The sequence below is a fragment of the Saccharothrix sp. NBAS 001 genome, from assembly GCF_056640475.1.
This window is the reverse complement of sequence record NZ_CM153251.1, coordinates 9,545,761-9,601,323: the sequence shown is the minus strand read 5'-3', so window position 1 is coordinate 9,601,323 and position 55,563 is coordinate 9,545,761. Positions and strand designations below refer to the sequence as shown.

Below are 55,563 nucleotides of genomic sequence, written 5' to 3'. Positions count from 1 at the left end.
GCGAGCGGCCCGGGTAGAACTGGACGTCGACGTGCCCGAACGGTTCCAGGCGCGCGCCGAACCGCGAGGACGTCCGCCGGACCCCCTTGGCGACCGCGCGCACCTTGCCGTGCTTCTGGGTCAGCAGGGTGATGATGCGGTCGGCCTCGCCGAGCTTCTGCACCCGCAGGACCACACCCGTGTCCCGGTACAGATTCGCCATCTCTGGAACAACCCCCCGGACCAGCCGGCCCCGCGTCGGTCGCGGGGTCAGAAACCGAGTCTACGAAGCTGCTTCGGGTCGCGCTGCCAGTCCTTGGCGATCTTGATGTGCAGGTCGAGGTAGACGCGGGTGCCGAGCAGCTTCTCGATGTGCCGGCGCGCCGTGATGCCCACCTGCTTGAGCCGCTCCCCCCGGTGGCCGAGGATGATCGCCTTCTGGCTGGGGCGCTCCACGAACACGTTGGCGTGCACGTCGAGCAGGTCGTCCCGGCCCTCGCGCGGCAGCATCTCCTCCACCACGACCGCGATCGAGTGCGGCAGCTCGTCCCGCACGCCCTCCAGCGCGGCCTCCCGGATCAGCTCGGCGACCAGGGTCTGCTCGGGCTCGTCGGTGAGTTCGCCGTCCGGGTAGAGCGGCGGGCCCTCGGGCAGCCGGGCCATCAGGAGGTCGGCGAGCGTGTCGACCTGGAAGCCGTCCTGCGCGGAGACCGGGATGAGTTCGGCGAAGTCCATCACGTTCTGGAGCGCGAGCAGCTGCTCGGCCACCTGCTGCTGGCTCACCAGGTCGGTCTTGGTGACGATCCCGATCACCGGGGTGCGCTTGGCGATCTTCTCCAGCTCGGCGGCGATGAACTTGTCCCCCGGACCGACCTTCTGGTCGGCCGGCACGCAGAAGCCGACCGCGTCCACCTCGGACCAGGTCTCCCGGACCAGGTCGTTGAGCCGCTGGCCGAGCAACGTCCGGGGCCGGTGCAGGCCGGGGGTGTCGACCAGGATCAACTGGCCGTCGGAGCGGTGCACGATCCCGCGGATCGTGTGCCGGGTCGTCTGGGGCTTGCTGGAGGTGATCGCGACCTTGGTCCCCACCAGCGCGTTCGTCAACGTCGACTTGCCGGCGTTGGGCCGACCGACAAAGCACGCGAACCCGGAACGATAACCATCCATCCGCCCATTGTCCCCATCCCCGCCCGCCCCGCCCTTCCACCCCTCGCAGCGGCGTTCGGCGGTGTGTGCTGTGCGGTCCGACCGGGCCGGACGAGGTGACGACGATCCGCCCCACCGCGACGCCGCCGCGCCCCGTTGCGCCGTCTCCGTCAGCCGTATCCCATGCTCCCGGGAGGCCGTTCGGTTGTCCGTCCGTACCGAGTTCACTCCATGTCGTGAACCCACGTCAGACCGGGCACTTTCCGGCCGCAGATCTCGTTGCCGAGGAAGTAAGGAGGCGAGGCACGGCGGGGGCTTGTGCACCGGCAGGCTCCTGGGCGTCCGCGCGCGTTCGACCACATCCGGCGCGGCCCGGTCAGGCGCGACGCGACCGGGAACGCACGGCCAAGCACAGCCGAGCCAAGCACGACACGGCCAGGCACGACACAGCCAAGCCAAGCGCGGCTGGGCCAAGCGCGGCTGGGTGGGCACGGGCAGCTTGGGCCAGGCCGGGCGGCTGGGCAGGCACCGGCTGGGCGCGCACGGCCGAGCGGGAGCGGTCGGCAGCCCTGGGTATGCAGGGGTGCGGGCGAGCAGGGCGTGGCGGGCACGCGGGGGCGCGCAGGGCTCGGGGCTGGCACACCTGGCCAGGAAGAGTGCGGAGGACGCGGGCTGGACTCGAAGCGGGCACGCGCGGGCCGGTACGCGCAGGCTCGGGTACGCGGGCTCGGGGCAGGCCCGCGTGGACGGGCAGAGTGCAGACACGCTGGGCTCGGGGCAGGTACGCGCGGATTGCAGGCGTACATGCGGAGAAGCGAACGGACCCCTGACGGTCCCGCCTCCTGACCGGCCAGCCACGTGACCTCACCCAGCTTGCGGCAGGCTGCCCGGCCCGTAGCTGACTGCCCAGCGCAGTCGCTCGGCAGTCAGCCCACCCGGCGCAGTCAGCCCACCCGGCGGGCACTCGGAAGTCGGCTCTACCCGGCGGGACAGTCGGCTTCACCCGGCGGGAGGGGGCACCCGGGCCTCAGCGCCCAGCGTGCGGACGGACCTTCGGCCAGCGGCTGGCTGCTGGCGGCCTGGCTGCTGGCGGCCAACTGTTGGACACAGGCGGCTGGAGAAAGGCGGCCGGCGGCCGGGCAGGCAGCGGGCGTACGGGGCCTTGCGGGTCCGGCGCCTCAAGACCCCAAGAACGGTCTGCGGGCGGCAGCGCGTAGCCGGGTCGCAGGAGCAGCCGGGTCGCAGGAGCAGCCGGGTCGCAGGAGCAGCCGGGTCGCAGGAGCAGCCGGGTCGCAGGAGCAGCCGGGTCGCAGGAGCAGCCGGGTCGCAGGAGCAGCCGGGTCGCAGGAGCAGCCGGGGTCCGGGGCACGGCCCTGGACCCCGGCACTGCGACCACACCACCGCCGGCAACCGAGAGGTTTGCGACCGCTCGGGTGTCGGAGGTTCTGCGGGCGAGTGGTTCCTGGCGGGTCAGTCGGACTTCGCGGGCGGGGTGACGCGGTTCAGTTCCAGTGTGGACGGGAGTGGGCCGCCGGTGGTCAGCCACTGCTCCAGGTCGTCCATCACGGCGTCGTGCAGTACGAAACCCAGCCACACCGGCTTCGCGCCGGGTGGTTTGACGACCACGATGTTGGAGTTCTCGCACGCGTCCAGGCAGTCCGCCGTGCGCACCCGCACCCGGCCGCCGGACCGTGCCGCCACGGCTTCCAGCCGGCGCAACTGCTCGGCGTGGTCGTACTCGGGGTGCTTCTTCACCGTGCCGCAACAACAACCGCGGCACACGGTCACGTGCGCCACTACACGGTTTCCCGGAGTGTGCCTGTGCCGTCCGCGCGCAACACCGGCACGCCGGCCGTCAGGTCGCGGGCCGCCGCGACCGAATCCGGGTCGACGGTCTCCGCGCCCGTCACGACGGCTGCCGCCTCCAGTCCTTCCGCGCCGCTGGACACCGCGGCCGCCACGGCGGCCTGGAGCGCGGTCAGCTTCAACGACGGCAACGCCACGGTGGTCGCCGCGTAGGTGCGCCCGTCGGTGTCGCGCACCGCCGCGCCCTCGGCGGCCCCGGTGCGCGCCCTGGCCGAGCGGGCCAGGGTGATGATCTTGGCGTCCTCCGGGTCGAGGTCGTGGTCGAGGTCAGTCACCGGGGGTTCCCTCCGCAGAAGTGTCGCCGTTGTTCGCGGGCCGGACGAGCACCGTGGTGATGCGCATCCGCCCGCGTTCGTCCTTGCCGCCCTCGGCCCGCATCCGCAGGCCCGCGATCTCCGCTTCGGTGCCCGGCAGCGGCACGCGGCCCAGGCGTTGTGCGAGCAGGCCGCCGACGGTTTCGACCTCGTGGTCGTCCAGTTCGGTGCCGAACAGCGCGTCCAGGTCGTCCACCGGCAGCCGCGCGCTGACCCGCACCGAGCCGTCGGCCAGGTGTTCGACGGGCGGGCGGTCGTCGGTGTCGGACTCGTCGGTGATCTCGCCGACGATCTCCTCCAGGATGTCCTCGATCGTCAGCAGGCCCGCGGTGCCGCCGTACTCGTCGACGACGATCGCCAGGTGGTTGCGGGACAGCTGCATCTCGCGCAGCAGGTCCGCGATCGGTTTGGAGTCGGGGATGAACGAGGCGGGTTTCATCACGTCCGCGACGGACGCGCCGTTGGGTTCCTCGGCGAGGGTGAGCCGGACGAGGTCTTTGAGGTTCACCACGCCGACGATGTCGTCCACGCTCTCGCCGATCACCGGCACCCGCGTGTAGCCGGTACGCAGGGACAGCGCGAGCGCCTGCCGCACGGATTTGGCCTGCTCGATCCACACGATCTCGGTGCGCGGCACCATCACCTCGCGCGCGATGGTGTCGCCCAGCTCGAACACCGAGTGGATCATCTCGCGCTCGCCCTCGTCGACGACGCCGCGTTCCTGCGCCATGTCGACCAGTTCGCGCAGTTCGACCTCGGAGGAGAACGGGCCTTCGCGGAAGCCCTTGCCGGGGGTGATGGCGTTGCCGACCAGGATCAGCAGCCGCGACAGCGGGCCGAGCACCCGGCCGAGCACGCGGATGGGCCCGGCGGCGATGAGGCTCACCGCGTACGGGTGCTGCCGGCCGATGGTTCGCGGGCCGACGCCGACGAGCACGTACGACACGACCAGCATGCTCAGGCCGGCGACCAGGACGGCCACCCAGCCGGTGGAGATCAGTTCCAGGCACACGACGGTGACCAGCACCGTCGCCGCCAGTTCGCAGCCCAGCCGCAGCAACAGCAGCAGGTTGACGTGCCGCGGCCGGTCCGCGAGCACCTGGATCAGCTGCCGGGTGCCGGCGCGGCCCTGCCGTTGGAGCGCTTCGACGCGCGCCCGCGACACGGTGCCGAGCGCCGCGTCGGCGCCCGCGAACGCGCCGGCGGCCAGCACCAGCAGCACGGCCAGCACGATGAGGCTGGTCGGGTCCCCCGTCATCGCGGCCTCAGGCGGTCGGGTCGGGCCGGTCGGAGTCCTCCAGGCCCACCGCCCCGAGCAGCTTGGAGTCGGCTTCGCGCTGCGCGGACTTGCGCTCCGCCTCGGCGGCGGCGGTGCGGAAGTCGCCCAGGATCCGGTTCTGCAGGGTGAACATCTCGCGCTCCTCGGCGGGCTCGGCGTGGTCGTAGCCCAGCAGGTGCAGCACGCCGTGCACGGTCAGCAGGTGCAGCTCGTCGAGCAGGCTGTGGCCGGCTTTCTTGGCCTGGTCCTTGGCGAACGCCGGGCACAGCACGATGTCGCCGAGCAGGGCGGGCCCGAGCCCGGCGGCGTCGGGGCGGCGGGCCGAGTCCAGCTCGTCCATCGGGAACGCCATGACGTCGGTGGGTCCGGGCAGGTCCATCCAGCGCTGGTGCAGGTCCGCCATGACGTCCAGTTCCACCAGCAGGACGGACAGCTCGGCCAACGGGCTGACGCCCATCCGGTCCAGGGCGAACCGGGCGGCGGAGACGATGGACGGCTCGTCCACGGTCGCGCCCGATTCGTTCGCGATCTCGATGCTCACGACGCCTATCGTCCCCGGCGCTGCCCGCGCGACCGCGCACCGGGTCCGGCGTGCTGCCTGCGGTCGTCCCCGAGGTCGTGCTCGTCCTGCTCGACCTGCCACTTCTCGTAGGCGTCGACGATGTCGGCGACCAGCCGGTGGCGGACGACGTCGCTGCTGGTCAGGAGGGAGAAGTGGACGTCTTCGACGCCTTCGAGGATGTCCCTGACGACCTTGAGCCCGGATCGCTGCCCGCCGGGCAGGTCGACCTGGGTGATGTCGCCGGTGACCACGATCTTGGAGCCGTAGCCGAGCCGGGTGAGGAACATCTTCATCTGCTCGGGCGTGGTGTTCTGCGCCTCGTCGAGGATGATGAACGCGTCATTCAGGGTGCGGCCGCGCATGTACGCCAGGGGGGCGACCTCGATCGTGCCGGCCTGGGTGAGGCGCGGGATGGATTCCGGGTCGACCATGTCGTGCAGGGCGTCGTAGAGCGGGCGCAGGTAGGGGTCGATCTTCTCGTACAGGGTGCCGGGCAGGTAGCCGAGGCGTTCGCCCGCTTCGACGGCCGGGCGGGTCAGGATGATGCGGTTGACCTGCTTGGCCTGCAGGGCCTGGACGGCTTTGGCCATGGCCAGGTAGGTCTTGCCGGTGCCGGCGGGGCCGATGCCGAACACCACGGTGTTCTGGTCGATCGCGTCGACGTAGTGCTTCTGGTTCAGGGTCTTGGGGCGGATGGTCCGGCCGCGGCGCGAGATGATGTCGAGGCTGAGCACCTCGGCGGGCGATTCGCCGGTGCCGGCGGAGAGCATCGCGACCGTGCGGCGGACGGTGTCCGGGCCGATCTGCTGGCCTCGGCTGGCCAGGGTGACCAGTTCGCCGAAGACGCGTTCGGCGAAGGCGACGTCGGCGGGCGGGCCGGAGAGGGTGATCTCGTTGCCGCGCACGTGCACGTCGGCGTCGAGCAGGTCCTCGGCGAGCCGGAGGTTCTCGTCGCGCGAGCCGAGCAGGGCGAGCACCGCGCCGTCGGGCACGGCGAACTTGGACTGGGCGTCGGCCGCGGCGTGGCCGGACTGCGGCTTGTTGTCAGCGGTGTCGGCCACGTGGCCTCGGGCCTGCTTCCTGCGCGTTCGCGCCGAACTCGGGTGTACTTGACCTACCTCCACCGATGCTAGCCGCCCCCACCGACACTCCGCACCGGAGTAAGAAACGGGTTGGACACGGCCGGTTTACTCGCCGGGTGTGGAGACGTTGCGCGTGTTGACGCCGTCCGACGTGCCGGCCTGCTCGGCGCTGGGGGTGGGCCGGGGGTGGCCGCCGGAGGTGGCGAAGTGGGGTTTGCTGCTGCGGGTGGGCCTGGGGTTCGGGCTGTTCGACGGCGACCGGCTGGTCGGCACCACGATCGTCACTCGTTTCGGTGACACCCATACGACGGTGAGTATGGTCCTGGTGGCGGAGAGTCACGGCGGGCGCGGGTTGGGGCGGCGGGTCGTGGAGCACGCGCTGGCCGCCTCGGGCACGCCCGGGGCGTCGCTGCACGCGACCTCGTTCGGCAGGCCGCTGTACGAGAAGCTGGGCTTCCGGTCGGTGCAGCGGGTGGCGGGGCACTTCGGCGTGCTGGACGTGCCGCCGGCCGGGGTGTCCGGGCCGGTGGTCGACCGGGCGGGGCTGGTGGCGCGGGACGCGGCGGTGTTCGGGGCGGACCGGTCGGCGCTGTGGGCGGAGCTGTTCGGGTTCGCCGAGCGGGTGGTGGTGTCGGCCGGCGGGTTCGCGGCGGCGTGGCGCAGTGACGGCCTGCTGGTGGTGGGCCCGGTGGTGGCGGATTCGGTCGCGGCGGCGAAAGCGCTGATCTCGGACGTGGTGGACGGTGGGCCGGCGCGGGTGGACGTGGCGGATCCGGAGTTGGCCGGGTGGCTGTCGGCGCACGGGATGCCGGCGCGGTTCGAGGTGGACCGGATGGTCCGGGGTCCGCAGGGCGGTGACCGCGCGCGATTGTTCGCGCCCGTCATGCAGGCCCTGGGGTAACCCGATAGAAGGCTGTGTCGCGGCTCACACGCGGAGCAGGATGGGCCTTCGGGGGTGGGGTTGTGGAGTTTCGGCGCAGGACGTTCATCGGTGCGACCGGGTTGGCGCTCGCGGGCTGGGACCGGGACTGGGGCCGGCTGCGGCTGACCGGGCGGCTGGTGCTGCCCGGCGACCCGGACTACGACCGGCAGCGGCGGCCGTTCAACACGCTCTACGACCGGCGGCGTCCGGCGGCGATCGCGCTGTGCGCCACGGAGGACGACGTCGCGCGGTGCCTGGAGTACGCCTCGCGGGAACGGCTGCCGGTCGCCGCGCGCAGCGGCCGGCACAGCTACGCCGGGTACTCGGTGCCGGAGAACGGCCTGGTGGTGGACCTGTCGGCGCTGGACTCGGTGCGGGCGGGCCGGGAGGCCGTGGTCGGCGCGGGCACGTCGATGATCGGGTTGTACGAGGGGCTGGGCGCGGCGGGCCGGCTGCTGCCCGGCGGGACGTGCCGCAGCGTCGGGATCGGCGGGCTGGCGCTGGGCGGCGGGATCAGCGTGGTGGGCCGCGCGTACGGGCTGACCTGCGACCACCTGCGCGGGGCGCGGGTGGTGACGCCGGACGGGTGCGTGCGGCGGGTGGACGAGGAGCACGAGCCGGACCTGTTCTGGGCGTTGCGCGGCGGCGGTGGCGGGAACTTCGGGATCGTCACGTCGTTCCGGTTCGGCACGTCGCCGGCGCGCGACCTGGTGCCGTTCGAGCTGCGCACGCCGCCGGGCGCGGAGGTGGACGTGTTCGGGGCGTGGCAGGAGTGGGTCGCGGACCTGCCGGACGAGCTGTGGGCGGCGTGCACGCTGGAGATGGGCCGGCCGCCGTCGGCGCGGGTGTCGGGGTGCTGGGTCGGCACGCCGGAGGGGCTCACGCCCTGGCTGGACCGGTTCGCGGCGAAGGTGCCGGTGCTGTCGCGGGACCTGCGGCCGATGGACTACCTGACCGCCATGCGGTACTACGCGGGCTGCCTGGACGGGTGCCCGCCGGTGGTCGGCAACCGGTTCGCGGCCTCGTCGCGGATCCTGCGCCGGCCGGTGGACCCGGCGGCGGCGGTGCGGCTGGTGGACCGGCCCCGGTCGGGGGCGATCCTGTTCGACTCGTTCGGCGGGGCGATCTCGCGGGTGCGACCGGACGCGACGGCGTTCCCGCACCGGGACGCGCTGGCCAGCGCGCAGATCTTCGTGGACGCGACCGGGATCGACGAGCCGACGGCCCGGCGGGAGCTGGCGGGGGTGCGCGACGGGCTGGGCGCGGACGGCGGCTACGTGAACTACATCGACCCGGAGATGCCCGGCTGGCAGGGCGCGTACTACGGCGACAACCACCCGCGTCTGCACCGGGTGGCGCGGCGCTACGACCCGGACCGGGTGCTGGCGTTCCCGCAGTCGGTCTGACCCCGACCGGTCCTCGGCGACCGGTCGGGGGCGCCGGGGTCAGGCGAGGGCGCCGAGCGCGCGTCCGCCGAGCAGGTGCAGGTGGGCGTGGAAGACGGTCTGCCCGGCGTCCGCCCCGGTGTTGAACAGCAGCCGGTAGCCGGTGTCGGCGACGCCCTCGGCCCTGGCGATCTCGCCGGCGGCCAGGAACAGGTCGTCCAGCACGCGCGGCGCGGCGGCGGCCAGCGCGGCGGCGTCCGGGGCGTGCTCGCGGGGCACCAGCACGACGTGCGTGGGGGCCTGCGGCGCGATGTCGCGGAACGCCACGGTCGTCTCGGTCTGGTGCACGATCGTGGCCGGGATCTCGCCCGCGACGATCCGGCAGAACAGGCAGTCGGACATACCGCGCAGGCTACCGGGCGGTCTCGCGTGCCAGGCGGAGCGCGGCGCTGCGGCACTCGACCCAGGCGGAGGTGCCGGGCGTGATCAGGTCCATGTGGCTGACGCCGGGCAGCACGAGCAGTTCCGCGCCGGAGGCGGCGGCGAACCCGATGCTCTGCTCGACCGGCACGTCCTCGTCCTCCTCGCCGTGCACCAGGACCAGCGGTTTGGCGATGGGCAGCAGCGCGGCGGGCGAGGCGTCGGCGTAGCGGTCGGGCACCTCTTCGGGGGTGCCGCCGAGCAGTTCGCCGGCCCGGCGGGTGATCCTCGGGTCGGCCAGGAAGTCCAGCACGCCGGCCTGGGCGACCGCGCCGAGCACGCGGGGGTGCCGGGCGGCGGCCCACACCGCGAGGTGCCCGCCCGCCGAGTGGCCGAGGGTGATCACGTCGGAGTCCAGCGCGTCGATGGCGGCCAGCACGTCGGCACCCGTTTCCGGCCACCCGCCGCCGCCGGCCACCCGCCGGTACTCGATGTTGCACGCGGAAACGCCGTGGGCCGCCAGATCGGTCGCCAGGGGACGCCCCAGCTCCAATCCGTATCGCTGGTGCCAGAAACCGCCGTGGATGACCACGACAACGGGAAACCGATCCGGCTCGCGACCGGTCGACAATTCACCGAACTGGCTCGGGTGGTCGCCGTACGAGATGCGCAAGTCATACCCCTGTGACATAAAAAGGGCCGCGTCGCGATGGGACCTGGGGGTTGCCCCACCGCGACGCGGCGACGCCGGACCGAGGGGGGAGGTGTCCGGCGAGACTGTGGTCTGAAGGGCCGATTCCGACTAGACCAATGCAACCCCTCAGGCCATGAGCGTAACCCCTATTCCGGCGGTTCGCCAGAAGGCCGCAACGCCCATTACCCCCAGCGATCGGTCAATACACCCAGAGCACCCAAAGCCACCGCGGCGGCGGTCGATGCTCGCAGAACGGTAGTGCCCAGTCGCACCGCGTGTGCGCCTGCCTCGATCAATGCCGCCAACTCGTCGTCGGTGATGCCGCCTTCCGGGCCGACCACCAACAACACCTCGCCCGCATCGGGCAGCGGTACCGACTTGATGGTGGCCGAAGCCGATTCGTGCAAAACCAATGCGGCTGTGGCCGACGCCGCCAAACGGACCAGCGCGGCGGTGCCGGCGGGTTCGGACACGACCGGCACGCGGGCCCGCCGGGCTTGTTTCGCGGCTTCCCGCGCGGTGCCGCGCCAGCGTTCCAGCGCTTTCGCGCCGCGCGGGCCGTCCTCCCACTTCGCGACGCAGCGCGCCGCCTTCCACGGCACCACGCCGTCGACGCCGGCCTCGGTGGCCAGTTCCACGGCCAGTTCGCCGCGGTCGCCCTTCACCAGGGCCTGCGCCACCACGACCCGCAGCGCGGGTTCGGGCACCACCCAGCGCTCGACGACCGACAGCCGCAGCGAGTCCTTCAGGGCCTCCTCGACCACGCACCGCACCTGCGCGCCCGTGCCGTCGGAGAGCACCAGCTCCTCCCCCGCCCGCAGCCGCCGCACGGTGGCCGCGTGCCGGCCCTCGGGGCCGTCCAGCACCGCGGTGTCGCCGGGGGGCAGCGCGGCCACGAGGAAGACGGGCAGGGTCACCGGTGGCCGCGGCCGGAGCGCAGCCGCGAGAACAGCCCGCCGCCGCCCTTGCCGTTGTGGGCCAGGGTGGGCTCCTCCTCGCCGCGCACGGCCGCGAGTTCGCGCAGCAGCTCGGTCTGCCGGCCGTCGAGCTTGGTCGGCACCACGACCTCCAGGTGCACGTGCAGGTCGCCGCGCCCGTCGATGCGGCCGGAGGACCGCAGCCTGGGCATGCCCCGGCCGGTGAGCACCAGTTCGGTGTTCGGCTGGGTGCCGGGCTCGATCTCCAGCTCCTCCTCGCCGTCGAGGGTCTGCAACGGCAGGACCGCGCCGAGCGCGGCGGTGGTCATCGGGATGCGCACCGAGCAGTGCAGGTTGGAGCCGTCCCGCTCGAACACCTCGTGCGGCACCTCCTCGACCTCGACGTAGAGGTCGCCGGCCGGGCCGCCGCCGGAGCCGACCTCGCCCTGGCCCGCCAGCCGCACCCGCATGCCCTCGGCCACGCCGGCCGGGATCTGCACGGAGATGGTGCGCCGGGACCGGACCCGGCCCTCGCCCGCGCACTGCCGGCACGGGTCCGGGATGACCTCGCCGAGGCCCCGGCACACCGGGCACGGCCGGGCCGTGACGACCTGGCCGAGGAACGAGCGCTGCACCGACTGCACCTCGCCGCGCCCGCCGCACGTGTCGCAGCGCACCGGGGACGAGCCCTCGGCGCAGCCGCTGCCGACGCACACGTCGCACAGGATCGCGGTGTCCACGGTCAGTTCGCGCGACGCGCCCGCGGCGCACTCCTCCAGCGTCATGGACAGCCGGATGAGCGCGTCCGAGCCGGGCTGCACGCGGCTGCGCGGGCCGCGCCCGCCGCCGCCCGTCGCGCCGAAGAACGCGTCCATGATGTCGCCGAGGCCGAACCCCGCGAACGGGTCGCCCATGCCGCCGCCACCGCCGCCGCCGGACTGCAACGGGTCACCGCCGCGGTCGACGACCTCGCGCTTCCTCGGGTCCGACAGCACCTCGTAGGCGGCGGTCACCTCTTTGAAGCGCGCCTCCTCGTTGGGGTTGACGTCCGGGTGCAGCTGGCGCGCGAGCTTGCGGTAGGCGCGCTTGATCTCCTCGGGTGTCGCGTTCCTGGAGACCCCGAGCGTGCCGTAGTAGTCCCTCGCCACCGTGTGTCCTCCTGCGGGCGCGGTCAGCGCGCGCTCGCTCGCTTGCGAAACGTCCTGTGGGCCTGCGGTGTTCCCGGGCTAGCGTGCGGTCAGGATGTCCCCCACGTAGCTGGCCACCGCGAGCACGGCCGCCATCGTGCCGGGGTAGTCCATCCGGGTGGGCCCGACCACTCCCATGCCCCCGAGCAGGTTGTCCCGGCTGCCGTAGCCGATGGACACGACCGAGGTGCTGCGCATCTCGGCCGCCTCGTTCTCCTCGCCGATGTGCACCAGGACGGTGCCGGGGTCGCGGGACGCGGCGAGCAGCTTGAGCACCACGACCTGTTCCTCCAGCGCCTCCAACACCTGGCGCAGCGAACCGGGGAAGTCTGCCACGTTGCGGGTGAGGTTCGCGGTGCCACCCAGCACCAGCCGCTCCTCCGGGTGCTCCACCAGCGATTCGATCAGCACCGTGCTCACCCGCAGCACCACGTCGCGCAGTTCGGCGGGCGCGCGGTCGGGCAGCTCGGCGACCTCGGCGGACGCGTCGAACAGCCGCTTGCCGACCATGGCGGCGTTGAGCATCGCGCGCATCCGGGCCACGTTCTCCTCGGTGATCACGTCGCCGAGGTCGACCGACCGCTGGTCCACCCGGCCGGTGTCGGTGATCAGCACGAGCATCAACCGGGCGGGTGTGATGGCGAGCACTTCCAGGTGCCGCACGGTGGAGCGGCTCAGCGTCGGGTACTGCACGACGGCGACCTGGCGGGTCAGCTGGGCCAGCAGCCGCACGCTGCGGCGCAGCACGTCGTCCAGGTCGTACGCGCCCTCCAGGAAGCTGCGGATGGCCTTGCGCTCGGGCGAGGACAGCGGCTTGACCTCGCTGAGCCGGTCGACGAACAGCCGGTAGCCCTTGTCCGTGGGCACCCGGCCGGCGCTGGTGTGCGGCTGGGTGATGTAGCCGTCCTCCTCCAGCGCCGCCATGTCGTTGCGGACCGTCGCGCTGGAGACGCCCAGGTTGTGCCGTTCGACCAGGGCTTTCGAGCCGACGGGCTCCTGGTTGGAGACGTAGTCGGCGACGATCGCGCGCAACACTTCGAACCGGCGTTCATCGGTGTTCACCGCGTGTCACCTCCACTCCGACGGGCCTTCCTCCCGACGAGTTTACGGAGGTGGGCGCCGCCGCAGGGAAAGTCGCGGGGAAAGTGGGTGGCACGGGTTCGGCCGGCGTGGGAGCGTCGGCGCGGTGCTGACCGAGATCCAGGCTTCCCTGCGCGAGTCGCTGCGCCCCGACGCCGAGCGGATCGGGCCGTTCCTGGTCCGGTTCAACGCGCACAGCGACAACGTGTTCATGAACTACGCGGTGCCCGACGAGGGCGCCGCGCCGACCGCCGAGGACGTGGCGGACCTGGTGGCGGCGTTCCGCGCCCGCGACCGCACACCGCGCCTGGAATACCTGCGGCCGCTGCCGGCGGTGGACGCCGCGCTGGACGCGGCCGGGTTCACCGTCGACCAGCTGACGCCGATGATGGGCGTGGCGCGGGCCGACCTGGTCGTGCCGGACGTGCCCGAGGGCGTGGAGCTGGTCGACGCGGTCACCGACGAGCAGCTGGCGGCGCTGACCGAGGCGCAGCACCTGGCGTTCGGGGTGGACCCGATCCCCCGGGACGCGGCGGTGGCGCGGCAGCGGTCGCTGCTGGCGGAAGGCGGCTCGCTGCTGGTCGCGCTGGTGGCCGGGGCGGCGGTCGGCGGCGGCGCGATCACCGGGCCGCGCAACGGCCTGGCCCAGGTGGCCGGGATCGCGGTGGTGCCGGCGCACCGGGGGCGCGGGATCGCCTCGGCGGTGTGCGGCGAGCTGACCCGGCGGGTGTTCGCCGCCGGGGTGACGCCGTTCCTGGAGACCGAGCCGGACGGCAAGGCGGGCAGGCTGTACGGGCCGCTCGGCTACCGGACCGTCGGGCTGTCCGCGGCGGTCTCGCTCAAGTAGCACTCAGGTGAGCCGGTGCACGACGGCGTCGGCGAGCAGCCGGCCCCGGTCGGTGAGCACGCAGCGGCCGGCGGCCAGCGCGTCGGCGTCGAGCAGGCCGTCCGCCGCGGCGGCCCGCGCCTCGGCCCGGCCGGCGTCGTCGAGCACGTCCAGCGGCAGCCCGGTGGCCAGCCGCAGCTCCAGCAGCACCCGCTCGACCCGCCGGTCCTGCTCGGTCAGGGTCTCCCGGCCGGCGGCCGGGGACGCGCCGGCGGCCAGCAGCTCGCTGTACTTGGCGGGGTGCTTGACGTTCCACCAGCGGACGCCGCCGACGTGGCTGTGCGCGCCCGGTCCCGCGCCCCACCAGTCCGCGCCCCGCCAGTACAGGACGTTGTGCCGGCACTCGGCGGCCGGCGACGCGGCCCAGTTCGACACCTCGTACCAGCCCAGGCCCTGCGCGGTGAGCGCGGCGTCGACCATCTCGTACTTGTCGGCCAGCACGTCGTCGTCGGGCATCGGCAGTTCGCCCCGGCGCACCCGGCGGGCCAGCGCGGTGCCCTCCTCGACGATCAGCGCGTACGCCGACACGTGGTCGACGCCCGCCTCGGCCACCGCGTCCAGCGACGCCCGCAGGTCGTCGGCGGTCTCGCCGGGGGTGCCGTAGATGAGGTCGAGGTTGACGTGCTCGAACCCGGCGGCGCGGGCCTCGCGGGCGGCGGCCGGCGGGCGTCCGGGGGTGTGCGCGCGGTCCAGCACGGTCAGCACGTGCCGGGCCGCGGACTGCATCCCCAGCGACACCCTGGTGTAACCCGCGTCACGGATGCCGGCGAAGAATCCGGGCGAGGTCGACTCGGGATTGGACTCGGTGGTGACCTCCGCGCCGTCGGCGAGGCCGAACGACGAGCGCACGGCGGCCAGCACCTCGGCCAGCCCGTCCGCGCCGAGCAGTGACGGAGTGCCACCCCCGACGAACACGGTGTCCGCGGCGGGCGGGCTGCCCAGCACGGTCGCGGCCAGGTCCAGCTCCCGCCGCAGACCTTCCAGCCACGAGCCGGGCGACGCGGAAGTGCCCAGCTCACCGGCGGTGTAGGTGTTGAAGTCGCAGTAGCCGCAACGGGTCGCGCAGAACGGGACGTGCACGTAGACGCCGAACGGGCGGGAGCCGAGCCCGGTCAACGCGGTCACGGGCAGTGAGCCGTCGGGCGGCGCGGGGTCGCCGATCGGCAGGGCGGAGGGCATGGTCCCCATTGTCCCATTCACCGGCACCGGGACGGCCGTCCCAGCATGCGGATGGCGGTGGACCACGGGGTGGACGCGTGGCACGCTGGCAGCCATGACGTCGAACGGAGTGCGCCTGGTGGTCCGCCGCCACGTGGACTTCCGTCGTGTCTCCAGCGCGATGTGCCGCACTTCGGCATAGCCCGCGCCTGACTATTTGCTGTTCCCGTCGGCGCCGGGTGCGCTGACGAGACCCCCACCACATGCCTCGCCGGGACTCGCACGCGCACCAGCGCCCCGAATCCCCGGAGGACGAGGATGGTCCCCCCGACGACTACGCCTCAGCGTGCCAAGCAGCGCCGAGGTGAGGGGCAGTGGGCGCTGGGCTACCGCGAACCGCTGAACCCCAACGAGCGGAGCAAGAAGGACGACAACCCGCTCAACGTGCGGGCGCGGATCGAGAACATCTACGCCCACGGCGGGTTCGACTCGATCGACCCGGCGGACCTGCGCGGCCGGTTCCGCTGGTACGGCCTCTACACCCAGCGCAAGCCGGGCATCGACGGCGGCCGCACGGCCACCCTGGAGCCCGAGGAGCTGGACGACGAGTACTTCATGCTGCGCGTCCGGATCGACGGCGGGCGGCTGACCACCGCGCAGCTCGCGCTGATCGGCGAGCTGTCGCAGACCTACGCGCGCGACACCGCCGACATCACCGACCGGCAGAACGTGCAGTACCACTGGATCCGCATCGAGGACGTGCCCGCGATCTGGCAGAAGCTGGAAGCCGCCGGCCTGACCACGATGGAGGCGTGCGGCGACAGCCCCCGGGTCGTGCTCGGCTCCCCGGTCGCGGGCATCGCCGAGGACGAGGTGATCGACGGCTCGCCGGCGATCGACGAGATCCTGACCCGCTACATCGGCGACCCCCGGTTCTCGAACCTGCCGCGCAAGTTCAAGACCGCGATCTCCGGGCTGCCGGACGTGGCGCACGAGATCCACGACGTGGCGTTCGTCGGCGTGGACCACCCCGAGCACGGCCCCGGCTTCGACCTGTGGGTCGGCGGCGGCCTGTCCACCAACCCGATGATCGGCAAGCGGCTGGGCGCGTGGGTGCCGCGCGACGAGGTGCCGGACGTGTGGGAGGGCGTGATCAGCGTCTTCCGCGACTACGGCTACCGCCGGCTGCGGCACCGGGCGCGGATCAAGTTCCTGGTCGCCGACTGGGGTCCGGAGAAGTTCCGCGAGGTGCTGGAGACCGAGTACCTCAAGCGCCGGCTGGTCGACGGGCCGGAGCCGGTGGTGCCGGAGATCCCGTACGACCACATCGGCGTGCACAAGCAGAAGGACGGCCTGCACTACGTCGGCGCGGCCCCGATCGCGGGCCGGGTGTCGGGTTCCACGCTGGTCGAGGTCGCCAAGGCGGTCGAGCGGGCCGGGTCCGGCCGGGTCCGGTTGACCCCGCAGCAGAAGCTGATCGTGCTCGACGTGCCGGAGTCCGAGGTCAGGTCGTTGCAGGCGGACCTGGCGAAGCTGGGGTTGCAGACCGAGCCGTCGCCGTGGCGGCGGGGCGTGATGGCGTGCACCGGCATCGAGTTCTGCAAGCTAGCGATCGTGGAGACCAAGGCCCGCGCGGTCGACCTGGTCTCGACGCTGGAGCGGCGGCTCGCCGACGTGGTGGACGGCGTGACCGCGCCGATCTCGGTGCACATCAACGGCTGCCCGAACTCGTGCGCCCGCATCCAGACCGCCGACATCGGGCTCAAGGGCCAGATCGTCACCGACGCGGAGGGCAACCAGGTCGAGGGTTTCCAGGTGCACCTGGGCGGCGGGCTCGGCCTCGACGCCGGTTTCGGCCGGAAACTGCGCGGCCACAAGGTGACCGCGTCCGAATTGTCGGGCTACGTGGAACGCGTCGTGCGCAACTTCGTCGGGCAGCGCAAGGACGACGAGCGTTTCGCGCAGTGGGTCGCCCGCGCGGACGAGGCCGATCTCAAGTGAGCGAGCGCGCTACGCCCTTTTACTGCCCTTATTGCGGCGACGAAGACCTCCGGCCGCAGGAGGAGCCCAGCTACTCGTGGCTGTGCGCCTCCTGCCGCCGCGTGTTCACGGTGAAGTTCGTGGGTCTCAACCTTCCTCAGGAGGTGCAGCGATGACCGCCCCCACCAGGGTCGAGGAACTGAAGGTGATCGCCGAGGCGGCCTCGGTCGAACTGGCCGACGCGTCCGCCGAGGAGGCGCTCGCCTGGACCGCCCGGACGTTCGGCGAGAGCTGGATCGTCGCGTCGAACATGCAGGACGCCGTGCTGATCGACCTGGCGGTGAAGGTCAAACCGGACATAGACGTGCTGTTCCTGGAGACCGGCTACCACTTCGCCGAGACCATCGGCACCCGGGACGCGGTCGACCTGGTCTACCCGGACGTGCACATCGTCAACGCCGCCGCCGAGCAGTCGGTGGCCGACCAGGAGCGCGAACTCGGCCTGCTCAACCAGACCGACCAGGCCCGGTGCTGCAACCTGCGCAAGGTGGTCCCGTTGCAGCGCACGCTGAAGAACTACGACGCGTGGGTCACCGGCGTGCGCCGGGTCGACGCGCCGACCCGCGCGAACACGCCGATCGTGCAGTGGGACGACCGCAACGGGCTGGTGAAGATCAACCCGATCGCGCCGTGGTCCGACGACGAGTTCAACGCCTACATCGCCGAGCACGGGATCCTGGAGAACCCGCTGGTGCAGGCCGGTTATCCCTCCATCGGCTGCGCGCCGTGCACCGCGAAGCCCCTGCCGGGGGCGGACCCGCGCAGCGGCCGGTGGGCGGGCACGGCGAAGACAGAATGCGGGTTGCACGGATGACGACGACAGAGGTCCGTCCCCCGGTCCCCGGACCGGACACGTTGGCACGCCTGGAATCCGAGGCGATCCACATCTTCCGGGAGGTCGCGGGCGAGTTCGACCGGCCGGTGATCCTGTTCTCCGGCGGCAAGGACTCGACGCTGCTGCTGCACCTCGCGGTGAAGGCGTTCTGGCCCGCGCCGGTGCCCTTCCCGCTGCTGCACGTGGACACCGGCCACAACTTCGAGGAGGTCATCGAGTTCCGCGACCGCGTGGTGGCCCGGCACGGGCTGCGGCTGGAGGTCGCGAAGGTCCAGGACTTCATCGACGACGGCCGGTTGGAGGAACGCCCGGACGGCACCCGGAATCCATTGCAGACCGTTCCACTGCTGGACGCGATCACCTCTCACAAATTCGACGCGGTGTTCGGCGGCGGACGTCGCGACGAGGAGCGGGCACGGGCCAAGGAGCGCATTTTCAGCCTCCGGAACGCGTTCGGTCAGTGGGAGCCACGGCGGCAGCGTCCCGAATTGTGGAACCTCTACAACGGAAGGCACCGTCCGGGGGAACATGTGCGGGTATTCCCGCTCTCCAACTGGACCGAGCTGGACGTCTGGCACTACATCGCGCGGGAGGGGATCGAATTGCCGTCGATCTACTACGCGCACCGGCGCGACGTCTACCTCCGGGACGGCATGTGGCTGGCCGAAGGGCCGTGGGGCGGTCCGCGTGACGGCGAACAGCTGCTCACCAAGACCATCCGCTACCGGACGGTCGGCGACGGCTCCTGCACGGGAGCCGTCGAGTCCGACGCCGCCGACATCGAGTCCGTGATCGCCGAGGTGGCCGCGTCGCGGCTGACCGAGCGCGGCGCGACGCGGGCCGACGACCGGCTGTCGGAAGCCGCCATGGAGGACCGCAAGCGGGAGGGCTACTTCTGATGAGCGACCTGTTGAGGCTGGCCACCGCGGGCAGCGTGGACGACGGTAAGTCCACGCTCGTCGGCAGGCTGCTCTACGACACGAAATCCGTGCTGGCCGACACGCTGGACGCGGTGCACCGGGCCAGCGCCGACCGGGGGCTGGCCACGCCGGACCTCTCGCTGCTGGTGGACGGCCTGCGCTCGGAACGCGAGCAGGGCATCACGATCGACGTGGCGTACCGGTACTTCGCGACCCCCAGGCGGTCGTTCGTGCTGGCCGACACGCCGGGCCACGTGCAGTACACCCGCAACACGGTGACCGGCGCGTCCACCGCGCAGCTCGGCGTGCTGCTGGTGGACGCGCGCAAGGGCGTGGTGGAGCAGACCCGCCGGCACGCGGCGGTGCTCGCGCTGCTGGGCGTGCCGCGCCTGGTGCTCGCGGTGAACAAGATCGACCTGGTGGACTACGCGGAACTCACGTTCTCCCGCATCGCCAAGGAGTTCACCGCGCACGCCACCGCGCTCGGGTTCGACGAGGACGCGGTGGTCGAGATCCCGGTGTCCGCCCTGGCGGGCGACAACGTGGTGGAGCGCTCGGCGAACACGCCGTGGTACACCGGGCCGACCTTGTTGGAGCACTTGGAGAACGTGCCGGTCGAGCCGGACCCGCACGACGCGCCGTTCCGCTTCCCGGTGCAGTACGTGATCCGGCCGCGCACCGCGGAGTTCCCGGACTACCGGGGCTACGCGGGCCAGGTCGCGGCGGGCACCGTCCGGGTCGGCGACGAGGTGAGCGTGCTGCCCTCCGGGCTGCGCAGCACGATCACCGGCATCGACACCGCGGACGGCCCGCTGTCCGAGGCCGCCGCGGGCCAGTCGGTGACGCTGCTGCTGGGGCACGAGCTGGACATCGCGCGCGGCGAGCTGATCGCGGGCGGCGAGCTGCCCACGGTCACCGACGAGTTCGAGGCCACCGTGTGCTGGCTGGCCGAGAAAGCCCTCAAGCCCGGCGCGCGGGTGCTGGTCAAGCACGGCACCCGCACCGTCCAGGCGGTGGTCACCGAGCTGCGCACGCGGTTCGACGAGCAGCGGCTGGCGGGGTCGGACAACCCCGAATCGCTCAACCTGAACGACATCGGCCAGGTCGTGGTGCGCACGGCCGAGCCGGTTCCCGTCGACGACTACACCCACAACCGCCGCACCGGCGCGTTCCTGGTCATCGACGCCGTTGACGGCAGCACGCTGGCCGCAGGCCTGGTCGGGGCGCCGCTGCCTGTGTTGGACGGCGTGGACACCTGTGCGGAGGGCGGCAGCAGCGCCCCCACCGACAGCCACGCCCTCGTCTCCCCCGGTCCCTGAGATCCCCCAGAAAGGCTTCGCCGCCGTGAGCACCAGACGCAGCATCCTGACCAAGTCCGTGGCTTTACTGACCGCGTTCGTCGCACTCGCCGCGTGCTCGCGGGCGGGCAGTGACGCCGGCGCCGCCTCCGACGCCCCCGCGGCGGACAAGGGCCCGGCCACCGAGATCCGCCTCGGCTACTTCCCGAACGTCACCCACGCCGCCGCCCTGATCGGCGTCGACAAGGGCCTGTTCGCGAAGGAACTGGGCAGCACCAAGCTCACCACGCAGACGTTCAACGCGGGCCCCGAGGCGGTCAACGCGCTGCTCGGCGAATCGCTGGACGCCACGTTCATCGGCTCCGGCCCGGCCATCAACGCCTTCGCCAAGTCCAAGGGCGAGGCGATCCGGCTGATCTCCGGCGCGACCTCCGGCGGCGCGCAGCTCGTGGTCAAGCCCGACATCAACTCGGCGGCCGACCTCAAGGGCAAGGTCATCACCACCCCGCAGCTGGGCAACACCCAGGACGTGTCGCTGAAGAAGTGGCTGTCCGACCAGAAGCTGGGCGTCGGCGCGGGCGCCGACCAGGTGAACGTGACCAACACGGAGAACGCGCAGTCGCTCGACCTGTTCAAGAAGGGCGACGTGCAGGGCGCGTGGGCGCCGGAGCCGTGGTCCTCGCGGCTGGTGCTCGACGCGGGCGCGAAGGTGCTGCTGGACGAGAAGTCCCTGTGGGAGGGCGGGAAGTTCCCGACCACCGTGCTGATCGTGCGCACCCAGTTCCTCAAGGACCACCCGCAGACGGTCGAGGCGCTGCTCAAGGGCCACCTCGCGGCCACCGACTTCGCCCAGAAGAACAAGGCCGAGGCCAAGCAGGTGGTCAACAACGCGCTCAAGACGCTCACCGGCAAGTCGCTGGGCGACCCGGTGCTCGACCGCGCGTTCGACAACATCGAGCTGACCCTCGACCCGCAGGCCAAGACGTTCCCGCAGCTGGCGAAGGACGCGGTCACCGCGGGCGTCGCCAAGGAGGCCGCGGACGTCTCCGGGCTGGCGGACTTCACGCTGCTGAACAAGGTGCTCACGGCCGCGGGCAAGCCGTCCGTGGACTCCGCCGGGCTGGACAAGAAGTAACCAAGGGCTCAGGGGAAGGCAGGCACGCCATGACCGCCACGCTTGAGAACGCCGCGCAGTCCACAGTGGACCCCGCGGTGACCTTGTCCGCCGTGCGCAAGTCGTTCGGACACGGCTCCAACTCCGTCCTTGCGCTCGACGGCGTCGACCTGCGGGTCGTGCCCGGCGAGTTCGTGTGCCTGCTGGGCGCGTCCGGCTGCGGCAAGTCGACCTTGCTGAACCTGGTCGCCGGGCTGGACGCGCCCACCTCCGGCTCCATCGAGCTGTCCACGTCACGGCCCGCCGTGATGTTCCAGGAAGCCGCGCTGATGCCGTGGCTGACCGCGGCGCGCAACGTCGAGCTGCCGCTGCGGCTGGCCGGTCTCAAGCGCGGCGAGCGCCGGGAGAAGGCCGGCGAGCTGCTGTCGCTGGTGCGCCTCGAAGGCGCCGGCCACAAGCGGCCGCACGAGCTGTCCGGCGGGATGCGGCAGCGCGTCGCGCTGGCCCGCGCGCTGGCCTCCACGCTGGGCAGCGCCGAGGAGGGCACGCCCGGCCTGCTGCTGATGGACGAGCCGTTCGCGGCGCTGGACGCCATCACCCGCGACGTGCTCCAGGCGGAGCTGGTGCGGGTGTGGCGGGAGACCAACACCGCGATCGTGTTCGTCACGCACGACGTGCGCGAGGCCGTGCGGCTGGCGCAGCGGGTCGTCCTGCTGTCCTCCCGACCCGGCCGCGTGGTCCGCGAGTGGTCCACCGCCGACGGCGACGAGCCCGCCCTGATCAGCGACATCACCAGCCACCTGCGAGAGGTGATCAGTGGCCACGCCGCAGCTTGACAACGACCTCGCGGCGGTCGGCGCGGGCCTGGACGCGCTGGACGCGCCGTCCCAGGACCAGCGGCCCTCGCTGGGCAGGCGGTTCGTGCGCACCGGGGTGCCGCCGCTGATCGCGTTCGGGCTGCTGCTCGGCGCGTGGCAGGCGCTGTGGGCGGCGGCCTTCTGGCCCGAGTACCAGCTGCCCTCGCCCGCGTCGGTGTGGTCGGCGGTCGCCGAGGCCGTCGAGACCGGCCGCGCGCTGGACGTGCTGTGGACGTCGGTGAGCCGGGCCGTGCTGGGCTTCCTGACCGCCGTGGTGATCGCCACCCCGCTGGGGCTGCTGATCGCCAAGGTGCGGGTGGTGCGCGCGGCGATCGGCTCGCTGGTCACCGGCCTCCAGTCGCTGCCGTCGGTGGCGTGGGTGCCGGCGGGCATCCTGTGGTTCGGCGCGACCCCGTCGACCATCTACTTCGTGGTGCTGATGGGTTCGGTCCCGTCCATCGCCAACGGCCTGGTCGCGGGCGTCGACCAGATCCCGCCGCTGCTGCCCCGGGTCGGCCAGGCGCTCGGCGCGGGCAGGCTCGCGGCCGCCCGGCACATCCTGCTGCCCGCCGCGCTGCCCGGCTACCTGGCCGGGCTCAAGCAGGGCTGGGCGTTCTCGTGGCGCTCGCTGATGGCCGCCGAGATCATCGCCACCTCGCCGCAGCTGGGCGAGGGGCTCGGGCAGTACCTGCACAACGGGTCGTCGCTCAACGACATCTCGATGGTGATCGCGGCGATCTTCCTGATCCTGCTGGTGGGTGTCGGGATCGAGCTGCTGGTGTTCCGGCCGCTGGAGCGGGCGGTGTTGCGCGCCCGCGGTCTGACGAGTGCGCTGTGACGGCCCTGGTCGCCGTGGCGCACGGCAGTCGCGACCCGCGTTCGGCGGCCACCGTCCACGCGTTGCTGGAAGTGGTGCGGGGGCTGCGGCCCTCGCTGGACGTCCGAGGGTCCTTCCTGGACCTGTCCGCGCCGAGGCTCGGTGACGTGCTGCGGGCCGTGCACGGGGCCGGCCACCGGTCGGCGGTGGTCGTGCCCCTGCTGCTGGGCAAGGCTTTCCACGCGCGGGTCGACGTGCCGGGGGCGGTGGCCGAAGCCCGGCTGCCGTCCCTGGACGTGACCATCGCGGACGTGCTCGGGCCCGATCCCCGGCTGGAGTCGGCGGCGCTGCGCCGCCTGGCCGCGGCCGGCGTGACGTCCGGGGACCGGTCGGTCGGCGTGGTGCTGGCGGGCGCGGGCTCCTCGCACGCGCCGGCCAACGCCGCCGTCTCCTCGATCGCCCGCCGGTGGGCGGCGGACTCCGGCTGGGCGGGCGTGGAGGCGGCGTTCGCCTCCACCGCGTCGCCGGACGTGCCGACCGCCGTGGCGCGGCTGCGGGAGCGCGGCGCGCGGCGGATCGCCGTGGCGTCGTGGTTCCTCGCGCCCGGCCTGCTCCCCGACCGGGTCGCCGACCTGGCCGGGGACGCCGCCGTCGCCGCTCCGCTGGGCGCGGACCCGGAAGTGGCCGAGGTCGTGCTGCACCGGTTCGACGCGGTGGCGGGCGCCCGCGCCAGCCGTTCGGCCTGACCCGCGCCCGCCGGCTCGGCTTCCGCACCGCTCCCCGGCCTGCGGCCCCGGTTCCACCGTCCCAGCGGGCACCGACAAAGATCGTGGTCGACGCTGAGGGGGCGGGATGGCCGGGTGGACGGCGATGGCCGGGGAGCACGATTTCCGCGCTGCGGACGAAGATTCGGCGCGGGAAATCGCGCAAGCGCTTGCGGCGTACGGGTTCGCGCGGGTCTCGGGGTGGAACGCGCACGGGCAGTGGGTGGTCAGTGCGCTTGACGAAGGTCCGTACACCCTCGACCCGGTGGGGCACCGGCAGATCGCTGCGGTCGCGTGGGAAGCCGCTGCGATCGCCCGGCGGCACGGCGGGATTCCCCGGGGCGGTGCGCGGTTCGACGTGTCCGACCTGGGCAGGGGCCGCAGCGGCGAGAGGTTCGTGGTGACCGACCCCGGCGGTCGACCGCCGGTTCCGCACGTGGTGGTGACCTCTCCGCCGCCCGGCGCCGGACTCGCCGGCGAACCGGACGAGGTGGTCGACGGGACGTTCGACTTCCCCGGCCTGGACGACGTCGACTGGGCCTCGCTGCACCACGCGCACGGCTCGGCCGAGGACGTGCCGGACCTGCTGCGCGCGCTCGCCGAACCCGACGAGGACTGGGACGACGCCCTCGGCGAACTGATCGGCGACAACGTCCTGCACCAGGGCTCCTGCTACTCCGCGACCCCGCCCGCGCTGCGCTTCCTGGCCCGGCTCACCGCGTCCGCGACGCTGCCCTTCCCCGGCCGCGACCCGCTCCTGCGGACCCTGGTGCACGCGTCCGACCGGTGGGCGGACGGCCTCTTGACCGCCGCCCACTACCTGACCGCCGAGGACTGGTGGGCGCAGGAGACCCACATCGCGGTCGGCGGGGAACTGCCCGCGCTGCTGGCCCGCTGGGACGCGGAGCCGCCGATGGGGCGGTTCCTGCTCGCCTGCCTCGCCGCCCTGCACCCCGTGCCCGGTCGGGTGATCGCGGACCGGGTCGGGGAACTGGCCGCGTCGCTGCACGGCACCGCCGAAGGCGAATGCCTGGCGCTCGCCTCGGCGCTGCTCGCCGCCGACGACGAGCGGGCGCACGCCGTCGCCACCGGGATCGTCGGGTGGAACCAGGACTGCGAGCCGACGCGGCTTGCCGAGCCGGACGTCACCGTGGCGGTGCGGTGCGCGCACGTGCTGGCCACGACCGCGCTGAGCGTCAGTCCGCGTCGAGCGCCGCGATCAGGCGCTGCATCACGGCGGCGGCGGTGCGCAGTTCGTCCGCGTCGACCTGGGCCGAGATCCGGTTGGCCCACGCGTGCTGCGCCTCGCGCAGGCCCGCGATCGCCCGGAACCCGGCCTCGGTCGCCTGGAACAGCTTGGCCCGGCGGTGCGCGGGGTTGGGCAGGTACTCGGCCAACCCCTTGTCCACCAGCAGGTCCGCGATCCGCTGCACGCTCTGCCGGGCCAGCCCCACCTCGCGGGCGATGCCGGACACCGGCAGCGGCCCCTTGAGCACCACCCCCATCACCTGCCACCACGCCGCGGTGAGCCCGACCGGTTTGGTCATGATCTCGGCGGCCTCCAGGAAGCCGCCGTAGAGGCGGAACGTGCGCATCACGACGTCGGTCAGCGCGTCGCCCGCCGCCGTGCGCGGCCCGGCCGCCGGGCCGCCCGGCCGGGAGGTCACGAGACCGCCGCCATCAGCTTCCCGAACCACACCGGGTCGGCGGTGTGGAACAGGCCGTACCAGGCTTCGAGCACGGCCGGCTCGTACAGGTCCAGCTCCGCCAGCACCTCGCGGGCGAACTCCAGCGCGCTCGCCCCGCCCGCCGTGACCAGGCCGCCCGCCCGCACCGCGCGCTCGGCGCGGAAGTGCTCCGCGCCCGCGTAGCCGGCCACGGCCGCGAGTTCCTCGACGGCGTTGCCGGTGTGCGGGCGGTCGTCGAGCAGCCCCTCGGCCGCGAGACCGACCGTGCCGCCGCAGATCGCCGCCACCGGCACGCCGGCCTCCAGCCAGCGCCGCGCCGCCCGGCCGAACCCGGCGTTGCCGCCGCCGTCCCAGGTGTCCGCGCCGGGCAGGATCAGCATGGCGCTGTCCGCCGGGTCGACGTCGGCCAGCGCCAGGTCGGGCAGGACCCGCACGCCGCCCATCGTGGTGACCGGGTCGAGGGTCGCGCCGACGGTCCGCACCCGGTGGCTGCCGGGGTTCTTCTGGAACGCCGGGTCGTTGATGCGCGCGGTGGCGAAACCGAACTCCCAGTCCGCGAGCGTGTCGTAGAGGGCGAGGTGGACCGTCTTCACTGTCATGACAGCATCCTGTCATTTTGACAGCATGCTGTCAATCGACCGGCCTCGTAGAGTGCGGCCCATGGCAGACGAGCTGGTCCACTACGAGGTGCGGCGCGGCATCGCGACGATCACGCTGGACTCCCCCCACAACCGCAACGCCCTGTCCGCGCGGCTGCGCGCCGAGCTGACCGGGCACCTGAAGACCGCGATCGCCGACGACGCCGTGCGCGTCCTCGTGCTCACCCACACCGGGCCGGTGTTCTGCTCGGGCATGGACCTCAAGGAAGCCGGCGGCGCGAGCGCCGACCAGCAGGGCGTCAACGAGTTCCCGGCCATCCTGGAAGCGCTCTGGACCAGCCCGAAGCCGGTCGTGGCCCGCCTCGCCGGCCCCGCCCGCGCGGGCGGCGTGGGGCTGGTCGCGGCGTGCGACATCGCGATCGCCGCGCAGACCGCCACGTTCGCGTTCAGCGAGGTCCGCATCGGCGTGGTGCCGGCCGTCATCTCGGTGACCGTGCTGCCCCGGCTGCTGCCCCGCGCGGCGCACGAGCTGTTCCTGACCGGCGAGACGTTCGACGCGACCCGCGCGCAGGCGATCGGCCTGGTCAACGCCGCGGTGCCGGCGGACGGGCTGGACGCCGAGGTGGCCCGCTACGCCGACATGCTCGCCCTGGGCGCGCCCAACGCGCTGGCCGCCACCAAGCGGATGCTCCAGGAGCCCCGGCCGAGCGGCCTGGGCGAGGTGTTCGCCGACATGCTGGAGCTGTCCGCCCGGCACTTCGGCGGCCCCGAGGGCCAGGAGGGCATCGCCGCGTTCGTCGCCAAGCGCAAGCCGTCCTGGGTCCCCGAGCAGGACTGAGCACCGGCCGGGACGGACGAGCGGGAGCGCCCGGCTTCAGCCGAGGCCGGGCCGGCCCGGGTAGTGCACGGCGAAGCGGCGCGCACCGCCGGCCGTCTCGGCCTCGGCGTCGGCCAGCACGGACTCCACGTCCTCGTCGCCGCCCTCCCACACCAGCACGTGCTCGCCGGGCGGCAGCCACGACAGGTCGGTGAGGCAGTCGTAGAGGGCGTCGAGGTTCTGCCCGTAGTAGTCCGGGAACTCCAGGGCCTGCCCGATCGCGGCCAGCGCGGCCGACTTGGACCGCGCGCCGGGCCGCACGACGTACCGGAACACCTTCACCGGCTCACGTCCACGACGACGAACGTCGAGTAGTGGTCACCGGTGTAGTAGACCTCGGACGACGACCCGGTGACGATCCGACGCGCGCCCCGATCCGGGCTGCCGGGCGTCGGCACCGTGTACTCGCGGTAGTAGTCGCCGGACTTCGCGGGCAGCCGCTTCTCCCGGTTCTGGAAGGTCACGCCGTCGTTGCGCGGGTACGGGAACGGCCCGCCGCGCTCGATCAGCTGCCACGTGGCCACCGCCTCGGCGGGCAGCCCGGACAGCTCCTTCACGGCCATGCCGGCACCCGCGCCCGGCACCTTGGCCGCCTGTCCCCCGGTCTGCCCGACGGCCGACGACCCGCCGGTGGCGACCGCTCGGGTGGAGGTGGCCGAGGTGCTCGGCGCGGGATCGGACGAGCCGCCGAGGTCCTTGGCGAAGTAGCCGATCACGACCAGCGCGAGCAGGCCCAGGAGTGCGGCGGTGAGCCGCCTGGCGGGAGTCACGGCCGCCAGCCTACGAAGGCGGGCCCGCGTCCACCTTGTCGGGTTCGGCCGGCGCGTCGGCGGGCGTCGGCGGGTTGAACCGGGAGGACGCGTTGTCCACGACCCGGTCGATCAGCCGCGCGGCGCCCAGGCTCAGCGGCAGCAGCACCGCCATGAGCAGCGCGAACTGGAACGGGAAGGGGAGCTGCGCCATCCACAGCTCGACCGCGTCCCACCACTGCGCTATCGCGTCCAACACGGTGTCGAGCCTACTGCCGTGACGTGGTTCACCGCACCGGGATCCCTACCACTGGGTAAGTTCCGAGGCATGTTCGCCGTCTACGCAGCCGAGCCGAGCCCGCAGGACCCCATCGCCGCACTGCGCGTCGGTGACCGCCCCGATCCCGAGGTGCCGGCCGGCTGGGTCCGGGTCGGCGTGCGGGCCGCCAGCCTGAACATGCACGACCTGTGGACGCTGCGGGGCGTGGGCATCAAAGCCGACCGGTTCCCGATGATCCTGGGCTGCGACGGCGCGGGCGTGCTCGACGACGGCACCGAGGTGGTGCTGCACTCGGTGATCGGCGACCCGGCGTGGAGCGGGGACGAGACCCTCGACCCGGGCCGCACCCTGCTCACCGAGAAGCACCAGGGCACGTTCGCCGAGCACGTCGTGGTGCCGGCCCGCAACGCACTGCCCAAGCCCGCCGACCTGTCCTTCGCCGAGGCGGCGTGCATGGGCACGGCGTGGCTGACCGCCTACCGGATGCTGTTCGTGAAGTCCGGGCTGCGGCCGGGGCAGACCATGCTGGTGCAGGGCGCGTCCGGCGGCGTGGCCACGGCGCTGGTCCAGCTCGGCCAAGCGGCGGGCTTGCGGGTGTGGGTCACGGGGCGCACCGAGGAGAAGCGGGCGCTGGCCGTGGAACTGGGCGCGCACGCCGCGTTCGAGTCCGGCGCGCGCCTGCCCGAGCGGGTCGACGCGGTGTTCGAGACGGTCGGCAAGGCCACCTGGTCGCACTCGATGAAGTCGCTCAAGCCCGGCGGCATCGTGGTCATCTCCGGCGCGACCAGCGGCGACGCCACGGCCGCGGAGTTGCAGCGGCTGTTCTTCCTCCAGCTGCGGGTGGTCGGCTCGACCATGGGCACCCGCGAGGAGCTGGGCGACCTGCTGGCGTTCTGCGCCCTCAACGGGCTGCGCCCCCGGATCGGCCGGGAGCTGCCGCTGGAGCGCGCCGAGGAGGGCCTGCGGGCCATGCTCGACGGCGACACCGCCGGCAAGATCGTCTTCACCCGCTAGCCGACCGACGCGACCAGCGCGGTCACCGCCGGGTGCCAGTCGCGGCCCGGCGGACCGCTGACCACCAGCCGCCGGGTCACCCGGCGGGTCAGCGGCACCAGCACCAGGCCGGGCGTGAGCATGGCCGCCAGCAGGCCGGGGACGATCGAGACGCCGATCCCGGCGCGCACCATCGCGAGCAGCGTGCCCAGTTCGCGCACCCGGTGCACGGGCGTGATCGGCAGGCCCTGGCACACCCGGCGGACGTGCCGCTCGCAGCCGCCGCAGGACAGCAGGAACGGGTCGTCCACCAGGTCGGCCACGTCCACCTCCGGCTCGCCCGCCAGCGGGTGGTCGTCGCGCAGCAGCACGTGGAACGCGTCCTCGCCGACCAGCGCACCCTCGCCCGGCGGCGGGTCGACCACGACCGCGACCTCCACCGTCCCGTTGGCCAGCCAGTCCGCGACCTCGTCGTCCTCGCCCTCGAACACCCGGATCCGCACGTGCGGGAACTCGTCGCGCCAGCGGGCCAGCAGCTCGGGCAGCAGGCCCTGGCACACCGTGGGCGGCGCGGCCAGCCGCACCGTGCCCTGCGCGAGGCCGTTGCGGCGGGCGGCCAGGTCGGTCATCGCCACCGACGCGGACACCGCCGTCCGGGCGTGCGCCAGCACGTCGTGCCCGAACGCGGTGGGCCGCACCGCGCCCCGGCGGTGCAGCACCGGCTGGCCGAGCGTGCGCTTTAGCGCGGCCACCGCGTGCGACACGGCGGACTGGGTCAGGCCCAGCGACTCGGCGGCCGCGCCGAACCCGCCCTCGTCGACCACCGCGAGGAACGCGCGCAGCTGCGCGAAGTTCAACGTCATGAGCCACTCTCATACCGGTCCGGTGGCAATTTGTTGGACTCATTGTGCCAGGTCGGGAGAGTGTCGGCTGGTGCGGAAATCGTGGGTCGGGAAGTTCGTGCTGCTGTCGGCCATCTGGGGCGGCAGCTTCGCGCTGATCAAGGTGGCGGTGGACGCGGGCGTGCCCGCGGTGTGGGTGGCGTTGCTCCGGTGCCTGTTCGGCGCGCTGGCGCTGTGGGCGATCTGCGCCGTGCAGCGGCAGGGCGTGCCGCGCGACCGGCGGCTGTGGGGGCACGCGCTGGTGGTGGCCGCGCTGCTCAACTCGGTGCCGTTCACGCTGCTCGCGTTCGGCGAGACGAAGGTCAGCTCGGTGCTGGCGGGGGTCTTCAACGCGACCACGCCGCTGATGACGCTGGTGTTCGTGCTGCTGATCGTGCCGCAGGAGAAGATCACCGGGGCGAAGCTGGCCGGGCTCCTGGTCGGGTTCGCCGGCGTGCTCGTGGTGCTCAAGGCGTGGCAGGGCCTGGGCGAGGACGTGCTGGTGGGCAGCCTGGCGTGCCTGGGCGCGACGTTCTGCTACGGCGCGGGGTTCGCCTACACCCGGCGGTTCTTCTCCGGCGGTCCGCACTCGGCGAGCGCCCTGTCCGCCGTGCAGATCACCTGCGCCACCGCGCAGCTCGCGGTGGCCGCGCCGCTGGTCGGCGGGCTGCCCGCGTGGCCGGGGTGGCCCGCGGCGGCGGCGCTGCTGGTGCTGGGCGCGGCCGGCACGGGCCTGGCGTACGTGCTGAACCTGGACGTGATCCGGGAGGCCGGTCCGACCGTCGCCTCCACGGTCACCTACCTCACGCCGCTGTGGTCGACCGCGCTCGGGGTGGTGTTCCTGGCCGAACCCGCCGGGTGGAACACCGTCGCCGGTGGTGCGATCGTGGTGGCGGGCGTGCTGTTGGCCCGCCGGCCCGCCAACCGTCCGATAGGACAAAAAAGCACCCGATCGGTGGTCCGAGCGGACAAACCCGGTCCTGCTGGACGGGCGTACGGTTCGCCGCACACAACCACGAGGGAGCGCGAATGACCTCCGTGCAGGGCGGCTTCGGCCAGGGTTCGGGCGTGTTCCGCCGCAAGCCCATCGAACAGATCTCCGACGAGAAGGGCACCGGGCTCACCCGGACCCTGGGCCTGTGGCAGCTCACCGCGATCGGCATCGGCGGCATCATCGGCGCGGGCATCTTCTCGCTCGCCGGGGCCGTGGCGAACCAGACCGCGGGTCCGGCCGTGCTGATCTCGTTCCTCATCGCGGGCGTCGCCAGCGCGGCGGCGGCGTTCTCCTACGCCGAGTTCGCCGGCCTGATCCCCAGGGCGGGCTCCGCCTACACCTACGGCTACGCGGTGCTGGGCGAGATCGTCGGCTGGTTCATCGGCTGGGACCTGCTGCTGGAGTACACCGCGATCGTGGCGGTGGTCGCGATCGGCATCTCCGGGTACTTCAACGAACTGCTCAACCTGCTCGGCCTCGACCTGCCGACGTGGATGCTCGGCGCGCCCGGCACCGAGAGCGGCGGCGTCGCCGAGGGCAGCTACAAGGTGAACCTGTTCGCGGTGCTGCTGTGCCTGCTCATCGCGTACGTGCTGAACCTGGGCATGAAGAACGCGGCCCGGTTCGAGACCGTCCTGGTGTACCTGAAGGTCGCGATCGTCCTGCTGGTGATCGTGGTCGGCGTGTTCCACATCGACACCGCCAACTACAACCCGTTCTTCCCGTTCGGCCTGTCCGGCGCGTTCACCGGCGCGGCCACGGTGTTCTTCGCGGTGTTCGGCTACGACGCGATGAGCACCGCCGCCGAGGAGTCCAAGGACTCCCAGCGGCACATGCCCAAGGCGATCATCTACTCGCTGGCCATCTCGATGGTGCTCTACGTGCTGGCCTGCCTGGTGCTGACCGGCATGGTCAACTTCAAGGACATCGACGCGGAGAGCTCGTTCGCCACCGCGTTCGCCGACATCGGCCTGCCCGCGCTCGGGATCGTCATCTCGGTCGGCGCGGTGCTGGGCATCACGACCGTGCTGTTCACGTTCATGATGGGCGCCGCCCGGGTCGGCTACTCGATGTCCCGCGACGGCCTGCTGCCCAAGTGGTTCGCCAAGACCCACCCGGTCCGGCACGTGCCGACCCGCACCACGTGGGTGCTGGGCGGCGCGTCCGCGCTGATCGCGGGCTTCCTGCCGATCGGCGAGGCCGCCGAGCTGACCAACATCGGCATCCTGCTGGCGTTCGTGGTGGTCTGCGTCGCGGTGATCGTGCTGCGGTACAAGCAGCCCGACCTGCCGCGCACGTTCAAGACGCCGGGGATGCCCGTCGTGCCGGCCCTCGGCGTGGTGTTCTCGCTGTGGCTGATCACGTTCCTCGCGCCCGAGACGTGGCTGCGGTTCGCGGTCTGGTTCGCCATCGGCCTGGTGATCTACTTCGCCTACAGCCGGCGCAACTCCGCGCTGGAGAAGACCGGCGGCTCAGCCGACTGAGTCGCACCACCGGTCGACCACGTCGGCCAGCACGGCCATCGGCAGCGGACCGCCGCCGAGCACCACGTCGTGGAACGCCCGGATGTCGAAGCGCTCGCCCAGCCGGCGCTCCGCCTCGCCGCGCAGGCGCTGGATCTCCAGCCGCCCCACCATGTACGACAGCGCCTGCGCGGGGTTCTCCGAGTAGCGGTCCACCTCGGAGGAGATGTCCACCTCCGGCATCACGGCGTGCGCGCGCAGGTAGTCGACCGCCTGCTGCCGGGTCCAGCCCAGCGCGTGGATCCCGGTGTCGACCACCAGCCGGGCGGCGCGCAGCGAGTCGCCCGAGAGCATCCCCAGCCGGGACACGTCGTCGCTGTAGAGCCCCATCTCGTCGGCCAGCCGCTCGGTGTAGAGCGCCCAGCCCTCCAGGTAGGCCTCGATCGAGGCGAACCGGCGCAGCAGCGGCAGCCCGGTGAGCTGCTGGGCGAGCGCGATCTGGAAGTGGTGGCCGGGCACGCCCTCGTGGAACGCGGTCGCCTCCGCGCTGAACCGGTCGCGCTGCTCGGCCTGGTGGGTGTTCACGAAGTACGTGCCCGGCCGCGAGCCGTCCAGCGCCGGGTCCATGTAGTAGGCCAGCGGCGCGTTCGGGGCGTCCGCCTCGGGCACCACGTCCACCGCGCACCGGGCGGCCGGGAGGGTGCCGAACCAGTCGCCCGCTACCCGCTCGGCGCGCGCGATGGTCTCCTCGGCCAGCACCACCATCTCCGCCGCGGTGTTCCAGCGCAGCGCCGGGTCGTCCAGCAGCCGGCGGCGCACCTCGGCCGCGCTGATCGGGCCGAACACCCGCGCGCCGATCTCCTCGTACTCCCGGTCCAGCGCCTCGATCAGGTCCAGCCCCACCCGGTGCAGCTGCTCGGGCGTGTGGTCGGTGGTGGTGTACACCCGCACCAGGCCCGCGTACAGCTCGCCGCCGCCGGGCAGCCAGCACAGCCCCGGCTCGCGGTCGGAACGGCCGCGCGGCTCGATCTCGGCGCGCAGGAAGTCCCGGTAGCGGGCGAACGCCGGGCGCACCGCGGAGGCCAGCAGGTCTTCGCACGCCGCGGCGGATCCGGTGCCCCGCAACGGGATCGCCAGCGGGTCGGACTCCTCGGCGAGGTGCCGGTCCAGCCGGGCCGCGGCCGCCGCCACCAGGTGCGCGATCGGCCGGCGGTCCGAGGCGCGCTGCCGCTGCGCCAGCGCCTCCAGGTAGTCCGGCAGGGCCGCCAGCCGGGCCAGGTAGTCCTGCCTGCCCCGCTCGTCCACGGGTCTGATCAGCGGTAACGCCACCAGCAGCAGGGCGATCGGCGCGTTGAGGCCCTCGGCGTGGGTGTGCTCGACCAGGTTCGAGCCCGTCTTGCGCGCCAACGCGCCGGCCTGCTGCACCACCACCGCGCGGGTCAGCGGGTCGTCGTCCCCGACGCGGGCGCGGGCCGCGATCTCCTCGGCCCGCAGGCGCAGCGCGCGATCCGCCGCCGCGCTCGGGTCCGGCAGCTTGTCGTCCCGGCCGGGCAGGCCCATCAGGGTCGCCGTGACCGGATCTGCGTCCATGGTCGCGGCCAGCAGGTCGTCGGCGAGTTCGCGCGCTGTCGTCACCCCGACATTCTCACCCGCGCAAGCGTTGCTACAGCGGCGGAATTCGCATGATCGCCGTGGAAAGTGCCTGGCGCGCCTCGGTGTGCAACCGGGCCACCACCTCCGCCGCCGGGGCCGGTCGGACCAGCGCGTAGGTCTGCCCGGCCCACAGCGACATCAGCTCCGGGTCACCGGTCGCGCGCACCGGCTTGGTCAGGTGGTGCACCTCCGGGTACGCCGCCGGTGCCGCCGGGCTGTTCTCGGTGAGGAACCGGTTCACCAGGCCGCGCGCCGGACGTCCGCTGAACGCCCTGGTCAACGCGGTGCGCCGGGTCCCGTCGGCGAGCGCCCGCCGGTGCGCGGGGTTGGTGCCGGCCTCCGGGCAGGACAGGAAGGCGGTGCCGAGCTGGGCCGCCACCGCGCCCGCGGCGACCACCGCGGCCACGTCCGCGCCGTGCACCAGGCCGCCGGTCGCGATCAGCGGCAGGTCCACCCGGGCGCGGACCAGGCGGAGGGCGGCCAGTACGCCGAACAGCTCGCCGCCGCCCGGCGACACCCCGTCGTCGGCGAAGGTGCCGCGGTGCCCGCCGGCGTCACAGCCCTGCACGCACAGCGCGTCCGCCCCGACCTGCGCGGCCTGGCGGGCTTCGGCGGGCGTGGTGACCGTGACGACGACCGTCGAGCCGGCGGCGTGCAGCCGTGCCACGTCGTGCGCGTCGGGCAGGCCGAAGGTGAACGAGACCACCGGCACCCGCATGGCCATCACCAGTTCCAGCTTGGCCGCGTAGCCGTCGTCGTCCCAGCGCGGCTCGCCCGGTTCGGCGGGCGACTGCGCGCGCACCCGCTCCCGGTACGCCTTCAAGTCCACAGTGGACTTCGGCCCGGGTACGAACAGGTTGACCCCGAACGGTTCCCCGTTCAGCGCCTTGGTCTCCTTGACCTGGTCGGCGAGCGCCTCCACGGTCAGGTAACCGGCGGCCAGGAAGCCGAACCCGCCCGCCCGGCCCACCTCGGCGACCAGCTCCGGCGTGGACGCGCCACCCGCCATCGGCGCGGCGATCACCGGCACTTCGAGTCGATCCAGCATGGCACCGACGATAACCCGCCATTTGGCGGACTTGCCGACCAGTCCGCGAAGCGGAACGCTCCCCGGCCCGCCGCCGCAGGGCGGGCCGGGGAGCGTCCCCTCAGGTCACGGCAGCGTGTCGAGGTGAGGCGCCACCGTGTTGGAGAACCCCCAGCCGCTGGACGCGTCCCAGTTGATCGACCACGTCATCGCGCCCCGGATGCTCGGCCACGTCTGCGACGGCTTGAACGAGCCGCAGTTCGTGCCCTTGGCGAGGCAGTCGAGCGCCTTGTTGACGTTGGCCGCGGACTGGTAGCCGCCACCCGCGCCCGAGGGCGACGCGGGCAGGCCCAGGCCCACCTGGTCCGGCCGCAGGCCGTTCTGGAGCTGGATGCAGGCCAGCGCCACCAGGAAGTCCACGGTGCCCTGCGAGTAGACCTTCTGGTCGCAGCCGAGCATCGTGCCCGAGTTGTAGAACTGCATGTTGACGACCGTGAGGATGTCCTTCACGGCCAGCGCCAGCTTGAAGTACTCCTGGCCGGTCGACTGCATGTCGATGGTCTGCGGGGCCATCGTGATGACCTTGCCGCCACCCGCGTGGATGCTGCGCAGCGCCTGCGCCATGTAGGTGGAGCTGACGCCGTTCTCCAGGTCGATGTCCACGCCGTCGAAGCCGTAGTTCGTGATCAGCGTCTTGACGCTGTTGGCGAACGCGGTCGCCGAGGAGCTGTCACCGGCCCAGATGGTGCCCTTCTCGCCACCGACCGAGATGATCACCTTCTGGCCGCGCGCCTGGAGGGTGCGGACGTCGGCCTTGAACTGGGCGTCGGTGTAGCCGCCGAGCTTGCTCGACAGCACCGGGTCGAGGTTGAACTCCACCGCGCCGCGGGTCGCGGGCACCGCGTCGGCGAACGCGACCGCCACGATGTCGTACGTGGTGGGCACGTCGGCGAGCTTGAGCACGCGCGAGCCGTTGTCGAAGTTGTGCCAGTAGCCGGTCAGCACGTGCTTCGGCAGCGTCGGGTCCGGCGGGTTGCCGGTCGTGGTGGTCGTCGTCGTGGTGGTGGTCGTGGTGGTGCTGGTCGGCGTCGTGGTCGTGGTGCTGGTGCTCGTCGGCGTCGTGGTCGTGGTGGAGGTCGGCGGGGTGCCGGGGCCGTCCAGGTTCACGTCGTCCACGAAGTACGCGGGCTGCCCGTACCAGCCGTGCACGTAGACCGTGACGCTGGACGCGGAGGCACCCGTCGTGAAGTCGATGTTGAGCTGGGTGAAGCTGGTCGAGCCCGGCGTCCACGTGCTCTTGTCGCCGCTGCCGGTCCCGGTGACGCCGAGGTAGACGTAGCTACCCTGCGCCCACGCGGAGAGCTTGTACGCGGTGTTGGGCCGCACCGCGATGGTCTGGGAGCAGCGGGCGTTGTCGGAACCGGCCGGGGTGCCCGACAGCGCGTGCGAGCCGCTGCGCTTGGGCGTGGTGACCACGTTCGCGTTGGAACACGTCCAGCCGCTGGTGTTCCCGGCGTCGAAACCGGGGTTGGCGACCAGGTTGGCGGCCGACGCGCTGCCCGCCACCACCAAGGTCAGGCCCGCCATGGCCAGCAAGCCGACCACCACGGCGACCAGAGCGCGTCTAGTCCTCGAAGCCACGTCCACCTCCACGAAGTCCATTCGGCGGCCTTGCCCAGCAGGTGACGTGGGCCACTGGCAAAATGGACTAGACCACTGGGGCTTGTCAAGGGTGTGAACATGGGCCGCGTGACGTTCACCGTTGATGACGCCATCGGAATCGCGCGCGCGGCGCACCTCGGACAGGTCGACAAGTCCGGCGCGCCGTACATCGGCCACCCGCTGCGGGTGATGGGCCGGGTGTCCGGCGAGCACGCCCGGATGGCCGCCGTGCTGCACGACGTCCTGGAGGACACCGCCGTCACCGCCGAGGACCTGGCGGCCCGGGGCTGCCCGCCGGCCGTCGTGGCGACCGTGCTGGCGCTGACCCACCGGGAAGGCGAGTCCCAGGAGGACTACCTGAGCAGGGTCGCGGCCGACCCGGTCGCGGTCGTGGTCAAGCGGGCGGACATCGCCGACAACACGTCCCCGCCCCGCATCGCGCTGCTGGACAGGCCCACCCAGGAGCGGCTGCTCGCGAAGTACGCCCGGGCGCTCGACCTGCTGGACGGGCACGGCCCTGCAGGCCAGGAGGCGTAGCGGAGGTCACCCCGAAACCGCCGGTACGGCACTGCGACGTGCGGCAGAATGGAGGTGAACCGATCCAGAAATCCCGAAAGGCACCATGACGAAGACGCTCGACCAAGTCCGCACGTACTTCACCACCCGCCGCGACCTGCGCCGGCGCACCGAGCGGCTCAGCCGCGAACTGGCCGCCTACGACAGCCCGAGCGACCGGCTGGACCTGGAAGCCGCGATCGCCCGCTACCCGGAGTCCGAGACCCGGGAAGTCGAAACGATCCTGCGCCTGCGCACGATCGACCGCCTGGGCCGCGACGCGCGCTGACGCGCGAGGCAAATGAGAGGGCCTTCGGAGAGTTCTCCGAAGGCCCTTCCGTCATTTCAGGGTCCCCAGCAGTTCGCTCGGCGCGAGCCGCACCGGGAACGGCCGCACCGCGGCGAACACCTCGTCGCCCTTCACCACGGACGCCAGTTCGTAGTCACCGTCGTCGTTCAGCTCGAAGACGTCGAGCGCCGGTTCCCGGGGGTCGACGATCCAGTAACTCGGCACGCCCATCCGTTCGTAGAGCGACTTCTTGAGGTTGGTGTCGGTCAGCACCGAACTCGGCGACAGCACCTCGACCACGAGCAGCGGCGCGACCGGCAGCAGCTTGTCGGTCAGGTCCTCTTCCCGGGCCACCAGCAGGTCCGGCTGCACCTCGGTCGCCGGCGAGTACCGCACGGCGAACGGCGCGGGCAGCACGTGCAACCCGTCCGGGCACGCGGCATCCAGGTGCACCACGAGCTTCGCCACGATCTTCTGGTGGCGCAGTACCGGGGCCGGGCTCACGATGAGCATCCCGTCGACGAGTTCATAACGCCGGCCATCATCGGGCAAGCCCTCCAGGTCTTCCACCGTGTAGGGACGTTCGCCGATGTCGTTTCGCATGATGGTCATGGTCCCCCCTTTCTACTTGGTTCGCCAACCATGGCAGAGGGGAAAGGTAATTCCACTATTGATTTCCGATCGTCCCTCTAAAGGGGACAACCGGAATTCAGATCAGTCGGCCACCGAATTCCGACCGGCGGCACGCCGATCAATTCGCGGAATCACCGGTCAGTGGCCGACTTCCTGCACGACCCCGCCGGTGAGCCGGTGCACCAGCCGCAGGATCCGCTGCTGCACCTGGTCGAACGACCGCACCTCGGCCGTCTCCGACGTCCACAGCACCACGGAGAACGTCTGCTCCCCCGCCGTGACGTCGATCCGCGTCTCGGCCCCGCCGTCCACCGACCCGACGTGCGACGCCCGCCACAGCCCGGCCCGCAGCGCGACCAGGGCGAGTTCGCGCACGTCGTGCGCGCCCATCCGCCCGGTGAACGAGCGCTGCCGGCGGTCGGCCGTGACCGTGGAGCTGAGCCGGTACTCGCCGGTGCCCGCGAAGCTCGCCTCGGTCGTCCCCGACGGCCCCTGGATCACGTACCGGATCGCGAACCGGTCGGGGGCCAGCCGACCGTCGAGATAGCCCTTCAACGCGTACTCCACACCGTCCCCCTGTGACCGGGTACCGCCCACCATGGTGAGCGCCCCCGACCGGCCCGCGCCGCCGGTCGGGTCAGAGTTCGGGGAAGCGTTACTTCTTCTTGTCCTTGCCCGAATCGTCGGTGGACAGCGCGGCGACGAACGCCTCCTGCGGCACCTCCACGCGCCCCACCATCTTCATCCGCTTCTTGCCTTCCTTCTGCTTCTCCAGCAGCTTGCGCTTGCGGGTGATGTCACCGCCGTAGCACTTGGCGAGGACGTCCTTGCGGATCGCGCGGATCGTCTCGCGGGCGATCACCCGCGAACCCACGGCCGCCTGGATCGGCACCTCGAACTGCTGGCGCGGGATCAGCTCGCGCAGCTTGGTCGCCATCCGGGTGCCGTAGCCGTAGGCGTGGTCCTTGTGCACGATCGCGCTGAACGCGTCGACCGGCTCGCCCTGCAGCAGGATGTCGACCTTGACCAGCTCCGCGTCCTGCTCGCCGGACTCCTCGTAGTCCAGCGACGCGTAGCCGCGGGTGCGGGACTTCAGCGCGTCGAAGAAGTCGAAGATGATCTCGCCGAGCGGCAGCGTGTAGCGCAGCTCGACGCGGTCCTCGGACAGGTAGTCCATGCCGCCCAGCTGGCCGCGCTTGGACTGGCACAGCTCCATGATCGCGCCGATGTAGTCGCTGGGCGCGATGATCGTGCACTTGGTGATCGGCTCGTACACCTCGGCCCGCTTGCCGTCGGGCCAGTCCGACGGGTTGGTCACCACGTGCTCGGTGCCGTCCTCCATGACCACCCGGTACACCACGTTGGGCGCGGTGGAGATCAGGTCCAGCCCGAACTCGCGCTCCAGCCGGTCGCGGGTGATCTCCAGGTGCAGCAGGCCGAGGAAGCCGCAGCGGAAGCCGAAGCCCAGCGCCGCCGAGGTCTCCGGCTCGAAGGTCAGCGCGGCGTCGTTGAGCTGGAGCTTCTCCAGCGCCTCGCGCAGCTCCGGGTAGTCCGAGCCGTCCACCGGGTACAAGCCGGAGTAGACCATCGGGCGGGGCTCGCGGTACCCGGCCAGCGGCTCGGTCGCGCCCTTCTTCTCCCAGGTGACGGTGTCGCCGACCTTGGACTGGCGGACGTCCTTCACCCCGGTGATCAGGTAGCCGACCTCGCCGACGCCCAGCCCCCGGCTGGGCTTGGGCTCGGGCGAGATGATGCCGACTTCCAGCAGCTCGTGGGTCGCGCCGGTGGACATCATCCTGATCCGCTCGCGCGGGGTGATGCGGCCGTCCACGACCCGGATGTAGGTGACCACGCCCCGGTAGGTGTCGTACACCGAGTCGAAGATCATCGCGCGGGCCGGCGCGTCCGCCGCGCCGACCGGCGCGGGCACCAGGCGCACGACCTCGTCCAGCAGGTCGCCGACGCCCAGCCCGGTCTTCGCGGAGACCCGCAGCACCTCCTCGGGCTCGCAGCCGACGATGTGCGAGAGTTCCTTGGCGTACTTGTCCGGGTCCGCGGCGGGCAGGTCGATCTTGTTCAGCACCGGGATGATGGTGAGGTCGTTCTCCATCGCCAGGTACAGGTTGGCCAGCGTCTGCGCCTCGATGCCCTGCGCCGCGTCGACCAGCAGCACCGCGCCCTCGCACGCCTCCAGCGCCCGCGACACCTCGTAGGTGAAGTCGACGTGGCCCGGGGTGTCGATCATGTGCAGGACGTGGTCCTGCCCGTCGAGCTGCCACGGCAGGCGCACGTTCTGCGCCTTGATGGTGATGCCGCGTTCCCGCTCGATGTCCATGCGGTCGAGGTACTGCGCGCGCATCGCCCGCTCCTCGACCACGCCGGTGAGCTGCAGCATGCGATCGGCCAGGGTCGACTTGCCGTGGTCGATGTGCGCGATGATGCAGAAGTTCCGGATCAGCTCCGGAGGCGTGAACGTCTGATCGGCGAACGTGCTCACTCAGGTTCCTCGCACGGGACGGACAAAGGGGATCGGCACATCATCTCACGTCCCGCCGACCTGCTGTTCCACCCGGGCGTGACCGAGGCCATAAGCTGTCCCGCCGTGCACACGAACGGTGAAGACCCGCGCCCGGCCAAGGGCGCGGTGCGCGAGATCCACTCGGCCGCCGCCGCGGCGTCCCTGGAGTACTCCCCCGACCTGGACGGCCTGGCCGACCCGGGCGAGGTCGTGTGGGCCTGGGTGCCCTACGAGGAGGACCCGGACCGGGGCAAGGACCGCCCGCTGCTGGTCGTCGGCCGGCACAAGCGCGCCCTGCTGGCCCTGATGCTGACCAGCAAGGCCCCCGACCGGCACGAGGTGGACGAGTTCCTGCCGCTGGGCTCGGGCCGCTGGGACCGCGACGGCCGCGAGTCCTACCTGCGCCTGGACCGGGTCTTCGAACTGGACGAGGACGACATCCGCCGCGAGGGCTCGGTGCTGGAGCCGGAGCGCTTCTCGCTGGTCGTCGACGCCCTGCGCGGACTCGGCTGGCGCTGATCGCGCCCACCGCGCCGGCGCCGCGTCCGGGCTGCCCGGACGCGGCGTCGGCGTGGTGGTCAGAACGGCCAGTCGGCGTCGCGGCCCGCCTCCAGCAGCGGCACCGACCGGAACGTCGCGTCGGTGAGCCCGCCGAACTCGTGCCGGTTGCCGCTGCCCGTGGCGAACGCGGCGGGCGCGTACCCGCCCAGGTTGAACCCGTAGAGCGGCACGTGCGCCGGCACCAGGTCCGCGACGCCCTCGCCGTGCCCGGACATGGTCTGCATGTCGGAGATGACGAAGACCCGGTCGTGCCCGTCGTAGGACCGCCGGACCGCGCCGACGATGTCCGTGCCGTGCCCGACGTCCCCGATCCGGCGCAGGAACCGCCGCACCTCGTGGATCACCGACCCGCCGGGCTCCACCCGGTGGCGGAACTCGCCGTCGGCGAACCCGCGCACGTCGACGTCCTCCCCCTTGACCGCGAGCGCCACCCCGAACACCGCCGCCGCCTTGGCGGGGGTGACGGTGGAGCGCGCCGACACCGTCCCGGTCATCGACGCCGAGGTGTCGACCAGGACCAGCGACCGGCCGGGCAACGCGGGCAGGTTGGCCAGTGAGGCTTGCAGCGCCTGGTCCAGCGCGCGCCCCCACCGCGGGCTCGGCGCGCTCTCGTGAGCCGACAGGAACCGGAACGGGAACTGCCGCGACGCCGCCACCTCCTCGGGGTCGGCGAGGCGCGCCGCGAGCCGCTCGGCCACCTCGTCCGAGATGCCCGCCTCGTCGAAGTTCCGCAGGTTGCGGAGCGCGGCCATGTAGCCCATGGACGGGATGAGCGCCTGCCACGCGCTCGCCGTCATCGGCCCCTGGAGCCAGCCCGCGACGGACTCCCACGTCATGCCGGCCGCGCGCAGCACGTCCGGCGCGTCCGGGCGGGCGAACAGCTCGCGGCGCTCGGCCACCGGCCACGCCAGCAGTTCCGCCCGCGCCCGCAGCACGCCCAGCGACTCCGGCGCGGGCTGGTCGCGCCCGTGCCGGCGGTCGATCGCGTGCTTGAACAGGTCGCCCTGCCGCTCGTCGCGCGGCGACGGGTGGGTCAGGTCGAGCACGTCGCCGAAGCGGAACCCCAGGGCGGCGGAGTCCCACTTCACCAGCGAGCGCTCGTGGTAGAGCCGGCGCACCGCGTCGGCCACGCCGCGCTTGACCGGCTTCGGGATCGCGCGGCCGTACCGCGTGGTCCAGTAGGCCAGCAGCTCGCCGGGCTCGTCGGCGCGCTTGAGCACGCTGTCCACCACGGACCGGCTGGTCACGACGTCGTCCGCGGGCTGCCCGTCGCGGAGCGCGTCGAGGCGGGCGCGCACGAACTCGGCCGCGCCGACGAGGGGCGCGGTGCGCATGTTCGCGCCGTCGCGCAGCCACGCGAGCAGCCGCGCCGTCCACGCCGGGTCGGCGAGGGTCGCGGCGCGCACCAGCCGGGCGTAGCGGCTGTCGCGCTCGTCGCCGGACTCGTAGAACGCCCGCTCGCTGCCGAGGTTCGCCACGGCCAGCAGGAACAGCTCCGACCTGAGGTCGCGCGCGTAGCCGGGCGCACCCTCGAACGTGCGGCCCGATGGCGTGCGCTCGGTGGTGACGGGGCTGGTGGCGGTGGGACGTGCGCGGGCGGTGTTGTGCTTGGCCATGCCGGACTGCCTCGTGGGACGAGGGAGCCGCGACTTCAGGCGGGCCCGAGATCAAGTCGGCGAAGGTACGTGGCGTGCTTCCGTTACACCACCGTCCCGTGCAGGACGGCCGGGAGTCGAACCCGGACTGCCCGAGCCTGAGTCGAAGTATCCCTCGCCTGCGCACCGGGCACGCGTGAAGTCGCGGCTCCCGAGATCAGTGGTGCCGGCGGTACCGGTCGATTTTCGAAGTCGAAAGCAACCGTCGGCGGCGCACCGGGAGTGCCTGCTCAGCTTATCCGGGAGGCCCTGTGGATCAACCGGATTTCGGGGTGCGGACCAGGAGCGTTCTCGGGGGGATCCCCGATGCCGGGGTGGCGCGGCGCGGCGACGCTGGCGGCATGGCATCGAAACTGATGAAGGCGTTCGACGTGGCGTTCGGCCACCCGCGCGGCAAGGTGGGCGAGTTCGGCGGCCGGGTGATGGCGAAGGTGAACGCGAAGGCCGAGGCGCACGCGATCGACGTGCTGCGGCCGCGTCCGGAGGAGACGGTGCTGGTCGTCGGTCCCGGCCCGGGGGTCGGGTTGCGGCTGGCGGGCGAGCGGGCGGCCAAGGCGATCGGGGTGGACCCGTCGCAGGTGATGCTGGACGAGGCGCGCAACCGGTGCGCGGACCTGATCGTGGCGGGCAAGGTGGAGTTGCGGGAGGGCACGGCCGCGCGGACCGGGCAGGACGTGGCGTCGGTGGACGCCGTGGTGGCGGTGGACAACCTCCAGCTGTGGGAGAACCGCGCGGCGGCGTTCCACGAGCTGTTCCGGGTGCTCAAGCCCGGCGGGCGGCTGGTGGTGTCGGTGCAGCGGTGGGCGTTGGAGGTCTCCGAGTTCGACCTGGTCAAGGAAGCCGAGGCGGCCGGCTTCACCGACGTGCGCACGTCGTTGCAGCAGCACGGCGGGGTGCTGCCGGCCGCCGTCGGGCTACTCGCGGACGTCCCGGCGTAGCGGGTGCTCCGGCGGGATCTCGACCAGCGCGATGCGCACCCCGTCGGGGTCCGCGATCCACGCCTCGTCCAGGCCCCACGGTTCCCGGCGCGGCCCGCGCACCACGTGGGCGGCCAGTTCGGCGGCCGCCGCGCGCAGGTCGCGGACCTGGAGCCAGAGCTGGACCGCCTCCGTCGGCCGGTCGTCGGACCGCCCGGACACCTCCAGGTACCCACCGCCGAGGAAGAACACCGTGCCGCCGGGGAACTCCCGGTGCACGGCGAGCCCCAGGACGTCCCGGTAGAACGCACGGGCCCGTTCCGGGTCCCGCGACCTCAACAACACGCGACTGCTCAGCACCTCCATGTGTTGAGCGGATCACGCCAGGGCGATCGCCGCCACCCCGGCGACCACGATCAGCGCGCCGGACAGCCTGCGCAGCGGGTTCGGTTCACCCAGTACGAGCCACGCCAGGACGCTGCCGACGACGATGCCGAGTTCGCGCGCGGGCGCGACCAGGCTCACCGGCGCGATCGTCATGGCGAACAGCACGAGCACGTACGCGGCCGGTGAGAGGACGGCGACCAGGCAGATCTCCCGCCAGTGCTTGCGCGCCAACGCCACGGCTTCGGTGCGGCGGCTCAACGCGTAAGGCGCGAGCAGCACGCTCTCGGTGACCGACGAGCCGGCCATGAGCACGACAGGCGCGATCGCTGCGGCGTTGACGGCGTGCGCGTCCCACAACGTGTAGCCGGCGATCACCGCGCCCGTGGCGATGCCGTAGGCGATCCCGGCCTTGCGGCTGCCACCGCTGCCGCCGCCGGACCCGATCACCATCACCCCGAGCACGACGGCCGCCGCGCCGAGCAGACCGAGCACGTGCGGTTCCTCGCCGAGCACCGCGATCGCCAGGACGACCGTCAGCAGCGGCCCGGTGCCCCGGGCGAGCGGGTACACGACGGACATGTCGCCGGTGGCGTATCCCCGTTGCAGCAGCAGGAAGTACGCGAGGTGCAGCACTCCGCTGCCCGCCGGCGGGAGCGCCCAGTCCCACGACGGGGTCGCGGTGAGCAGGACGATCGGGACCATCAGGACGGCCGACAGCGAGGCGTTGAGCCAGACGAACAGGGCCCCGCCGTGCGGGACGCGCTTGGCGGCCAGGTTCCAGCCCGCGTGCGCGAACGCGGCGGCGAGCACGAGCAGGACAGCGACCGGGGACATCGGGGAACCCTCCTGGCTTCCGCGCACGCGGCAGCCGGGTTCCTCCAGGCTTTTGTCCCGTCAGATGACCGGGAACCCCTCCAGGGTCCCGGCGGTGCCGCTCGGACCTGTCCCACCGCCCTGGTTGTGGGTCGTTCAGGCGGACGGTGGCGGAACCCTAGGCACTGTCGCCACCACCGTACCCGGCCACGTCGAGGGTCATCCGGACGTGGGGGTGCGGGCCGTCGCCGGCGCTCTCCCCGCGCCAGCCCCGGGCGGTGTAGAAGCGGCGGGCGCGGGCGTTGGGCTCGAACACGTCCAGCCTGGCGGTGGCGACACCGGCGTCGCGCCAGGACGTGACGCACGCGTCGTGCAGCGCCCGGCCCACGCCGTGCCCCCAGCGCGCCGGGTCGACCTGGAGCTGGAGCAGCTCGTCCGCCCTGACCAGGGCGAAACCGGCGACGGCACCGCCGGTTTCGGCGCACAGCCACAGCCGGTCGGGCCCGTCGAAGCGGTAGCCGGTGGCGCGGACCGCCGTCTCCCACGCGGCGAGTTCCGCCTCGGGCAGGTGGCCTTCGTAGTAGCTGCGGCGCGCCTTGACGTGCACCTCGACGACGTCCGGCGAATCGGCCTGGACGGGAGCGCGGATGGTGATCGTCGCCATGCAGGTCAGGACGCGCCGGGCCGGGCGAGGTTCGTCAGGGCAGGAACCGGACGCCGTGCGCGGGCACGTCGGGGGCGAGGAAGTCCAGCAGCGCCAGGCCTTCCCGTTCCACGTCGTCCGGGTCGGGCAGCCGGTGGAACGGCCGCAACTCCAGCGTGGCGTCTTCCTTGGTGCGCACGACCCGCCAGTCGCCCGCGGTCACTCCGTCGACGAGGAAGAACTGCGGCACGGGGCCGTGCGGGGAGTACATGCGCGCCTTCACGTCGTCGGTGACCACTCGGCGTCGGTCGGCGTAGGACAGCAGCAGGTTGTCGAAGTCGTACAGGAACCGCACGGGGGCCGGGGTGTCCTCGTCGGGACGCGGGGCGTCCGGCAGGTCGAACAGCTCCTGGCCGTCCTCGTCGGTGAACCGGACCAGCGGCAGTCGCTCGACCACCTCGCGCAGCCGCGTCAGGCGGGCCCAGGTCTGCACGTCGTTGACGGTGGCCGGGCCGAACGCGGCCAGGTAGCGCAGGACCAGGTCGCCCGCGGACATCCGGTCGGAGACCCCTTCGCCGAGCCACGTCTCCACGCTGGTGTGCGCGATCGGCCCGCTGCGCCCCCACAGGCCGCGTGGCGGGACCTGGACCAGCGGGACGAGGCAGCGGACGGTGTAGGCGAGCGCGGCGGGCGCGCGGTCGGGCCACGTCTCGTGCAGGAGCGCGCCGAGTTCCTTGTTGGTGCGCGGGCGTTCGGCCAGGATCTGCCGCCCGGTGGCGACCACGGCGTCGGTGTCGAGGCCGCGCAGGTCCTTGCCGTGCAAGTGGTTGTGGAACAGGTCGCGGTCCAGCGCGGGCTGGGCGAGCGGGCGCAGCGCGAGCGCGTCGGCGGCGGTGACCAGGTGGATGGTGGAGCGCATCAGCGCCATCCGGACGAGGGCGCGGTCCAGCAGCGGGCCGGCCGCGTGCTCGGGGCGGAAGCCGGCGATCCGCGTCCACAGGCCGGTGTACCAGGTGTGCGGGGTCTGGGCCTGGAGGCCGACCAGGTGGGTGACGACGTCGGCGACCGGCCGTTCGGTGCGTTCGAGCAGGAACTGGCGGGCCAGGGTGGCGCGGTTGACGGCGCGGCGGCTGAGGACGTCGGTCATGTCGCCCAAGGTAGCGGCCATTGCGGACAGCTTCGGTCCCCGTTGCCCGGTCGGCTTGCCCTCGCGGCGAAAAAAGTGATATCACTTTGCTAAGCACGCGATAGGCGAACGAGGGGTGGAGCGATGAACGCGACGACCGATGTGATCGTGCGGATGCCCGCACCGGCCGTGCGGGAGCGCACGGCGTCGGAGGTGTCCGGCTGGGCCGCGCTGGGCATCTCCGCGGTGCTGGTCCTGGGCGGTGCCGCGGTGACCGTGCTCGGGATCACGGCGGGCTCGGGCGACCCGAACCCGGTGCTGATCATCGGTGGCGCGCTGATCGCCGCCGCGGGCTTCATCACCGGCGGCGGGCTGTTCACCGTCGCGCCCGGCGAGGCGCGGGTGCTCCAGTTCCTGGGCCGCTACACCGGCACGGTGCGCAAGGACGGCCTGCGCTGGGCGAACCCGTTCACCACGAAGGTGAAGGTGTCGACCAGGATCCGCAACCACGAGACGGCCGCGCTCAAGGTCAACGACGCCGACGGCAACCCGATCGAGATCGCCGCGGTCGTGGTGTGGCAGGTGGACGACACCGCGCGGGCCAAGTTCGAGGTGGACGACTTCGTGCGGTTCGTCGGCATCCAGACCGAGACGGCCGTACGCCACATCGCCACCAGCTACCCGTACGACAACCACGACGAGAGCGGCCTGTCGCTGCGGGAGAACGCGGACGAGATCACCGAGACCCTGTCGGTGGAGATCGCGGCCCGGGTGCAGGCGGCCGGCGTGAAGGTGATCGAATCCAGGCTGACCCACCTCGCGTACGCCCCGGAGATCGCCCAGGCGATGCTCCAGCGGCAGCAGGCGGGCGCGGTCGTCGCGGCCCGGCAGCGGATCGTGGAGGGCGCGGTCGGCATGGTGGAGCTGGCGCTGGACAAGCTGGCCGAGAAGGACGTGGTGGAACTGGACGAGGAGCGCAAGGCGGCCATGGTGTCGAACCTGCTGGTGGTGCTGTGCGGCGATCGGTCCACCCAGCCCGTCGTGAACACCGGTTCGCTGTACCACTGACGTGGGCGAGCGCAAGAGCGTCCTGCTCCGCCTCGACCCCGCCGTGCACGACGCGCTGACCAGGTGGGCGAATGACGAGCTGCGCAGCACCAACGCGCAGATCGAGTTCCTGCTCCGGCGGGCGCTGGCCGAGAGCGGCCGGCTGCCCACCGGCGCGGCCGCCCAGCCCAGGCGGGGCAGGCCCCGCAAGGACGCCCGACCACGCGACTCGGAGGACCCGCCGGACGAGTAGCCCGGCCACACACCCGCCCGGCCGTTTCCAGGGGGAGGCGGCCGGGCGGGCACTTCCGTCGGGTGATCGACTAGCGGCCCACCACCCCCGGTGCGACCGTTGGCGAGGTGAGCGACCTCAACGCCCCGTACGCGCCGGGCACCCCCGCGTGGGTGGACATGATGACCACCGACCGCGTGGCCACCATGCGGTTCTACGGCGGGCTGTTCGGCTGGGACTTCGAGGTCGGCGGCCCGGAGACCGGCTACTACACGCTGGCCCTGGTGCGCGGCCGCCCGGTGGCGGGCTTCGGCGAGATGCCCCCGGAGGTGATGTTCCCGGTGGTGTGGACGACCTACCTGGCCACCGACGACCTCGACGAGAGCCTGGACCGGATCGCCGGGGCCGGCGGCAAGGTGCTGGTCCCCGAGTTCGACACCGGCGGGCCGGGGCGCGGCGCGATCGCGGTCGACCCGACCGGCGCGGCGTTCGGCCTGTGGGAGGCCGGCGAGCACATCGGCGCGTACGTGGTCAACGAGCCGGGCGCGGTGGTGTGGAACGAACTGGCCACCCGCGACCCGGACGGCGCGACCGAGTTCTACCGCGAGGTGTTCGACTTCGACCTGGCGCCGCTACCGGACCTCCCGTACACCCAGCTCCAGGTCGACGGCCACACGGTGGGCGGCGTGTTCGGCATGGACGACGGGATCCCGGCGGAGATCCCGGCGCACTGGATGACCTACTTCCAGGTGTCCGACGTGGACGAAACCCTGGCCGCGGCGCACGACCTGGGCGGCATCCCGGTCGGCGCGGTGGCCGACTCGCTGTTCGGCCGGTTCGCCACCCTGGGCGACCCGATGGGCGCGACGTTCAAGGTCATCCAACCGCCGCCTTCCAGCCCAGGCTGACCACCAGCGCCACGACCACGGTCAGGAACACCCGGCGGACGAACGCGGACCCCCGCCGCACCGCCAGCCGCGCCCCGAACACCGCGCCGACGAGGTTGCACACCGCCAGCACCAGCCCGAGCCCCCACAGGACCTTGCCGGTGGGGATGAAGTAGAGCAGCGCGCCCAGGTTCGTCGCGACGTTGACGATCTTGGCGGTCGCCGACGCCCGCAGGAACGCGAACCCGACCAGCCCCACCAGCAGGAACACCAGGAACGCCCCGGTGCCCGGCCCGGCCAGCCCGTCGTAGAACCCGACCACCGCGCCGCCCGCCGCCATCACGCCGATCTGCGCGCCCCGCCCGAAGCGCGGCGTCTCGGCCACCCCGAGTTCCGGCTTGCGCCAGGTGTAGAGCCCGACCCCCACCAGTGCGACCAACACCACACCGTTGAGCACACCCGGTTCCAGCGCCCCCGCGAACGCCGCGCCACCCGTGGCCCCGGCGAACGCCGCCACCGCCATCGGGATCGCGGACGCCCAGTCGATGGACGTCTGCCGCGCGTACGTGCTGACCGCGGAAGCCGTGCCGACCACAGCGGCGACCTTGTTCGTGGCCAACGCGTAGAGCGGCTGCCCACCGGGCCCGACCAGCAACAACGCGGGCAGCTGGATCAGCCCTCCCCCACCCACCACCGCGTCGACCGCACCCGCGAGAGCGGCGGCCGCGCAGAGGAAGAGGAGACCGGCGAGCGACACCTGCCCGAACCCGGGCCAGTCAAGAGCGGTCATCACCCGAACAGCGTAACCGGACGGGTGTACTGTTTTTTCCGCCGAGGACCCGGGCACGCCGCTCCCAGCAGCCCTGATAGCCTCTACAGCCGTATCGCGCGGCATTCCGCAATGGAGGAAGCCCACTCCGGTGGGGCCGATCACAGCGCGATGCGACCCCAAGACCGAGGAAACGGTGGCTTTCGCGTGGCGAACATCAAGTCCCAGCTCAAGCGGATCAAGACGAACGAGAAGGCGCGCCTGCGCAACAAGGCCGTCAAGTCGTCGCTGAAGACCGCGATCCGCAAGTTCCGTGAGGCCGCCGAGGCCGGCGACAAGGACAAGGCCGTCGCCTTGGCCCGCGAGGCCTCCCGCAAGCTCGACAAGGCCGTCACCAAGGGCGTCATCCACGCCAACCAGGCCGCCAACAAGAAGTCGGCCCTGGCCCGGCGCGCCAACCAGATCTGATCACCCGGATCTGAAGCAGCCTCCCGAAGCGCCGCCCCTCCCCGGAGGGCGCGGCGTTTCGCTTTGTGCGCTCAACGCCGCCCGTGAGCCGCGACGATCTTCAGCACAGCCCGCTCCAGGGCATAGCCCGAATCGGCCGCCACGCCCTTCACGTCGGCGTTGAGGTCCGCGACCACCGACATGGCCGCCGCCAGCCCGGCACCGTCCCAGCCCCGCGCCTGCCCCTGCGCCTTCTTGATCTTCCAGGGCGGCATGCCCAGCTCACCGGCCAGCTTGAACGGGTCTCCCCGCCCCACGGCCGACACCCTCGCGATGGTCCGCACCGCGTCCGCCAGCGCGTCCGCGACCAGCACGTGCGGCACGCCGGTCAGCATCGCCCACCGCAACGCCTCCAACGCCCCGCCCCGGTCGCCCACCACGGCCTTCTCGGCCACCGCGAACCCGGTCACCTCGGCCCGCCCCCGGTGGTAGCGGTGGACGGCGTCGGCGTCGATCCTGCCGCCCGTGTCGGACACCAGCTGCGAGGCCGCCGCCGCCAGCTCCCGCAGGTCCGACCCGACCGACTCGATCAGCGCCCCGATCGCCTCCGGATCGGCCTTGCCGCCCGCCGAGCGGATCTCGTTGCGCACGAACGCCTCGCGGTCTGCGGCCTTGGTGATCTTCGGGCACTCGGTCACCGCCGCACCGGCCTTGCGCAGCGCGGCGGGCAGCTCCTTGGCCACCTTGCTGCGCCCGCCGCCGGTGTGCACGACGACCAGGGTCACCCCGTCGGCCGGCGCCTTGGCGTAGGCCATGACCGCCTCGGCGATCTCCTTGCCCGCCTCCTGGGCGGACTCCAGGGCGATCACCCGCCCCTCGGCGAACAGCGACGGGCTCACCAGTTCGGCCAGCTCAGGAGGGGTGAGATCAGTCACTCTCACCCTGGTCAGATCGGCCTGCGGGTCGGCTTCGCGGGCCACCGCCAGCGCACCGCGCACCGCCCGCTCGACCAGCAACTCTTCCTCGCCGACGACCAGGTGCACGGGGGGTTGAGAGACTGCGGACGCGCTCACGGACCCGATCCTCCCACGCCCCGGATCGCGCCCGGATGGTGGACGGATCTGGCTGAGGGCCGGGATCGTGCCGTAGGTTGGCGGCCACAACTGAATACCGCTCATCCAGAGGGGCAGAGGGATCGGCCCGAAGAAGCCCCGGCAACCCGTCGCGCAGCGTCCGCTGCGACGACCACGGTGCCAATTCCGACCCGCGACGCGGGAAAGATGAGGAGATACCTCGCGATGACTGCTGTCAGTGTGCCTTCGGCCACCACCTCCTTCGACCTCGGTCCGGCCCGCGCCCTGTCGTGCCGTGAGTGCGGCCACGAGACCCCGCTCGCGCCGGAATACGCCTGTCTCGAGTGTTTCGGGCCGCTGGAAGTCGCCTACGACTTCGGCCGCGTCCGCCGCGAGGACATCGAGGCGGGCCCCCGGTCGATCTGGCGCTACCGCGGCCTGCTCCCGGTGCCCTCCACCGTCGAGTCGCACCCCAACACCAACCCCGGCGCCACCCGCCTGGTCGAGGCCGACCGCCTCGCCAAGGCCCTGGGCGTGCGCAAGGTCTGGGTGAAGGACGACACCGGCAACCCCACCCACTCGTTCAAGGACCGCGTCGTCGGCGTCGCCCTCGCCGCCGCCCGTGAACTGGGCTTCAAGGTCCTGGCCTGCCCCTCCACCGGCAACCTGGCCAACGCCGTCGCCGCCGCCGCGGCCCGCGCCGGCTGGGAGTCGGTCGTGCTGGTGCCCTCCTCCCTGGAGCAGGCCAAGATCCTCATGACCGCCGTCTACGACGGCAACCTGATCACCGTCGACGGCAACTACGACGACGTGAACCGCCTCGCGCAGGAACTGGCCGCCGAGCACGAGGACTGGGCGTTCGTCAACGTCAACGTCCGCCCGTACTACGCCGAGGGCTCGAAGACCCTGGGCTACGAGGTGGCCGAGCAGCTCGGCTGGCGGCTGCCCGACCAGATCGTGGTGCCCATCGCCTCCGGCTCGCAGCTGACCAAGGTCGACAAGGCGTTCCGCGAGTTCGGCGAGCTGGGCCTGGTCGACGCCACCCCCTACAAGGTGTTCGGCGCCCAGGCCACCGGCTGCTCCCCGGTGTCGGCCGCGTTCAAGTCCGGCCACGACGTGGTGTCCCCGGTCCGCCCGGACACCATCGCCCGCTCGCTGGCGATCGGCGCCCCGGCGGACGGCCCGTACGTCCTGGACGCGGTCCGCCGCACCAACGGCGCCATCGAGGACGTCACCGACGAGGAAGTGATCGAGGGCATCCGCCTGCTGGCCCGCACCGAGGGCATCTTCGCCGAGACGGCCGGCGGCGTCACCGTCGCCACGGCGAAGAAGCTCGTCGAGACCGGCCGGCTGGACCCGGACGCCGAGACCGTGCTGCTGATCACCGGCGACGGCCTGAAGACCCTCGACGCCCTCGGCGACCGCGTCGGCCCCCGCGCCAACGTCCCGCCCTCGGCCGAAGCCGTGCTGAACGCGCTGAAGGACTGACCACGCCCGACCGGCTCGCGCGCCACGACCGCCCGACACGGGCCCGTGGCGCGCGGGCCGTCCGCGCCGATCCTGCGGTCACAAGACGATGTCCGGGATCCGCAGCCACCCCGTGCGCGGGAACGACGAGAGTTCGGGCAGCAGGTAGGGCCCGACCTCCTCGGTCTCGGCCCGCCACGCGGTGAGCTGTTGCGGCCACGGCGACGCCGTCTTGTGCCCGTTGTACCGGTTCGCCCGCCAGTCCTCCGGCGCGATGGCCAGGTCGTCGTCGAACAGCGCGTCGGCGATCTCCTGGTACGCCTCCTGCGGTGACGCGACGGACACGGTGCCCACGGTTTTCGTGACGGTCGCCCGCGCCACGATCGCCCGGCCGCCGATCGACACGTCCTCGCAGACGTAGAACTCGAACGACGGCCTTAATTCCGCGCTCGGCCACGGGTGCGCGGAATAGCCGGGTTGCCACAACGCCCAGCCGAGTTCGCGCGGCGACCAGCCGGTGTGCAGCCGGACCCAGGTGTTCGTGTCCTTCATGGTCGTGCTCCTCTCGATGAACCCGGTCACGCGACCGGGCAGGTTCGTTCGTCTCACGACAGCCGTGGTCCAGCTGCCGTCCCTCAGCCGCCGTGGTTCAGCCGCCGTGCTTCAGCGGGTCGCCGCACCGGACGACCTGCGGCCCCTCCGGACCGGGCACGACGGCGGTGTCGCCGTCCCGGTCGGTGCGCAGCAGCAACGCCCCACCCCGCTCCAAGGCGTCGACCAGCACCCCGCTGGGATGGCCGTACCGGTTGCCCGCCCCGACGCTGACCAGCGCGACCCGTGGCCGCACCGCCGCGAGGAACTCCGGCGACGAGTACCGCGACCCGTGGTGCGGCACCTTGAGCACGTCGGCCCGCAGGTCGACGTGCCCGCCGAGCAGCGCGGCCTGCCCGGCCAGCTCGACGTCACCGGTCAGCAGGACCCGCCCCGCCGCCGTGGTCGCCCGCACCACCACGGACGCATCGTTGACCGCCGTGTTCTCGTCCCCGCGCGGCACCGCACGCGGCCCCAGCACGTCCAGCTCAAGTCCCGGCCAGCCCAGCCGCTGCCCGACCCCGAGTTCGACCACGTCGACCCCGGCCGCGCGGGCCAGCGCAACCACCTCCCTCCACGCCCACGCCGGCTCCCGCGACGGCCCCACGGCCACCGCGCCGACACCCCGTTCCGCCAACACCGCCGCCAGCCCGCCGATGTGGTCGGCGTGCAAGTGGCTCAGCACCACCAGCGGCACCCGCCGCACGCCCAGCCGGCGCAGGCAGGCCAGCACCGCAGCCGGATCCGGCCCGGTGTCGACCAGGACCGCACGGTCGCTTTCGGCCGTGGCCAGCACGACCGCGTCGCCCTGCCCCACATCGCACGCCACCACGGCCCAGCCCGGCACCGGCCAGCGCGGCGCGACCACGCCGACCGGCACCAGCACGACGACCGCCCCGGCGACGAGCGCGACGAGCAGCACCCGCACCCGCCGCAGCCGGAACACCACGTACACCGCCAGCACGAGGCCGACCAGCAGCAGCCCTCCCGTCCAGCCCTCGGGCCACGCCACCGCCGCACCCGGCACCGCCGCCGCGTGCCGGCCGACCGTGATCAGCCACCACGCGGCCGGCCCGGCCACCTCGACCACGAACCGCGCCGTGTCGAGGTGGACCGGCGCGACCAACGCCGCCAGCACCCCGAGCACCGTCGCGGGGGCGACGACCGGGGCCACCAGGAGGTTCGCCGCGACCGCGACCAGGCTCACCTGGCCGGAGATCCCGGCGACCAGCGGCGCGGTGGCGAGGTGCGCCGCCGCCGGCACCGCCAGCGCCTCGGCCACCCCGACCGGCACGCCCCGGTCGCGCAGCCGGCCGGCCCACGCCGGTGCGAGCAGCACCAGCGCCGCCGTGGCCACGACCGACAGCCCGAACCCCGGGTCGACCGCGAGCTGCGGATCGTGCAGGACCAGCACGACCACCCCGGCCGCCAGCGCGGGCAACGCGGACCGCTCCCGCCCCAGCACCAGCGCGAGCAGCGCCACCGCGCCCATCACCGCCGCCCGCAGCACGCTCGGCTCCGGACCGGCCAGCACGACGAACCCGACCAGCGCCGCCATCCCGCCCGCCGCGCACCCTCGCGGGCCGAACCGCAGCAGCCGCAACAACAAGAGCACCGCGCCGCACAGGATCGCGAGGTTCGCCCCGCTCACCGCCAGCACGTGCGCCAGGCCCGTGGTGCGGAACTCGTCCACCACCCTGGGCGTCAGGCCCGACGTGTCGCCGACGACCAGCGCGGGCAGCAGCCCGGCGGGCTCGGGGTCGAGCGTGCGGCTCGCCTCCCGCAGGCCGGCCCGCAACGCCTCCGCCGCCCGCTGCCACACGGGTGCCGGAGTGACCTCGCGCGGCGGCCCCCGGACCCGGAGCATCGCGACGGTCAGCTCGCCGGACTTGGCCGGTGCCAACGTGCCGCGAGCCAGGACCTGCTGGCCGGGCAGGAGATCGCGCCAGGCCGGTTCGGGAGCGAGCACCACCACCCGGCCGCCGCCGTCCACCACCTCGGCCCGGACGAGAACCAGCTCGACCCCTCCGGCGCGCGCCCCGTAGCCGGCGGCCCGCAGACCACGCGGCCGGTCGGACAGTTCGAGACGCAGCGCCGTCAGGCCACCGTGACCGGCCGCTGAACGGAGCGGGTGGTGCGCCGACTCGTACAGCTGCGCACCGATCCAGCACGCCGCCACCGGCCCGACCACCGCGATCGCCACGGCGGCCGGCCGCCACCGGCGGAGGGCGACACCGCCGACCACCGCCGAGACGAGGCTGATGACAACGCCCGCCCACCACGTCCAGAGCAAGCCTGCCAAGGCCGTCGACCAGACCGTCAACGCCGCGGGCACCAGGTAGGCGCGGGAACTCACGGACCGGCACGCCGCTCAGGGCTGTGATCGACGCTCTTGGAATGGTGGTGGGTCCGACGGACGCCACGAGTGCGTGGCTGGTGTCGTGTCATGGAGTACCTCCCGTTGCGTGTCCGTTGTGGACGGATCGGTTCGTCGTGCGGTGTGGAGCGTTGGCCGGGGTGCGGTCGGAGGAACGGGTGGTCGGAACGGAGCGGAGTGGTTGGTGC

Annotated in this window: 59 protein-coding genes and 1 riboswitch (1 of these 60 only partly in view); of the genes, 25 read left to right on the top strand and 34 right to left on the bottom strand. The window is 72.6% G+C overall.

What is annotated here, in order from left to right; genetic code table 11:
- From recO to AC0HI0_RS43405, 7 genes are all read right to left on the bottom strand, one after another.
- On the bottom strand, nt 1-202 hold the beginning of the coding sequence (recO, locus tag AC0HI0_RS43435) for a DNA repair protein RecO (protein WP_480929290.1). The gene continues 551 nt to the left of window position 1, outside the view; the window shows 202 of its 753 coding nt (coding positions 1-202); the start codon lies at nt 200-202; its stop codon lies beyond the left edge, outside the window.
- Nucleotides 203-249: 47 nt separating this feature from the next.
- Nucleotides 250-1,146 carry a GTPase Era gene (era, locus tag AC0HI0_RS43430; protein ID WP_480929289.1) on the bottom strand — a complete coding sequence of 299 codons (897 nt, stop codon included), beginning with the start codon at nt 1,144-1,146 and terminating at the stop codon, nt 250-252.
- Nucleotides 1,147-2,595: 1,449 nt separating this feature from the next.
- Nucleotides 2,596-2,880 (bottom strand): (2Fe-2S) ferredoxin domain-containing protein, encoded by a 285-nt coding sequence (locus AC0HI0_RS43425; protein ID WP_480929288.1) that lies wholly within the window; start codon nt 2,878-2,880, stop codon nt 2,596-2,598.
- Nucleotides 2,881-2,921: 41 nt separating this feature from the next.
- Entirely contained in the window at nt 2,922-3,266 is a 345-nt protein-coding gene (locus AC0HI0_RS43420) for a cytidine deaminase (RefSeq protein WP_480929287.1), read from the bottom strand.
- Nucleotides 3,259-4,563: a hemolysin family protein gene (locus AC0HI0_RS43415; protein WP_480929286.1), complete on the bottom strand. Its 1,305-nt coding sequence runs from the start codon at nt 4,561-4,563 to the stop codon at nt 3,259-3,261. Before AC0HI0_RS43415 ends, AC0HI0_RS43420 begins: the two co-directional genes overlap by 8 nt.
- A 7-nt stretch (nt 4,564-4,570) precedes the next feature.
- Entirely contained in the window at nt 4,571-5,125 is a 555-nt protein-coding gene (gene ybeY / locus AC0HI0_RS43410) for an rRNA maturation RNase YbeY (protein WP_480929285.1), read from the bottom strand.
- Nucleotides 5,126-5,130: 5 nt separating this feature from the next.
- Nucleotides 5,131-6,207, bottom strand: a complete 1,077-nt coding sequence (locus AC0HI0_RS43405; protein ID WP_480929284.1) for a PhoH family protein — start codon at nt 6,205-6,207, stop codon at nt 5,131-5,133.
- 139 nt (nt 6,208-6,346) lie between these two features.
- Here AC0HI0_RS43405 and AC0HI0_RS43400 point away from each other — a divergent pair, with 139 nt between their 5' ends.
- Nucleotides 6,347-7,129: a GNAT family N-acetyltransferase gene (locus tag AC0HI0_RS43400; RefSeq protein ID WP_480929283.1), complete on the top strand. Its 783-nt coding sequence runs from the start codon at nt 6,347-6,349 to the stop codon at nt 7,127-7,129.
- A 62-nt stretch (nt 7,130-7,191) separates the two neighbouring features.
- Entirely contained in the window at nt 7,192-8,556 is a 1,365-nt protein-coding gene (locus tag AC0HI0_RS43395; protein WP_480929282.1) for an FAD-binding oxidoreductase, read from the top strand.
- Between the two features lie 39 nt (nt 8,557-8,595).
- On the opposite strand, the gene AC0HI0_RS43390 is transcribed toward AC0HI0_RS43395, so the two are convergent.
- From AC0HI0_RS43390 to hrcA, 5 genes are all read right to left on the bottom strand, one after another.
- A complete protein-coding gene (locus tag AC0HI0_RS43390) occupies nt 8,596-8,937 on the bottom strand; it encodes a histidine triad nucleotide-binding protein (protein WP_480929281.1) in 342 nt (113 codons plus the stop codon).
- A 10-nt stretch (nt 8,938-8,947) separates the two neighbouring features.
- A complete protein-coding gene (locus AC0HI0_RS43385) occupies nt 8,948-9,628 on the bottom strand; it encodes an alpha/beta hydrolase family protein (RefSeq protein WP_480929280.1) in 681 nt (226 codons plus the stop codon).
- A 203-nt stretch (nt 9,629-9,831) separates the two neighbouring features.
- Nucleotides 9,832-10,566: a 16S rRNA (uracil(1498)-N(3))-methyltransferase gene (locus AC0HI0_RS43380; protein WP_480929279.1), complete on the bottom strand. Its 735-nt coding sequence runs from the start codon at nt 10,564-10,566 to the stop codon at nt 9,832-9,834.
- Complete coding sequence (gene dnaJ / locus AC0HI0_RS43375) at nt 10,563-11,714, bottom strand: molecular chaperone DnaJ (RefSeq protein ID WP_480929278.1); 1,152 nt, start codon at nt 11,712-11,714, stop codon at nt 10,563-10,565. Before dnaJ ends, AC0HI0_RS43380 begins: the two co-directional genes overlap by 4 nt.
- Before the next feature lie 78 nt (nt 11,715-11,792).
- On the bottom strand, nt 11,793-12,815 hold the full coding sequence (hrcA, locus tag AC0HI0_RS43370) for a heat-inducible transcriptional repressor HrcA (RefSeq protein WP_480929277.1): 1,023 nt from the start codon (nt 12,813-12,815) through the stop codon (nt 11,793-11,795).
- A 124-nt stretch (nt 12,816-12,939) separates the two neighbouring features.
- Between hrcA and AC0HI0_RS43365 the strand changes: the two genes are divergently transcribed.
- Entirely contained in the window at nt 12,940-13,680 is a 741-nt protein-coding gene (locus AC0HI0_RS43365) for a GNAT family N-acetyltransferase (RefSeq protein ID WP_480929276.1), read from the top strand.
- A 3-nt stretch (nt 13,681-13,683) separates the two neighbouring features.
- On the opposite strand, the gene hemW is transcribed toward AC0HI0_RS43365, so the two are convergent.
- Nucleotides 13,684-14,898 carry a radical SAM family heme chaperone HemW gene (gene hemW, locus AC0HI0_RS43360; RefSeq protein WP_480929275.1) on the bottom strand — a complete coding sequence of 405 codons (1,215 nt, stop codon included), beginning with the start codon at nt 14,896-14,898 and terminating at the stop codon, nt 13,684-13,686.
- Nucleotides 14,899-15,195: 297 nt separating this feature from the next.
- Here hemW and AC0HI0_RS43355 point away from each other — a divergent pair, with 297 nt between their 5' ends.
- Genes AC0HI0_RS43355 through AC0HI0_RS43315 form a run of 9 tightly spaced genes read left to right on the top strand, consistent with a single transcriptional unit; the run spans nt 15,196 to nt 23,504 of the window.
- Complete coding sequence (locus AC0HI0_RS43355; protein ID WP_480929274.1) at nt 15,196-16,878, top strand: nitrite/sulfite reductase; 1,683 nt, start codon at nt 15,196-15,198, stop codon at nt 16,876-16,878.
- Nucleotides 16,875-17,033 (top strand): hypothetical protein, encoded by a 159-nt coding sequence (locus AC0HI0_RS43350; protein ID WP_015098919.1) that lies wholly within the window; start codon nt 16,875-16,877, stop codon nt 17,031-17,033. Before AC0HI0_RS43355 ends, AC0HI0_RS43350 begins: the two co-directional genes overlap by 4 nt.
- Nucleotides 17,030-17,731, top strand: coding sequence for a phosphoadenylyl-sulfate reductase (locus AC0HI0_RS43345; RefSeq protein ID WP_480929273.1), 702 nt, complete (start codon nt 17,030-17,032; stop codon nt 17,729-17,731). Before AC0HI0_RS43350 ends, AC0HI0_RS43345 begins: the two co-directional genes overlap by 4 nt.
- On the top strand, nt 17,728-18,651 hold the full coding sequence (cysD, locus tag AC0HI0_RS43340; RefSeq protein WP_480929272.1) for a sulfate adenylyltransferase subunit CysD: 924 nt from the start codon (nt 17,728-17,730) through the stop codon (nt 18,649-18,651). Before AC0HI0_RS43345 ends, cysD begins: the two co-directional genes overlap by 4 nt.
- Nucleotides 18,651-19,991 carry a sulfate adenylyltransferase subunit 1 gene (locus AC0HI0_RS43335; RefSeq protein ID WP_480929271.1) on the top strand — a complete coding sequence of 447 codons (1,341 nt, stop codon included), beginning with the start codon at nt 18,651-18,653 and terminating at the stop codon, nt 19,989-19,991. Before cysD ends, AC0HI0_RS43335 begins: the two co-directional genes overlap by 1 nt.
- A gap of 25 nt (nt 19,992-20,016) precedes the next feature.
- Complete coding sequence (locus tag AC0HI0_RS43330; RefSeq protein ID WP_480929270.1) at nt 20,017-21,105, top strand: ABC transporter substrate-binding protein; 1,089 nt, start codon at nt 20,017-20,019, stop codon at nt 21,103-21,105.
- Between the two features lie 29 nt (nt 21,106-21,134).
- A complete protein-coding gene (locus AC0HI0_RS43325) occupies nt 21,135-21,920 on the top strand; it encodes an ABC transporter ATP-binding protein (protein ID WP_480929269.1) in 786 nt (261 codons plus the stop codon).
- On the top strand, nt 21,901-22,779 hold the full coding sequence (locus tag AC0HI0_RS43320) for an ABC transporter permease (RefSeq protein ID WP_480929268.1): 879 nt from the start codon (nt 21,901-21,903) through the stop codon (nt 22,777-22,779). Before AC0HI0_RS43325 ends, AC0HI0_RS43320 begins: the two co-directional genes overlap by 20 nt.
- The gene (locus AC0HI0_RS43315) at nt 22,776-23,504 is read left to right on the top strand and encodes a sirohydrochlorin chelatase (protein WP_480929267.1); all 729 of its coding nucleotides are present in this window, start codon (nt 22,776-22,778) and stop codon (nt 23,502-23,504) included. Before AC0HI0_RS43320 ends, AC0HI0_RS43315 begins: the two co-directional genes overlap by 4 nt.
- Nucleotides 23,505-24,718: 1,214 nt before the next feature.
- Here AC0HI0_RS43315 and AC0HI0_RS43310 read toward each other — a convergent pair.
- Both AC0HI0_RS43310 and AC0HI0_RS43305 read right to left on the bottom strand, forming a co-directional pair.
- A complete protein-coding gene (locus AC0HI0_RS43310; protein WP_480929266.1) occupies nt 24,719-25,189 on the bottom strand; it encodes a MarR family winged helix-turn-helix transcriptional regulator in 471 nt (156 codons plus the stop codon).
- Complete coding sequence (locus AC0HI0_RS43305) at nt 25,186-25,809, bottom strand: DJ-1/PfpI family protein (protein ID WP_480929265.1); 624 nt, start codon at nt 25,807-25,809, stop codon at nt 25,186-25,188. The genes AC0HI0_RS43310 and AC0HI0_RS43305 overlap by 4 nt, the downstream gene beginning before the upstream one ends.
- 61 nt (nt 25,810-25,870) lie before the next feature.
- Between AC0HI0_RS43305 and AC0HI0_RS43300 the strand changes: the two genes are divergently transcribed.
- A complete protein-coding gene (locus AC0HI0_RS43300) occupies nt 25,871-26,647 on the top strand; it encodes an enoyl-CoA hydratase-related protein (protein WP_480929264.1) in 777 nt (258 codons plus the stop codon).
- Nucleotides 26,648-26,683: 36 nt separating this feature from the next.
- On the opposite strand, the gene AC0HI0_RS43295 is transcribed toward AC0HI0_RS43300, so the two are convergent.
- Genes AC0HI0_RS43295 through AC0HI0_RS43285 form a run of 3 tightly spaced genes read right to left on the bottom strand, consistent with a single transcriptional unit; the run spans nt 26,684 to nt 27,694 of the window.
- Nucleotides 26,684-26,968 (bottom strand): barstar family protein, encoded by a 285-nt coding sequence (locus AC0HI0_RS43295; protein WP_480929263.1) that lies wholly within the window; start codon nt 26,966-26,968, stop codon nt 26,684-26,686.
- Nucleotides 26,965-27,456, bottom strand: coding sequence for a guanyl-specific ribonuclease (locus AC0HI0_RS43290; protein WP_480929262.1), 492 nt, complete (start codon nt 27,454-27,456; stop codon nt 26,965-26,967). Before AC0HI0_RS43290 ends, AC0HI0_RS43295 begins: the two co-directional genes overlap by 4 nt.
- Before the next feature lie 10 nt (nt 27,457-27,466).
- Nucleotides 27,467-27,694, bottom strand: a complete 228-nt coding sequence (locus AC0HI0_RS43285) for a hypothetical protein (RefSeq protein WP_480929261.1) — start codon at nt 27,692-27,694, stop codon at nt 27,467-27,469.
- Nucleotides 27,695-27,763: 69 nt separating this feature from the next.
- Here AC0HI0_RS43285 and AC0HI0_RS43280 point away from each other — a divergent pair, with 69 nt between their 5' ends.
- On the top strand, nt 27,764-28,729 hold the full coding sequence (locus AC0HI0_RS43280; protein WP_480929260.1) for a zinc-binding dehydrogenase: 966 nt from the start codon (nt 27,764-27,766) through the stop codon (nt 28,727-28,729).
- Here the strand turns inward: AC0HI0_RS43280 and AC0HI0_RS43275 are convergent.
- Nucleotides 28,726-29,571 (bottom strand): LysR family transcriptional regulator, encoded by an 846-nt coding sequence (locus AC0HI0_RS43275; RefSeq protein ID WP_480929259.1) that lies wholly within the window; start codon nt 29,569-29,571, stop codon nt 28,726-28,728. The genes AC0HI0_RS43280 and AC0HI0_RS43275 overlap by 4 nt on opposite strands.
- A gap of 70 nt (nt 29,572-29,641) precedes the next feature.
- Between AC0HI0_RS43275 and AC0HI0_RS43270 the strand changes: the two genes are divergently transcribed.
- Nucleotides 29,642-30,622, top strand: a complete 981-nt coding sequence (locus AC0HI0_RS43270) for a DMT family transporter (RefSeq protein WP_480929258.1) — start codon at nt 29,642-29,644, stop codon at nt 30,620-30,622.
- On the top strand, nt 30,619-32,067 hold the full coding sequence (locus AC0HI0_RS43265) for an amino acid permease (protein ID WP_480929257.1): 1,449 nt from the start codon (nt 30,619-30,621) through the stop codon (nt 32,065-32,067). Before AC0HI0_RS43270 ends, AC0HI0_RS43265 begins: the two co-directional genes overlap by 4 nt.
- Here AC0HI0_RS43265 and AC0HI0_RS43260 read toward each other — a convergent pair.
- The 3 genes from AC0HI0_RS43260 to AC0HI0_RS43250 all read right to left on the bottom strand — a co-directional run bounded on the left by AC0HI0_RS43260 (nt 32,056) and on the right by AC0HI0_RS43250 (nt 36,388).
- Complete coding sequence (locus AC0HI0_RS43260) at nt 32,056-33,681, bottom strand: DUF885 domain-containing protein (RefSeq protein WP_480929256.1); 1,626 nt, start codon at nt 33,679-33,681, stop codon at nt 32,056-32,058. The genes AC0HI0_RS43265 and AC0HI0_RS43260 overlap by 12 nt on opposite strands.
- Nucleotides 33,682-33,709: 28 nt before the next feature.
- Nucleotides 33,710-34,747: an NAD(P)H-dependent flavin oxidoreductase gene (locus AC0HI0_RS43255; RefSeq protein ID WP_480929255.1), complete on the bottom strand. Its 1,038-nt coding sequence runs from the start codon at nt 34,745-34,747 to the stop codon at nt 33,710-33,712.
- Between the two features lie 105 nt (nt 34,748-34,852).
- Nucleotides 34,853-36,388, bottom strand: coding sequence for a chitinase (locus AC0HI0_RS43250; RefSeq protein ID WP_480929254.1), 1,536 nt, complete (start codon nt 36,386-36,388; stop codon nt 34,853-34,855).
- A 78-nt stretch (nt 36,389-36,466) separates the two neighbouring features.
- On the opposite strand from AC0HI0_RS43250, the gene AC0HI0_RS43245 reads away from it, so the two are divergent.
- Both AC0HI0_RS43245 and AC0HI0_RS43240 read left to right on the top strand, forming a co-directional pair.
- A complete protein-coding gene (locus AC0HI0_RS43245) occupies nt 36,467-36,925 on the top strand; it encodes an HD domain-containing protein (RefSeq protein WP_480929253.1) in 459 nt (152 codons plus the stop codon).
- A gap of 85 nt (nt 36,926-37,010) precedes the next feature.
- On the top strand, nt 37,011-37,232 hold the full coding sequence (locus AC0HI0_RS43240; RefSeq protein ID WP_480929252.1) for a hypothetical protein: 222 nt from the start codon (nt 37,011-37,013) through the stop codon (nt 37,230-37,232).
- Nucleotides 37,233-37,283: 51 nt separating this feature from the next.
- Here AC0HI0_RS43240 and AC0HI0_RS43235 read toward each other — a convergent pair whose 3' ends face one another.
- The 3 genes from AC0HI0_RS43235 to lepA form a co-directional block, all read right to left on the bottom strand.
- Nucleotides 37,284-37,844, bottom strand: coding sequence for a Uma2 family endonuclease (locus tag AC0HI0_RS43235; protein ID WP_480929251.1), 561 nt, complete (start codon nt 37,842-37,844; stop codon nt 37,284-37,286).
- Nucleotides 37,845-38,003: 159 nt separating this feature from the next.
- Complete coding sequence (locus AC0HI0_RS43230; RefSeq protein WP_480929250.1) at nt 38,004-38,432, bottom strand: hypothetical protein; 429 nt, start codon at nt 38,430-38,432, stop codon at nt 38,004-38,006.
- Nucleotides 38,433-38,520: 88 nt separating this feature from the next.
- Entirely contained in the window at nt 38,521-40,362 is a 1,842-nt protein-coding gene (gene lepA / locus AC0HI0_RS43225; RefSeq protein ID WP_480929249.1) for a translation elongation factor 4, read from the bottom strand.
- 105 nt (nt 40,363-40,467) lie between these two features.
- Between lepA and AC0HI0_RS43220 the strand changes: the two genes are divergently transcribed.
- A complete protein-coding gene (locus AC0HI0_RS43220) occupies nt 40,468-40,902 on the top strand; it encodes a type II toxin-antitoxin system PemK/MazF family toxin (RefSeq protein WP_480929248.1) in 435 nt (144 codons plus the stop codon).
- A 59-nt stretch (nt 40,903-40,961) separates the two neighbouring features.
- Here AC0HI0_RS43220 and AC0HI0_RS43215 read toward each other — a convergent pair whose 3' ends face one another.
- The gene (locus AC0HI0_RS43215) at nt 40,962-42,560 is read right to left on the bottom strand and encodes a vWA domain-containing protein (RefSeq protein ID WP_480929247.1); all 1,599 of its coding nucleotides are present in this window, start codon (nt 42,558-42,560) and stop codon (nt 40,962-40,964) included.
- A gap of 380 nt (nt 42,561-42,940) precedes the next feature.
- Here AC0HI0_RS43215 and AC0HI0_RS43210 point away from each other — a divergent pair, with 380 nt between their 5' ends.
- Nucleotides 42,941-43,537, top strand: a complete 597-nt coding sequence (locus AC0HI0_RS43210) for a class I SAM-dependent methyltransferase (RefSeq protein WP_480929246.1) — start codon at nt 42,941-42,943, stop codon at nt 43,535-43,537.
- On the opposite strand, the gene AC0HI0_RS43205 is transcribed toward AC0HI0_RS43210, so the two are convergent.
- The 4 genes from AC0HI0_RS43205 to AC0HI0_RS43190 all read right to left on the bottom strand — a co-directional run bounded on the left by AC0HI0_RS43205 (nt 43,514) and on the right by AC0HI0_RS43190 (nt 46,506).
- The gene (locus tag AC0HI0_RS43205; protein ID WP_480929245.1) at nt 43,514-43,882 is read right to left on the bottom strand and encodes a VOC family protein; all 369 of its coding nucleotides are present in this window, start codon (nt 43,880-43,882) and stop codon (nt 43,514-43,516) included. The genes AC0HI0_RS43210 and AC0HI0_RS43205 overlap by 24 nt on opposite strands.
- 12 nt (nt 43,883-43,894) lie before the next feature.
- Nucleotides 43,895-44,737, bottom strand: coding sequence for an EamA family transporter (locus AC0HI0_RS43200; RefSeq protein ID WP_480929244.1), 843 nt, complete (start codon nt 44,735-44,737; stop codon nt 43,895-43,897).
- Nucleotides 44,738-44,894: 157 nt separating this feature from the next.
- Complete coding sequence (locus tag AC0HI0_RS43195; RefSeq protein ID WP_480929243.1) at nt 44,895-45,380, bottom strand: N-acetyltransferase family protein; 486 nt, start codon at nt 45,378-45,380, stop codon at nt 44,895-44,897.
- 34 nt (nt 45,381-45,414) lie between these two features.
- A complete protein-coding gene (locus AC0HI0_RS43190) occupies nt 45,415-46,506 on the bottom strand; it encodes a winged helix DNA-binding domain-containing protein (protein ID WP_480929242.1) in 1,092 nt (363 codons plus the stop codon).
- Nucleotides 46,507-46,629: 123 nt separating this feature from the next.
- Here AC0HI0_RS43190 and AC0HI0_RS43185 point away from each other — a divergent pair, with 123 nt between their 5' ends.
- The 3 genes from AC0HI0_RS43185 (at nt 46,630) to AC0HI0_RS43175 (ending at nt 48,672) form a co-directional block, all read left to right on the top strand.
- Nucleotides 46,630-47,553, top strand: a complete 924-nt coding sequence (locus AC0HI0_RS43185) for an SPFH domain-containing protein (RefSeq protein WP_480929241.1) — start codon at nt 46,630-46,632, stop codon at nt 47,551-47,553.
- A 1-nt stretch (nt 47,554) separates the two neighbouring features.
- Nucleotides 47,555-47,785 carry a type II toxin-antitoxin system antitoxin gene (locus tag AC0HI0_RS43180; protein ID WP_480929240.1) on the top strand — a complete coding sequence of 77 codons (231 nt, stop codon included), beginning with the start codon at nt 47,555-47,557 and terminating at the stop codon, nt 47,783-47,785.
- 107 nt (nt 47,786-47,892) lie between these two features.
- Complete coding sequence (locus tag AC0HI0_RS43175; RefSeq protein WP_480929239.1) at nt 47,893-48,672, top strand: VOC family protein; 780 nt, start codon at nt 47,893-47,895, stop codon at nt 48,670-48,672.
- On the opposite strand, the gene AC0HI0_RS43170 is transcribed toward AC0HI0_RS43175, so the two are convergent.
- Nucleotides 48,641-49,441: a TSUP family transporter gene (locus AC0HI0_RS43170; RefSeq protein WP_480934516.1), complete on the bottom strand. Its 801-nt coding sequence runs from the start codon at nt 49,439-49,441 to the stop codon at nt 48,641-48,643. The genes AC0HI0_RS43175 and AC0HI0_RS43170 overlap by 32 nt on opposite strands.
- Nucleotides 49,442-49,627: 186 nt before the next feature.
- Between AC0HI0_RS43170 and rpsT the strand changes: the two genes are divergently transcribed.
- Nucleotides 49,628-49,888 carry a 30S ribosomal protein S20 gene (gene rpsT / locus AC0HI0_RS43165; protein WP_041312187.1) on the top strand — a complete coding sequence of 87 codons (261 nt, stop codon included), beginning with the start codon at nt 49,628-49,630 and terminating at the stop codon, nt 49,886-49,888.
- A gap of 71 nt (nt 49,889-49,959) precedes the next feature.
- Here rpsT and holA read toward each other — a convergent pair whose 3' ends face one another.
- Entirely contained in the window at nt 49,960-50,940 is a 981-nt protein-coding gene (gene holA / locus AC0HI0_RS43160; protein ID WP_480929238.1) for a DNA polymerase III subunit delta, read from the bottom strand.
- A 98-nt stretch (nt 50,941-51,038) separates the two neighbouring features.
- Nucleotides 51,039-51,154, top strand: a riboswitch (SAM riboswitch).
- An 11-nt stretch (nt 51,155-51,165) separates the two neighbouring features.
- Between holA and thrC the strand changes: the two genes are divergently transcribed.
- Nucleotides 51,166-52,428 carry a threonine synthase gene (gene thrC, locus AC0HI0_RS43155; RefSeq protein ID WP_480929237.1) on the top strand — a complete coding sequence of 421 codons (1,263 nt, stop codon included), beginning with the start codon at nt 51,166-51,168 and terminating at the stop codon, nt 52,426-52,428.
- A gap of 78 nt (nt 52,429-52,506) precedes the next feature.
- On the opposite strand, the gene AC0HI0_RS43150 is transcribed toward thrC, so the two are convergent.
- Both AC0HI0_RS43150 and AC0HI0_RS43145 read right to left on the bottom strand, forming a co-directional pair.
- The gene (locus tag AC0HI0_RS43150; protein ID WP_480929236.1) at nt 52,507-52,959 is read right to left on the bottom strand and encodes a hypothetical protein; all 453 of its coding nucleotides are present in this window, start codon (nt 52,957-52,959) and stop codon (nt 52,507-52,509) included.
- A 97-nt stretch (nt 52,960-53,056) separates the two neighbouring features.
- Nucleotides 53,057-55,354, bottom strand: a complete 2,298-nt coding sequence (locus AC0HI0_RS43145; protein ID WP_480929235.1) for a DNA internalization-related competence protein ComEC/Rec2 — start codon at nt 55,352-55,354, stop codon at nt 53,057-53,059.
- Nucleotides 55,355-55,563 lie beyond the last annotated feature (209 nt).

Coding starts and splice junctions, on each gene's coding strand:
- era (WP_480929289.1), bottom strand. CDS start 1,146: ATGGATGGTTATCGTTCCGGGTTCGCGTGCTTTGTCGGTCGGCCCAAC.
- AC0HI0_RS43415 (WP_480929286.1), bottom strand. CDS start 4,563: ATGACGGGGGACCCGACCAGCCTCATCGTGCTGGCCGTGCTGCTGGTG.
- AC0HI0_RS43390 (WP_480929281.1), bottom strand. CDS start 8,937: ATGTCCGACTGCCTGTTCTGCCGGATCGTCGCGGGCGAGATCCCGGCC.
- hemW (WP_480929275.1), bottom strand. CDS start 14,898: ATGCCCTCCGCCCTGCCGATCGGCGACCCCGCGCCGCCCGACGGCTCA.
- AC0HI0_RS43355 (WP_480929274.1), top strand. CDS start 15,196: ATGGTCCCCCCGACGACTACGCCTCAGCGTGCCAAGCAGCGCCGAGGT.
- AC0HI0_RS43345 (WP_480929273.1), top strand. CDS start 17,030: ATGACCGCCCCCACCAGGGTCGAGGAACTGAAGGTGATCGCCGAGGCG.
- cysD (WP_480929272.1), top strand. CDS start 17,728: ATGACGACGACAGAGGTCCGTCCCCCGGTCCCCGGACCGGACACGTTG.
- AC0HI0_RS43335 (WP_480929271.1), top strand. CDS start 18,651: ATGAGCGACCTGTTGAGGCTGGCCACCGCGGGCAGCGTGGACGACGGT.
- AC0HI0_RS43325 (WP_480929269.1), top strand. CDS start 21,135: ATGACCGCCACGCTTGAGAACGCCGCGCAGTCCACAGTGGACCCCGCG.
- AC0HI0_RS43305 (WP_480929265.1), bottom strand. CDS start 25,809: ATGACAGTGAAGACGGTCCACCTCGCCCTCTACGACACGCTCGCGGAC.
- AC0HI0_RS43300 (WP_480929264.1), top strand. CDS start 25,871: ATGGCAGACGAGCTGGTCCACTACGAGGTGCGGCGCGGCATCGCGACG.
- AC0HI0_RS43280 (WP_480929260.1), top strand. CDS start 27,764: ATGTTCGCCGTCTACGCAGCCGAGCCGAGCCCGCAGGACCCCATCGCC.
- AC0HI0_RS43275 (WP_480929259.1), bottom strand. CDS start 29,571: ATGACGTTGAACTTCGCGCAGCTGCGCGCGTTCCTCGCGGTGGTCGAC.
- AC0HI0_RS43265 (WP_480929257.1), top strand. CDS start 30,619: ATGACCTCCGTGCAGGGCGGCTTCGGCCAGGGTTCGGGCGTGTTCCGC.
- AC0HI0_RS43255 (WP_480929255.1), bottom strand. CDS start 34,747: ATGCTGGATCGACTCGAAGTGCCGGTGATCGCCGCGCCGATGGCGGGT.
- AC0HI0_RS43250 (WP_480929254.1), bottom strand. CDS start 36,388: ATGGACTTCGTGGAGGTGGACGTGGCTTCGAGGACTAGACGCGCTCTG.
- AC0HI0_RS43245 (WP_480929253.1), top strand. CDS start 36,467: ATGGGCCGCGTGACGTTCACCGTTGATGACGCCATCGGAATCGCGCGC.
- AC0HI0_RS43240 (WP_480929252.1), top strand. CDS start 37,011: ATGACGAAGACGCTCGACCAAGTCCGCACGTACTTCACCACCCGCCGC.
- AC0HI0_RS43235 (WP_480929251.1), bottom strand. CDS start 37,844: ATGACCATCATGCGAAACGACATCGGCGAACGTCCCTACACGGTGGAA.
- AC0HI0_RS43215 (WP_480929247.1), bottom strand. CDS start 42,560: ATGGCCAAGCACAACACCGCCCGCGCACGTCCCACCGCCACCAGCCCC.
- AC0HI0_RS43210 (WP_480929246.1), top strand. CDS start 42,941: ATGGCATCGAAACTGATGAAGGCGTTCGACGTGGCGTTCGGCCACCCG.
- AC0HI0_RS43205 (WP_480929245.1), bottom strand. CDS start 43,882: ATGGAGGTGCTGAGCAGTCGCGTGTTGTTGAGGTCGCGGGACCCGGAA.
- AC0HI0_RS43200 (WP_480929244.1), bottom strand. CDS start 44,737: ATGTCCCCGGTCGCTGTCCTGCTCGTGCTCGCCGCCGCGTTCGCGCAC.
- AC0HI0_RS43195 (WP_480929243.1), bottom strand. CDS start 45,380: ATGGCGACGATCACCATCCGCGCTCCCGTCCAGGCCGATTCGCCGGAC.
- AC0HI0_RS43190 (WP_480929242.1), bottom strand. CDS start 46,506: ATGACCGACGTCCTCAGCCGCCGCGCCGTCAACCGCGCCACCCTGGCC.
- AC0HI0_RS43185 (WP_480929241.1), top strand. CDS start 46,630: ATGAACGCGACGACCGATGTGATCGTGCGGATGCCCGCACCGGCCGTG.
- AC0HI0_RS43170 (WP_480934516.1), bottom strand. CDS start 49,441: ATGACCGCTCTTGACTGGCCCGGGTTCGGGCAGGTGTCGCTCGCCGGT.
- thrC (WP_480929237.1), top strand. CDS start 51,166: ATGACTGCTGTCAGTGTGCCTTCGGCCACCACCTCCTTCGACCTCGGT.
- AC0HI0_RS43150 (WP_480929236.1), bottom strand. CDS start 52,959: ATGAAGGACACGAACACCTGGGTCCGGCTGCACACCGGCTGGTCGCCG.